Source organism: Paenibacillus shirakamiensis, from assembly GCF_017874255.1.
GTDB lineage: Bacteria > Bacillota > Bacilli > Paenibacillales > Paenibacillaceae > Fontibacillus > Fontibacillus shirakamiensis.
The window spans coordinates 1,210,820-1,268,490 of the sequence record NZ_JAGGLD010000001.1 but is presented as its reverse complement, the minus strand read 5'-3'; the positions used below and the strand labels follow the sequence as shown (position 1 = coordinate 1,268,490).

37 protein-coding genes (2 of these 37 running past the window's edge) are annotated in these 57,671 nt (G+C 41.9%); 33 read left to right on the top strand and 4 right to left on the bottom strand.

What is annotated here, in order from left to right:
- The 6 genes in view from J2Z69_RS05800 to J2Z69_RS05775 are tightly spaced (at most 28 nt apart) and all read left to right on the top strand, a layout consistent with a single transcriptional unit that may run on beyond the window.
- A protein-coding gene (locus J2Z69_RS05800; protein WP_209859968.1) for an SDR family NAD(P)-dependent oxidoreductase crosses the window boundary here: on the top strand, nucleotides 1–8,430 show its end. The gene continues 9,654 nt to the left of window position 1, outside the view; the window shows 8,430 of its 18,084 coding nt (coding positions 9,655–18,084); the start codon falls outside the window, past its left edge; it ends in the stop codon at nucleotides 8,428–8,430.
- A 28-nt stretch (nucleotides 8,431–8,458) separates the two neighbouring features.
- Nucleotides 8,459–21,490, top strand: coding sequence for an SDR family NAD(P)-dependent oxidoreductase (locus tag J2Z69_RS05795; RefSeq protein ID WP_209859967.1), 13,032 nt, complete (start codon nucleotides 8,459–8,461; stop codon nucleotides 21,488–21,490).
- A complete protein-coding gene (locus J2Z69_RS19390; RefSeq protein WP_209859966.1) occupies nucleotides 21,487–23,856 on the top strand; it encodes a thioesterase domain-containing protein in 2,370 nt (789 codons plus the stop codon). The genes J2Z69_RS05795 and J2Z69_RS19390 overlap by 4 nt, the downstream gene beginning before the upstream one ends.
- Nucleotides 23,853–25,049, top strand: a complete 1,197-nt coding sequence (locus tag J2Z69_RS05785; protein WP_209859965.1) for an NADH:flavin oxidoreductase — start codon at nucleotides 23,853–23,855, stop codon at nucleotides 25,047–25,049. Before J2Z69_RS19390 ends, J2Z69_RS05785 begins: the two co-directional genes overlap by 4 nt.
- Nucleotides 25,050–25,697: an MBL fold metallo-hydrolase gene (locus J2Z69_RS05780; protein ID WP_209859964.1), complete on the top strand. Its 648-nt coding sequence runs from the start codon at nucleotides 25,050–25,052 to the stop codon at nucleotides 25,695–25,697. It begins immediately after the preceding gene.
- Nucleotides 25,697–26,656 carry an acyltransferase domain-containing protein gene (locus J2Z69_RS05775; RefSeq protein WP_209859963.1) on the top strand — a complete coding sequence of 320 codons (960 nt, stop codon included), beginning with the start codon at nucleotides 25,697–25,699 and terminating at the stop codon, nucleotides 26,654–26,656. The genes J2Z69_RS05780 and J2Z69_RS05775 overlap by 1 nt, the downstream gene beginning before the upstream one ends.
- Nucleotides 26,657–26,814: 158 nt before the next feature.
- Here J2Z69_RS05775 and J2Z69_RS05770 read toward each other — a convergent pair whose 3' ends face one another.
- The gene (locus J2Z69_RS05770) at nucleotides 26,815–28,521 is read right to left on the bottom strand and encodes a family 16 glycosylhydrolase (protein WP_209859961.1); all 1,707 of its coding nucleotides are present in this window, start codon (nucleotides 28,519–28,521) and stop codon (nucleotides 26,815–26,817) included.
- Between the two features lie 200 nt (nucleotides 28,522–28,721).
- On the opposite strand from J2Z69_RS05770, the gene J2Z69_RS05765 reads away from it, so the two are divergent.
- From J2Z69_RS05765 to J2Z69_RS05740, 6 genes are all read left to right on the top strand, one after another.
- Nucleotides 28,722–30,515, top strand: a complete 1,794-nt coding sequence (locus J2Z69_RS05765; RefSeq protein ID WP_209859959.1) for a cache domain-containing sensor histidine kinase — start codon at nucleotides 28,722–28,724, stop codon at nucleotides 30,513–30,515.
- A complete protein-coding gene (locus J2Z69_RS05760) occupies nucleotides 30,508–31,278 on the top strand; it encodes a response regulator transcription factor (protein WP_209859957.1) in 771 nt (256 codons plus the stop codon). Before J2Z69_RS05765 ends, J2Z69_RS05760 begins: the two co-directional genes overlap by 8 nt.
- 273 nt (nucleotides 31,279–31,551) lie before the next feature.
- Nucleotides 31,552–32,826, top strand: coding sequence for an ABC transporter substrate-binding protein (locus J2Z69_RS05755; RefSeq protein ID WP_209859955.1), 1,275 nt, complete (start codon nucleotides 31,552–31,554; stop codon nucleotides 32,824–32,826).
- 75 nt (nucleotides 32,827–32,901) lie between these two features.
- Nucleotides 32,902–33,774: a carbohydrate ABC transporter permease gene (locus J2Z69_RS05750; protein ID WP_209859953.1), complete on the top strand. Its 873-nt coding sequence runs from the start codon at nucleotides 32,902–32,904 to the stop codon at nucleotides 33,772–33,774.
- Nucleotides 33,775–34,611, top strand: coding sequence for a carbohydrate ABC transporter permease (locus tag J2Z69_RS05745; RefSeq protein WP_209859951.1), 837 nt, complete (start codon nucleotides 33,775–33,777; stop codon nucleotides 34,609–34,611).
- A gap of 41 nt (nucleotides 34,612–34,652) precedes the next feature.
- The gene (locus J2Z69_RS05740; RefSeq protein WP_209859949.1) at nucleotides 34,653–36,179 is read left to right on the top strand and encodes a glycoside hydrolase family 31 protein; all 1,527 of its coding nucleotides are present in this window, start codon (nucleotides 34,653–34,655) and stop codon (nucleotides 36,177–36,179) included.
- 157 nt (nucleotides 36,180–36,336) lie between these two features.
- Here J2Z69_RS05740 and J2Z69_RS05735 read toward each other — a convergent pair whose 3' ends face one another.
- Nucleotides 36,337–36,891 carry a YdcF family protein gene (locus tag J2Z69_RS05735; RefSeq protein ID WP_209859948.1) on the bottom strand — a complete coding sequence of 185 codons (555 nt, stop codon included), beginning with the start codon at nucleotides 36,889–36,891 and terminating at the stop codon, nucleotides 36,337–36,339.
- A gap of 266 nt (nucleotides 36,892–37,157) precedes the next feature.
- On the opposite strand from J2Z69_RS05735, the gene J2Z69_RS05730 reads away from it, so the two are divergent.
- The 9 genes from J2Z69_RS05730 (at nucleotide 37,158) to J2Z69_RS05690 (ending at nucleotide 47,532) form a co-directional block, all read left to right on the top strand.
- Nucleotides 37,158–37,622, top strand: a complete 465-nt coding sequence (locus J2Z69_RS05730; protein ID WP_209859946.1) for a divergent PAP2 family protein — start codon at nucleotides 37,158–37,160, stop codon at nucleotides 37,620–37,622.
- 17 nt (nucleotides 37,623–37,639) lie between these two features.
- Nucleotides 37,640–39,127 (top strand): sensor histidine kinase, encoded by a 1,488-nt coding sequence (locus J2Z69_RS05725; protein ID WP_209859944.1) that lies wholly within the window; start codon nucleotides 37,640–37,642, stop codon nucleotides 39,125–39,127.
- On the top strand, nucleotides 39,102–39,791 hold the full coding sequence (locus J2Z69_RS05720) for a response regulator transcription factor (protein ID WP_209859942.1): 690 nt from the start codon (nucleotides 39,102–39,104) through the stop codon (nucleotides 39,789–39,791). Before J2Z69_RS05725 ends, J2Z69_RS05720 begins: the two co-directional genes overlap by 26 nt.
- Before the next feature lie 175 nt (nucleotides 39,792–39,966).
- Complete coding sequence (locus J2Z69_RS05715; RefSeq protein ID WP_209859940.1) at nucleotides 39,967–40,773, top strand: COG4705 family protein; 807 nt, start codon at nucleotides 39,967–39,969, stop codon at nucleotides 40,771–40,773.
- Nucleotides 40,760–41,395, top strand: coding sequence for an undecaprenyl-diphosphatase (locus J2Z69_RS05710; protein WP_209859938.1), 636 nt, complete (start codon nucleotides 40,760–40,762; stop codon nucleotides 41,393–41,395). The genes J2Z69_RS05715 and J2Z69_RS05710 overlap by 14 nt, the downstream gene beginning before the upstream one ends.
- 224 nt (nucleotides 41,396–41,619) lie before the next feature.
- Entirely contained in the window at nucleotides 41,620–42,669 is a 1,050-nt protein-coding gene (locus tag J2Z69_RS05705) for a 1-phosphofructokinase family hexose kinase (RefSeq protein ID WP_209859936.1), read from the top strand.
- Between the two features lie 247 nt (nucleotides 42,670–42,916).
- Nucleotides 42,917–44,578: an exo-alpha-sialidase gene (locus J2Z69_RS05700; RefSeq protein WP_209859935.1), complete on the top strand. Its 1,662-nt coding sequence runs from the start codon at nucleotides 42,917–42,919 to the stop codon at nucleotides 44,576–44,578.
- Nucleotides 44,579–44,795: 217 nt separating this feature from the next.
- Nucleotides 44,796–46,622: a beta strand repeat-containing protein gene (locus J2Z69_RS05695; protein ID WP_281069369.1), complete on the top strand. Its 1,827-nt coding sequence runs from the start codon at nucleotides 44,796–44,798 to the stop codon at nucleotides 46,620–46,622.
- A 328-nt stretch (nucleotides 46,623–46,950) separates the two neighbouring features.
- On the top strand, nucleotides 46,951–47,532 hold the full coding sequence (locus J2Z69_RS05690) for an S-Ena type endospore appendage (RefSeq protein WP_209859932.1): 582 nt from the start codon (nucleotides 46,951–46,953) through the stop codon (nucleotides 47,530–47,532).
- A gap of 26 nt (nucleotides 47,533–47,558) precedes the next feature.
- Here J2Z69_RS05690 and J2Z69_RS05685 read toward each other — a convergent pair whose 3' ends face one another.
- On the bottom strand, nucleotides 47,559–47,900 hold the full coding sequence (locus tag J2Z69_RS05685) for a DUF3992 domain-containing protein (protein ID WP_209859929.1): 342 nt from the start codon (nucleotides 47,898–47,900) through the stop codon (nucleotides 47,559–47,561).
- 41 nt (nucleotides 47,901–47,941) lie between these two features.
- The gene (locus J2Z69_RS05680) at nucleotides 47,942–48,319 is read right to left on the bottom strand and encodes a DUF3992 domain-containing protein (RefSeq protein WP_209859927.1); all 378 of its coding nucleotides are present in this window, start codon (nucleotides 48,317–48,319) and stop codon (nucleotides 47,942–47,944) included.
- Between the two features lie 311 nt (nucleotides 48,320–48,630).
- Here J2Z69_RS05680 and J2Z69_RS05675 point away from each other — a divergent pair, with 311 nt between their 5' ends.
- The 12 genes from J2Z69_RS05675 to J2Z69_RS05620 all read left to right on the top strand — a co-directional run.
- Nucleotides 48,631–49,218, top strand: a complete 588-nt coding sequence (locus J2Z69_RS05675) for a sulfurtransferase TusA family protein (protein WP_209859925.1) — start codon at nucleotides 48,631–48,633, stop codon at nucleotides 49,216–49,218.
- 69 nt (nucleotides 49,219–49,287) lie between these two features.
- Entirely contained in the window at nucleotides 49,288–50,436 is a 1,149-nt protein-coding gene (locus tag J2Z69_RS05670) for an MBL fold metallo-hydrolase (RefSeq protein ID WP_209859923.1), read from the top strand.
- A gap of 13 nt (nucleotides 50,437–50,449) precedes the next feature.
- Nucleotides 50,450–50,677 (top strand): sulfurtransferase TusA family protein, encoded by a 228-nt coding sequence (locus J2Z69_RS05665; protein WP_209859921.1) that lies wholly within the window; start codon nucleotides 50,450–50,452, stop codon nucleotides 50,675–50,677.
- Nucleotides 50,678–50,992: 315 nt separating this feature from the next.
- The gene (locus J2Z69_RS05660) at nucleotides 50,993–51,778 is read left to right on the top strand and encodes a sulfite exporter TauE/SafE family protein (RefSeq protein WP_209860534.1); all 786 of its coding nucleotides are present in this window, start codon (nucleotides 50,993–50,995) and stop codon (nucleotides 51,776–51,778) included.
- 46 nt (nucleotides 51,779–51,824) lie between these two features.
- Entirely contained in the window at nucleotides 51,825–52,145 is a 321-nt protein-coding gene (locus J2Z69_RS05655; RefSeq protein WP_209859919.1) for a rhodanese-like domain-containing protein, read from the top strand.
- Between the two features lie 163 nt (nucleotides 52,146–52,308).
- Nucleotides 52,309–53,364 carry a phosphotransferase enzyme family protein gene (locus J2Z69_RS05650; protein WP_245338959.1) on the top strand — a complete coding sequence of 352 codons (1,056 nt, stop codon included), beginning with the start codon at nucleotides 52,309–52,311 and terminating at the stop codon, nucleotides 53,362–53,364.
- Nucleotides 53,365–53,395: 31 nt separating this feature from the next.
- Nucleotides 53,396–53,977, top strand: coding sequence for a hypothetical protein (locus J2Z69_RS05645; RefSeq protein WP_209859913.1), 582 nt, complete (start codon nucleotides 53,396–53,398; stop codon nucleotides 53,975–53,977).
- A gap of 262 nt (nucleotides 53,978–54,239) precedes the next feature.
- Nucleotides 54,240–55,682 (top strand): amino acid ABC transporter substrate-binding protein/permease, encoded by a 1,443-nt coding sequence (locus tag J2Z69_RS05640; RefSeq protein WP_209859912.1) that lies wholly within the window; start codon nucleotides 54,240–54,242, stop codon nucleotides 55,680–55,682.
- Complete coding sequence (locus J2Z69_RS05635; protein WP_209859911.1) at nucleotides 55,675–56,403, top strand: amino acid ABC transporter ATP-binding protein; 729 nt, start codon at nucleotides 55,675–55,677, stop codon at nucleotides 56,401–56,403. The genes J2Z69_RS05640 and J2Z69_RS05635 overlap by 8 nt, the downstream gene beginning before the upstream one ends.
- 148 nt (nucleotides 56,404–56,551) lie before the next feature.
- Nucleotides 56,552–57,208 carry a response regulator transcription factor gene (locus J2Z69_RS05630; RefSeq protein WP_209859910.1) on the top strand — a complete coding sequence of 219 codons (657 nt, stop codon included), beginning with the start codon at nucleotides 56,552–56,554 and terminating at the stop codon, nucleotides 57,206–57,208.
- On the top strand, nucleotides 57,205–57,648 hold the full coding sequence (locus J2Z69_RS05625) for a hypothetical protein (protein ID WP_209859909.1): 444 nt from the start codon (nucleotides 57,205–57,207) through the stop codon (nucleotides 57,646–57,648). Before J2Z69_RS05630 ends, J2Z69_RS05625 begins: the two co-directional genes overlap by 4 nt.
- A protein-coding gene (locus J2Z69_RS05620) for a sensor histidine kinase (protein ID WP_209859908.1) crosses the window boundary here: on the top strand, nucleotides 57,638–57,671 show its beginning. Its footprint extends 968 nt past the window's final position; the window shows 34 of its 1,002 coding nt (coding positions 1–34); the start codon lies at nucleotides 57,638–57,640; the stop codon falls past the right edge of the window. The genes J2Z69_RS05625 and J2Z69_RS05620 overlap by 11 nt, the downstream gene beginning before the upstream one ends.

The following is a 57,671-nucleotide window of genomic DNA, read 5'->3' as shown; positions in this document are numbered from 1 at the left end:
GCTAGACCTATAGGTCAGAGCAATTATAGTGCAGGCTGTACTTTTAAAGAGGCGTATGCAGCCTATCTAAATCAAACAGGGGATTATCCTGTTCAAGTCATACAATGGGGATATTGGGGACATGTTGGCATTGTTGCCTCGGAGGTTTATCGTGACCGAATGGCATTATTAGGCATGGGATCGATTGAAAGCAGCGAAGCCATGCTGACTTTGGAATTTTTACTTCATAGCCCTCTAACTACTTTAACACTGTTAAAAATAGATCGCCCGATTGCATCGGAACTTATCTCTTATCCAGAGGTACTCACTATCTACTCTTCTTCGAATCTTTGTTATACGGAGAAATCTAGAGGGGGTTTGAAACTTCCAGCTAAGTTGTATCAGGCTGATTCTGCGATCATTTCTAAACTGACTCTGTATGATGGGGCTAAGGAGATGACTAACTTAATTCAGTCCATTCTTGCCGTTTCTTTAAGGGAGATGGGCGTATTCAATTCAAATATCCTGCCTAAGTATAGCCAATGGGTTGAGGCAAGCCAGTTATTTGTCCATCCGATTCAACACTTCGAGAATTATGGCTTAGATGATCTTTGGACACAGTGGGATGCATCCAAAACAGGTTGGCTACAAGATGCTAATCTCAGACCACAAGTTGTTCTCACCGAAATGATGCTGCGTTCCTTAACAGAAGTATTATGTGGTTCAAAAGCAGCAACTGACATCATGTTCCCGAATTCTTCTCTTGCGCTAGTTGAAGGAATATATAAAAACAACCTCGTTGCTGAATCATTTAATGAAATTCTAGCTGATGTATTGATTCATCATGTGAAGGAACGCCTGCAACATGGAGGGAATCCATACTTACGAATATTAGAGATCGGTGCAGGTACTGGGGGAACAAGCGAAAGGATATTCAATAAATTAGAACCTTATCAAGATTATATCCAAGTGTACAACTATACGGATATTTCGAGAGCCTTTCTTATGCATGCAAAACAGCAATATGGACAATATCCTTATATCACTTATGGAATATTCAATGTGGAAGAAGATGCAGCTGCCCAGGAAATTCAGCTCGGTTCTTATGACATTGTTGTGGCTACCAACGTTCTTCATGCTACTAAAAATATTCGCCGAACAGTAAGAAATATAAAAAACTTGATGCATAAGGATGGACTTCTACTTGTTAATGAAATCACGGGTAATGATCTTTTTACCCACGTTACATTTGGACTTTTAGAAGGCTGGTGGGCCTATGAAGATGCAGCTTTGCGAGCGCCAGGGGGTCCAGGGATAGCACCAAAGAGGTGGCAATCTATACTTTCTGAAGAAGGGTTCAATAGTATTCTTTTCCCAGCTTTGGACGTTCATCCTATGGGACAGCAGATTATTTGTGCAAAAAGTGATGGTATAGGAAGACAAGTTCGGTCACATCCGTTCCTTGAGGGAGAAGCGGATGTACTGAAACAGCAAAGAGCATCAGATGATGTAGCCGACTCTAATTTTTATGAAGAGGATGACCTTATGGATACATTTTCTATGGAACACGATAATTATCTTCGGCAAAAAAGTCAGCAATATTTTAGACATCTGATTGGTCAGGTACTTAAACTTCCACAGCACAAGCTGGATACTACAGAACCGTTAGAGACGTACGGATTAGATTCCATTATAGTGGTTCAATTAACCGAATCCCTCCGCCCTAAGCTGAAGGGAGTAACTTCAACGCTATTCTTTGAGCATAAGACGATTGATTCTTTGGTGAACCATTTCATAGAGCATGAGCCTGATGCACTTCGCACACTGGTGGGGGCTGAATTAAGCTCAACAAGGAACAGCAATTCAATTGCTGAAAGTAGAAATCCAAAGTTAGAATCATCAGCGAGTGAATATCAGCTGAAGTCTACTTTTCGTTATGAGAATAGTCAGAAACAGCAGACAATTTCGCAGGTTCAGGACATTGCTATCATTGGCATATCTGGCCGATTCCCATTGGCAGAGGGGGTCCATGAGTTATGGGACAATGTAAAGAAGGCAAGGAATTGTATTACGGAGATTCCCTTGGATCGTTGGAATGGATTAGATTATTATCATCCACTCAAAGGGAAAGAAGGATTAACGTATAGCAAATGGGGCGGGTTTGTACAGGACATCTATGCTTTTGATCCTCTTTTCTTTCACATATCGCCAAAAGAGGCAGCGCAGATGGATCCGCAAGAACGTCTTTTTCTGGAAGTAGCGTATGCTTCGATCGAGGATGCTGGCTATACTCCAGCAGCATTGAATCCAAATAAAAAAGTTGGGGTATTCACAGGTGTAATGAATGCTAATTATCCCACAGGGGCTAAGTATTGGTCGATTGCAAATCGAGTATCGTACACATTAGATTTTCATGGACCTAGCATGGCAGTCGATACTGCTTGTTCCTCGTCTTTAACTGCTCTGCACTTAGCTTTGGAAAGCATGTACAGTGGAATGAGTGAATGTGCACTTGTAGGTGGAGTCAATCTAATTGTAGACCCAGAACATTATGTGAGATTATCTTCAGCCAATATGTTATCTTCTGGAGATACCTGCAAAGCTTTTGGGGCGGAAGCTGACGGATTTGTGGATGGTGAAAGTGTGAGTGCGATGATCCTAAAGCCTCTTTCAAAAGCTGTCGCAGATGGCGATCACATCTATGGGGTAATTAAGGGAAGTGCTCTGAATGCTGGAGGAAAGACAAATGGATATACAGTTCCAAATCCAGCTGCTCAGCGGCAAGTAATTGCGGATGCTATGCAACGAGCGGGCGTTCATCCTCGTACCATTTCATATATTGAAGCTCATGGTACAGGTACAGCACTCGGAGATCCTATAGAAATTGCCGGACTTACACAAGCATTTGCATATCATACTCAGGATAAGCAGTTCTGTGCTATAGGTTCTATAAAATCAAATGTAGGTCATAGTGAGAGTGCTTCAGGGATGACGGGATTAGTCAAAGTACTCATGCAAATGAAGCATCAACAGATTGCTCCAACTCTGCATGCTAGCGTAGTCAATCCAGAGATTTCCTTCGAACAAACTCCATTTATTTTGCAGCACACGTTAGAGGAGTGGAGACGACCTCTTCTCAACATGGATGGGACTGAGCAGGAATACCCTCGCCGTGCAGGAATATCTTCATTTGGTGCTGGGGGGGCCAATGCGCACATCGTAGTTGAGGAGTATATAGATCAGGAAGTCAATATACATGATGCTAGCAACGCTAATCAACCCGTCCTAATTGTATTATCCGCAAAAAATGAAGATAGACTAAAGGCTATGACACACCGATTGTTAGAAGATATCGTGCAAAACAATTATACAGATGACATTCTAAGGAACATGGCTTATACCCTCCAGCTCGGAAGGGAAGACATGGAAGAGCGTCTCGCCGTACCTGCAAGGACAATAAATGATCTGATAGCGACATTAAAAAGTTTTCTCAGTGACGAAGATATCCCCCTAGAGTACTACCGAGGGAACACCAAAGTGAATTCAGAGATAACTAAAGTGCTATCTTCAGATCCAGAAATGCATAGAACAATCGGAGCTTGGATTCAACAGCAGAAATGGCCGCGTCTGCTTGAGCTATGGGTGAAAGGATTGGAAATTCCTTGGAAGCTCTTATATGAAAAGCAGGCTATACCACCAAGAAGGATGAGCCTTCCTTCGTATCCTTTCTCAAAAGAACGTTATTTGATAAAGGGAACTTTTAATAAAGTGAAGCAAAATATAGAAAATGTAACGCCAGAAGAACGTTCGGACATTATGACTTTTGAAGAAATATGGATAGAGACAGAACTACAAACATATCTAGATATAAATGGAACGGATAAAGAGAAGGTATGGGTTATTCTCTTAGATAATGAACAAGACAAAGATAAGTTCTGGAATGAATTGAAAAAGTTGAATTCCCATATCACATTTGAGTTCATTCATGAATCAGCAAATAGTGCAATGCTTAGCGCTGCCTTCGATCAGGTTAATGCACTTCATCAAGAGGTAGATGCAGTCATAGATTTCAGATGGCTTACACCGTCTTCACCTGATCATAGAACAACTGGACTGGTTCATCTTCTACAATCCCTGACTAGAACACGGCTCAAAGTTAATAAACTTTTGGTGGCAGGTGCATTTATTACTGAGTTGGAACGCTGCTCCATGGAGTCTTGGATAGGATTTGAACGCTCAATTGGCAACGTTATACCTAATATACAGATGATTGTTGTAATAGGTGAGACTCTCTTAGAGAGAAATGATGTTGCTGTTAGTCATTGGGTGGAAAGGATTTATAGAGAGGTGAATTCCACTTCTAAAGGTAGTGTTCTCTACCGAGAAGGGAAGAGATGCGTCTGTCACATAAAGTCTACGACAGTATTAGATAGAGTAGTAGAACCAAAGTGGGTAGAAGGTGCAACATACTTAATCACTGGTGGATTAGGTGGACTTGGATATCTATGTGCAGAACATATTGCCACACTCAAAAGAGTAAAACTGATTCTAACAGGACGTTCAGTAGTAGAGATAGAAATGCATAAAAAACTCGATGCTCTCGTTGCCTTAGGTAGTGATGTCACATACATTCAAACTGATGTATGTGATGTAGTTCAGATGAGAGAACAAATAGACGGACTTGATCCTAGATTCGGTCCGATTCGAGGAGTGATTCATGCAGCTGGAGTTCAGGATAATCTCAATTTGGTCGAGAAAGATATAGAGCAATTCAATCGAATCCTTTCTCCCAAAGTGAACGGAACGATACTGCTGGATGAGCTTCTCATGAATGAGCCCTTAGATTTCATTTGTTACTTCTCATCCTCCTCAGCGATTCTAGGCGACTTTGGGTCTTGTGATTATGCTGTAGGCAATCGGTTTCTGATGGCTTATGCATCCTATCGGAATAGCCTCCAACAACAAGGCCTTCGTAATGGTAGAGCGCTGGCACTAAACTGGCCCTTATGGCGTGACGGTGGTATGGGTTTTGTGAATAATGAACTTGAATCTATGTATTTAAAAGCTAGTGGACAACGCTATTTAGAGAAAGAAGAAGGTTTAAATCTATTGGATCAGGTTGGATCACATCTTGGAGACCACCAATTGGTATTAGTAGGTGAGCGGAACAGAGTAGAGTTATTTTTAGGTTTATCAGCGAATTCGCGGATGAAAATGGATTACGATCACGCAAAGTATGATCGTACAGATTATGATATGACTTTGGAACAGAAAGTTCGTAAGACACTGCAAGAGCAGATAGGAAAGGTACTTCATATCGCGTTAGAAAAAATTGAAGGAGACGTTAATTTAGTTGATTTCGGATTTGATTCCATTTCTTTCGCAGAATTTGCTGCAAGACTGAATGAAATATATGGTTTACAACTTATTCCTTCTATATTTTTCAAATACCCGACGCTGAACAAGCTGATCGGTTATTTGTTGTCTAAGCATAATCAACAGTTACAAGAGTCTCATGGTCTAGAAGAGAAGACAAAAGTACCTCCAACTCGTTCAGCTCTTTCAGTTCATCAAATACCTTATCTATTGAATGAGACGGCCGTAAGTGTAACAGAAAGTTCCTTAATTATTGAGCCACAACAATCAGAGGTTCATCTTCCCATCCATGAACCCATTGCGATTATCGGCATGAGCGGAAGATTTCCTGGAGCCGATAATGTTGAGCAGTTCTGGGAACTTATATCTACAGGTAAAACAGCAATTCGGGAAATGCCGAGAGCTCGTAGGAACGACATGATTCACTTAGAAGATATCTCTGATTCTATACAAAAAAACCAAAGAAATACATGGGGAGGATTTCTGTCCGAAATTGATAAGTTTGATCCACTATTTTTTGGAATATCGCCCAGAGAAGCCGAGTTGATGGATCCTCAACAACGTTTGTTTTTGGAGGAGGCTTGGCATGCTCTTGAAGATGCAGGATATATGGGAGAGCGCATTATAGGAACATCCTGTGGTGTATATGTAGGTGTTGAGGAAAGCCAATATCGAGAGATAACAGGAGATCGAGGCGAAATTAGTGCCAACCAGAATGCTACTTTAGCTGCTAGAATTGCATACAAGTTAGATTTGAAAGGACCCAATTTTGCAATAACTGCAGCTTGTTCTTCCGGTCTAGTCGCTGTGCACCAAGCCTGTCAGGCACTACGCTCGGGGGATTGTAACTTAGCTCTTGCAGGGGGAATCAGTCTCGCAATCTCTAACAGCATGTTCGAAGGCTTGGATAATGCAAGCATGTTATCAAGCGACGGGGTCTGCGCAGTGTTCGATCAAAGAGCGAATGGCATGGTGCCTGGAGAAGCTGTAGCAGTACTGATGCTTAAGCCGCTAACTCAAGCCATACAAGATAAGGATCGCATCTATGGTTGTATTCAAGCATCAGGCGTGAATTATGATGGACACACGAATGGAATGACGGCACCCAGCTCTACTAGTCAGGAAGAATTATTAAAGTCAATATACTCTAAATATGCTATCCAACCGGAATCTATAGACTACTTAATGACTCATAGTGTGGGGGCTAAGATAGGCGATTCTATCGAAATTGAAGCGTTAGCCAATCTATTTAAGGAAAGTTCAAGCAATTCGGGCAGTCCAGATGAGGAAGAGCAATGCGCCTTAGGCTCGGTAAAGCCACTCATTGGTCATACCTTTGCCGCTTCAGGGATCGTCAGCATGATAACGCTACTATTAGCGATGAGACATAAGCAAATTTTACCGCTTCCGCAATTTCAGATGGAAAGTGAATACATTAACCTTAAGACTACACCTTTGTATATTTCAAAATCTGTAAAACCTTGGTCATCTGCAAAGGGTCCGCTTAGAGGCGCTGTTTCTACCACTGGAATTAGTGGAACGAATGCTCATGTAGTTATTGATCACTATGACATGCCCTTGGATGCAGCTACTGAATTCTTTAATTCTCAAAATACCCAAGTTATTCTACTGTCAGCCAAAACTAAAGAGAGACTTTTAGCTGTAATAGACCAGCAGTTAGAATATCTGAACAGCAACCGGTCGAGTTCGGCCTCATTAAGAGATATCGCATACACACTTGCTGTAGGTAGAGAATCTATGAAGTGTCGAATCGCTTTTGTTGTGGAGAGTAAGGAGCAATGGGTCCGAGATCTAATCCATTTTAAAAAAACACATGCGTTGGACAACCTAAATGTAATCGAACAAGATATAGCACAAGATGAAATGCAGGAACTAGTAAAAAATGCTTTAGAGACCCTTCAAGCCGATGTTCTGGCTACTTTGTGGTCAAAAGGTGCTTTCGTACCATGGGAAATATGGTATCAAAATCAGCCTGGGGCACGAATCATATCCCTTCCCACATACCCATTTAAGAAGAGAAGGTGCTGGGTAGATGCGAAGCCATCCATAGAGGAATCAAGAGAGAAAACGAAGGGTGAACATTCGGTTCCTCCACCTGCCACAATTAATAAGGTAGATGAGCTATATTCTTTCAATGCAATGGAGCGAACGCTGGAGTTTCAGGAAGAATATCTCACCTTCGCTCCCTTTGAATCAAAAATAGAGGGTTTCTCCATGAGCAGCGTGCTGCTTCATCCTGAACAATATCCAGAAGAAGCAGCATGGGTTCGAGCGAAGCAAATTGAGATGAGACAAGTTTTGTTTTGGAAGGAAGATCTACACCTGCATCAACATATTTTAGATATTGGCTGTGGACACGGGACAGATGTCATTCAGATGGCCTCGTTATATCCGCATATTCATACACATGGATATACAATATCTCAGGCACAAGCAGCACTGGGTAACGAACGTATTCATTCTATGAAACTCGCATCTCGTGCAAGTATCGTCCACCGAGATAGCGCCTTGGATCCATTTCCAAGAAAGTTCGATCTCATCTTTGGAATTGAAGTATGCTGTCATATTTCAGAGAAGCACAGTTTATTTCAGAATATTGACCGATCTTTAACGGAAGAAGGAACTATTTTATTCATGGATTTCATGGCTAATTTGCGTGGACCTATTGTGGATCACGCTATTGGCATTCATATTGCTACCGTTCAGCAATGGATAGAATTGTTAACGACTCATCACTTTAAGTTAGAGGAGATAATCGATGTATCCCCGGAGATCGCTAATTATTTAGATGATCCAGAATGTTCCAGAAATACAGAGCATATTACGCCTGTTGCTCGCGATTCCATTCGTAGTTATGCCAATAATGCCATTTCATTACGACGTGGATGGATTCGTTATTGTCTGTTCAAAATCAGAAAAAACAAGATGATGAGCCAAAGGGAACTTAGTGATTATAATCATGCTAAAATTGCACACCCAATTCCATATGCGAAGGCAAAGCAAGAGATGCTGCAAAATGCGACTACGTTATACCCGCCCGCTTCCAAAAACTAAGTTGAATGTCAGGAAGGAGCATTAAATGATGATCTTCGGCCAAAATTTTGATTCGCAACAGGGATATAATGAGGTTGCTGAGCACTTGACTCAGGTATTCGAACAAGTATTGGGGCTGGAACAAGAGGAGCTTCTAGAGCAGCCTTCTTTAAAAGAACTGGGGATTTCCTCGATGAATTTAGTTGAGTTATTAGAAGCAATAAATACGCGGTTTGAGCTGACCTTACCGACTAGTATTCTGATGGAATGTCATGACATGCATGCACTTACTCAGCTAATTCTATCCCAAGTAGTCGAAAAAGCTCAAAATACTAAGACCGAACGAAACCCATTATTAGAGCATGACTTTCAAACCATTCTCCCTGAGCAGTCTGATATGTCTGGAGAAGAAATTGCAGTTGTGGGATTATCATGCCGTAGCGCAGGAGCTTCAGGTCAAGAAGAGTTTTGGAATCTTATTGCGGAGGGAAGAGATTGTACCAGACCTTTGGAAAATCCAGCATGGGTAGACTTTCTAAAGTCTAACTCTTCCTCGTATGTTCCTATTCGCTATGGAGCTATGGACGATATAGATTTATTTGATTCCCTGTTTTTTAGTATTTCTCCTAAAGAAGCAGAGGCGATGGATCCTGCTCAACGGATAGTGCTTGAAGAATGTTACAGAGCCCTTGAAGATGCAGGTTACGTACCCCGAGGACAAAAGGTAGGAACCTTCATGGGAACTATGGGCTATGCAGCTGCACAAGATTATTCCCATCTAGCCATGCTGGGTACGGATACCAGCATTTTAGCCGCACGTATTGCATATTATTTAAATCTTAAAGGACCAGCACTTGCTATAAATACGGCTTGTTCATCTTCTCTTGTTGCTATTGATATGGCTTGTGAGAAACTTAGATCTAGCGAAATTGATATGGCTATAGCGGGTGGAATTACTATATATACTCATCCAGGGGCATTTCTGTTTATGAATAATGCAAGTATGTTATCCCCAACAGGAGAATGTCGTCCATTTGATGAAGCGGCGAATGGCATAGTAGTTGGAGATGGCGTAGGTATTGTGATCCTCAAAAGACTTTCGGATGCAGTAAAAGATGGGGACCATATATATGGAGTCTTAAGAGGAAGTGGAATGAACCAAGATGGACAGACCTCAGGTATTACCGTACCAAGCTTTATGGCTCAGAGCCAGTTACAGACTTCAATCTATGAACGGTTTGACATTGATGTTGAAGATATTCAATATATTGAAGCTCACGGTACAGCTACAAAGTTAGGGGACCCTGTTGAGGTGCATGCCCTTACGCACACATTTCGTTCATCCACTGCAAAAACAAAGTATTGTGGACTGGGCTCCATCAAAGCGAATATTGGTCATACCACTGCAGCTGCGGGAGTCCTTAGTCTAATTAAGGTTCTTCTAAGTATGAAGCATCAGATGATGCCGCCTTCTATTCATTTTGATACAGCAAACGAACATATGAAACTAGATGAAAGTCCATTTTTTGTGAATACAACACTGAATCACTGGCCGTACAATGGGAAAGGAACCCGACTTGCTGCAGTGAGTTCATTTGGGTTCAGCGGAACGAATGCACACCTTGTAGTAGAGGAATTTGTCGGAGCTAGATCGCCCTTAACTCAGCCTGATAGTTCGCCTATTCATGGTCTATTCCTACTCTCCGCCGCTAGTCAAACTGGCTTAATATCCTATGCCAAATCTATTTTGAATTATGTGCTTAGTCATCCAGAAGTTGATTTCAATGAAGTTCTGTATACCTATCAGACAGCTCGAGAACTCTTTCCTTATCGAATAGCAGTTATAGTTGAAAATAAAGAGCAGTGGATTCAAGATCTTACGTTGTACCTGAACGGGAAGATTCGTTCATCACATACAGTAATCGAAGGAGATAGAAGGGATAAGAAGCATTCGATTAATAAGACGGATGAAGAAAATACTCACGTTGCAGAATTGTTAGACAGAAAGGACTACATGACAATCGCTGAGCTGTGGACAGGGGGAAATGAAATACCTTGGAAAGATGTTTATAAAAAAGGGACGTATCATCGGCTATCAGCACTACCCACCCATCCCTTTATTAAAGAAAGGTTTGCTCTACCAAAGATTACATCTAATCCTAGCCCAATAAAGCATATACATCCTTTATTGCATGATAATATCTCTACATGGTCTCAGATGCGGTTTGTATCCATTTTCACAGGGGAAGAATCATTTTTAAAAGATCATCAAGTGCTGGGGGAGAAAGTTTTACCTGGTTCAGCTTTTCTTGAAATGGCCATTGCAGCCGTGAAGCATTCCATGGAACCAGATGGTCTAATGGAAGCGATGCGAATGGAACATGTAAGATGGACACGTCCTGTCGTGGTAGGCCACAACTCGGTAGAGATTCGCACCTATCTGACAGCGACTGGGAAAGAGATCAAATTTGAGATGTGTAGTGGAGCTACCGATCAGATGATACACGCTCAAGGTCATATTATATTACAGCCTGCGCTTTCACCTCGACATTTAAATATTAACGATATTAAAATGCAGTGTCAGAAGGGATACCTCTCTTCAGACGAATGTTATCGATATTTTGAGGACATGAATATTGAGTATGGGGCATCGCATCGGGGTCTCCGCGAAATTTATGTTGGAGATCAGCAAGTACTAGCCTATGTGGAGTTGCCAGAATCCTTGTGGAATCAAGGGGAAGGGATAACACTGCACCCGGGTCTCATCGACTCGGCTTTGCAGGCATCTATAGGATTACTTCAGTCCGGGCCATCTTTGCGAACGCTCGTGCCGTTTGCTATTGATAGTATCAATATTATTGGAGAAGGATCCCCCTCGATATGGGCATGGATCCAGCCCGTTGCATCAGAAGGGGAGCATGTTGCTCTTGATATTGATCTTTGTGATTCTACGGGATCGGTATGGTTGCAATTCCGAGGTTTTGCTGTACGAGAGATAAGCCATAATGTAAGCAAGATAAGCTTTCACGAAGATGCTTTCACTCCAGCGCCAAGACCAGTCACACGGTTGTTGGAACCGATCTGGAATTTTGATGAAGCACTAAGCGCAAAGGAAGGAAATATGCCTTCCCCTTCACCCTCATGGGATGTACATCTGGTTATACTATGCGAGATGGATATTACATCTGCGGAATGTAAGCCATTGTGTGAGGCACATGATGAACTAAGTGCAACGGTTTGGCTTGAACTAAGTTCTACCAAGATCCACCTCAATGAACGTTATGAAGAATATGCCCTGACCTTGTTAGACAAAATTCAGCGCATCATTGAAGACACATCCACAACTTCAGCCTGTATTCAACTGGTTCTCCCACATGCCAAGGAGCAGCATGTATTTTCCGGTCTAGTAGGTTTATTGCAGACTGCTTCACTTGAGCATCCCAAAATCAGCTGGCAGTGTATTGAGCTGAATCATCGCGCGTCTGCGAATACGATCGCCTTGATATTGAGGGAGAATGTATATTTACCGAGATATACCCATATCCGCTATCAGGATGGAAAGCCATATCGTGTGGAATGGAGAGAAATTCAAGAATTTGAAGCCATTGATCTAACCGCGAACGGTTCTCTGTGGAAAGACCAAGGGGTATACTTAATTACAGGTGGGTTAGGTGGTCTAGGAAAATTACTTGCTTTGCATGCTGCGCAATCTACTTCTACGGTTATTTTAATCTTAAGCGGACGCTCCTCTTTAGACGATCAAGATACTGAATTTCTCCATTCACTCCAAGCCTTGGGAGCTAAAGTGGACTATCAACAATCAGATATTACAGACCGAGAGTCAACAGCACTGTTAATTCAACATATTGAAGCGAGATGGGGCAATATAGATGGTATTGTTCATACCGCGGGAATTATTCAGGACCAATTTATACTAAAAAAACATCGGGATGCATTTTTGCGAGTGCTTCAACCTAAAGTTACCGGACTACTTCATTTGGATGAGACTACATGTCATCATCAGTTGGAGTTTTTTGTGTTGTTTTCTTCTATTGCAGGGGCAACGGGGAATGTTGGACAGGCAGATTATTCGGTGGCAAATGGATTTATGGATAAGTATGCTCGTTATAGAAATGAACTAGTATTAGAAGGGAAGCGCAAAGGTCACTGCATATCCATCAATTGGCCTCTATGGGAAGAAGGGGGTATGCGCATTACGACGTCCCAACAAGATACACTTAAAGAGAATATGGGGTTTGTTCCACTACGTACCGATGAGGCCATGTCATTGCTCATCCGCAGTGTCCAATCCGGGAGAGATCAACTTATGATTGTTCATGGCGATCCTAATTTCAGTGAACAGATGCTAGTACGCACCGATGCTGATCACTATAAAAGTCCCTCAATAATTCTTATTTTAAAACAGGGTGTCTCCAAAATTGCTGGAATTCCTGTGGATCGTATTGATACAGATACCCATTGGTCCGAGTATGGACTGGATGTTGTACACCTGAATGCATTTGCTGAACATATAGGGCATACGTTGGACATCCCTCTATCTGTCGCAAATGTGATGGAGTATTCTACGCTAAATCAATTAGCTGATTTGATAACAACGAATATACCTTTGGATAATCGATCCTTACAGACGGAAGATTCCTCTATACAAGCACAAGATTTATCCTTACAAGCACATGATTTTTCTGTACAAGAAAAAGATACCTCGACACAAGAACAAGCTGTTTTGTATTTCAAAAAAATATTGTCCACAGCCATACAATTGCCGGCACATCGTATAGATGCAGAGGCTCCGCTTGAGAAATATGGCATTGATTCCATTATGGCCATGAGCATGACGGATGAGTTAGAGAAAGAATTTGGAGGGTTATCTAAAACACTCTTTTTCGAATATCGCACTATTCGGGAATTAACGGAGTATTTCTTAGCTTCGCATAGCAAGCGTTTATTACAAATTTTAGGTCCTCTTGTTCCTGAGAATGTAACGCAAAATAAGCTTTACCACTCTATTCCACAGCTGAATACAGAATTAACGCATGATAACCCTGTGCCTAAACTTGTGCCTGTGACTGATCGGAGTGTGCCATCAACCTCGTTAGATATAGCTATCATTGGCGTAGCTGGACGATACCCAGGTGCAAACAATATACGAGAATTCTGGGAAAATTTACGACAAGGAATAGATAGCATTACAGAAATTCCAGCAGAACGATGGGATTATAGTCTTTACTTTGATGAAGATCGTAATAAACTTGGCACTACCTACAGCAAGTGGGGAGGCTTTATAGACGGTGTAGATGAGTTTGATCCTCTATTTTTTGGCATTTCTCCTTTAGAAGCAGAGGTCATGGATCCTCAAGAACGATTATTCTTACAGTGCGTCTATGCAACATTAGAAGATGCCGGATATACTAGGGAATCGATTGGATGGAACCGTCGTTCAGGCAAAAGGAATGCTATAGGGGTATATGCAGGAGTTATGTATGAAGAATATCAATTGTATGGTGCACAAGAGCAAATACAGGGCAGACCTATTGCTTTCTCGGGAAGTCCCTCCTCCATTGCAAACCGGGTATCGTATTGGTTCGATTTCAAGGGTCCTAGTATGGCCATTGATACGATGTGTTCTTCTTCATTAACTGCTATACATCTAGCTTGTCACAGTATTATACGAGGAGAATGCAGCCTTGCGATTGCGGGTGGAGTCAATGTATCTATTCACCCTAATAAATATCTTATGCTGGCTCAAGGGAAATTCATCTCTAGCAAGGGTCGATGTGAGAGCTTTGGAGAAGGCGGAGATGGGTACGTACCTGGAGAAGGTGTGGGAGCGGTGTTATTAAAATCTTTAGCGGCCGCAGAAGCAGATGGGGATCATATTTATGGAGTTCTTAAGGGAAGTGCTATTAATCATGGGGGGAAGACCAATGGGTACTCCGTTCCTAGTCCACAGGCTCAAGGCGAAATTATCGAACGTGCTTTTGAAGAGGCCGAGATAGATATTAGAACTGTAGGCTATATAGAAGCCCATGGGACAGGTACTTCCTTAGGAGATCCGATTGAGATGAATGGACTGATTCGAGCTTTTAGTAAGCATGCATCGGATACTCAGTTCTGTGCTATTGGTTCAGCCAAATCCAATATTGGACACTGCGAGAGTGCAGCAGGCATCGCCGGGCTTACCAAAGTTATTCTCCAGCTAAAGCATCGACAAATTGCGCCCTCATTGCATTCGTCAGTATTAAATCCACATATTGATTTCAAGTCTAGTCCATTTCAAGTCCAGCAGGAACTGACAGAATGGAGACGACCGCGAATGGCAGAAAAGAATGGGAGAGAGGAATACCCTTGCCGAGCGGGTATTTCATCATTTGGTGCGGGTGGATCGAACGCTCATCTTGTTATGGAGGAATATATTCCGAAGCATTCTACTTATGAAAAGGAGACTAGTATTCCGCTTCTTTTACTATTATCTGCAAAAAATAAAGAGCGTCTTCGAGAAAAAGTGAAGGATCTCCTTTCTATTATTAGAGATGAATTGTTAACGGATAGCTCCATTCATTCGATGATCTATACATTACAGGTAGGAAGGGAATTCATGGAGGAGCGCCTAGCCATGAAGGTTCGAACGATCGAAGAGGTAGTATCCAAATTAAATGCCTATCTCCAAGATGAGGACATAGAGGGAGTCTATCAGGGACAGTGTTCACGCCAAAGCGGGACGTTGGCCTTTTTTGCTGTGGATGAAGATTTGAAGATGGCTATGGATACGTGGATTATCAAAGGGAAGTATGAAAAGTTATTGGATTTGTGGGTTCAGGGTGTACATGTAGATTGGGTCAAACTGTATAAGGACAATCCACCGAAGAAGATGTCTCTACCCACCTATCCTTTTGCCAAGGATCGATATTGGATACCGACCATACCTGTGTTGAATGGAGAACTGAATAAGGAAAGACCGCTTACAGATACAATCAGGACTGTAGAGTATAGATTACATCCGCTACTGCATGAGAATACTTCGAATTTCTTTGAACAAAGATTCAGTTCCTTATTTCATGGAAATGAGTTTTTTTTATCGGATCATCGGGTGATGAATAAGCCGACTTTGCCTGGAGCTGTGTATCTAGAGATGGCTAGAGCTGCATATCTGCATAGTTGTGATAGAGCGGAAAATGAAGATGTGATAATGATACTTCAGAATGTGTCATGGACCCGTCCCTTCATTCATGATGAGATTTCTGCACAGATTCATATCGGACTTCAACCCGAAGCGGAAGATAAAGTAAGCTTTCATATCTATTCGGATTCGTCATTACCAGCCGGAGAATTATTTGAATATAGTCAAGGTAGTATTCAGATAGCTCAGAAAGAAGTTTCAAGCCCTTGGGATTTAATACAAATCCGTGCCGACTGTAGGGGCCGAGAACTGCATGGGGCGGAATGTTATGAAATCTTTAATACCTTAGGGATTAATTATGGAGATACTCATCGGGGACTTCAGAAGATGTATGTAGGAGCAGGACAAGTGCTGACCCAATTGCAACTACCTGCTAGTATTAGGCACACTCAGGATCAGTTCCTATTACACCCCAGTCTGTTAGACGCAGCTTTTCAATCCTGTATAGGAATGATGTGGCAGGAAGAAGGGGTTGTGGAACCTACCCAATCAATCTCTGGGGCCACGCTCAGAATTCCATTTTCTATGAAGGAGTTGAAGGTATTTGGTTCCCTTCCAAGCGATGTGTGGGCATATATTCGTTGGAGTAAGGAGAGCGGATCACAGGATAGAGTGCAAAAAATGGATATTGATCTCTGTGATGCAGAAGGAAGAGTCAAGATACAAATCAAGGAATTCTCAACGCGAATCTTAGATGAAGACTTGTTCAGCATCGAAGAGCCTATCCCTGAGTTACAGGGATTACGATCATTTTCACCAATCTGGGATGTCAGCTCTATTCCCTATGGCGCGATAGCTCCAACAGCAAACCAACCTGTACTCATCATAGGCGAAGATACTCGGAGCGTTGAAGCTTTACGAGTGGAGCTACCTAGGGCGAAGTTGTTGCAATTTCAGGCGGAACATACGATGGATGATATGGTTCGTGAATTGAGGTTATATGAGAGGGTGGAACATATCTTTTGGATAGCCCCTGCCGCTGATTCTCATGAAAACAAAGGAATGATTCAAGGACAACAACAGGGTGTTATGCAATTATTTAATTTGGTCAAAGCTTTGTTCATTTTGGATTATGGCAAGGCCAAATTAGGATGGACTATCGTAACAGAGCAGACTCAAGCTGTACATGATGCTGAACAGATACAGCCGGATCATGCTAGTGTACATGGATTCGTAGGCTCGCTTGCAAAAGAATATCCTCATTGGTCTATTCGAATGGTCGATGTAGAGGCGGGTCAATCTTGGCCAATCTCGGATATACTCTCGATACCTCCAGATGCTCAAGGCAATGCCTGGGTATACCGTCAACATGAATGGTTCCGACAACAACTTCTACCTATTCAGCGAACGAAAGAGCTCCCGGACAGCAATGTCTATAGAAAAGGGGGGGTGTATGTAGTTATTGGTGGTGCTGGTGGAATTGGTGGGGTATGGAGTGAATATATGATTCGCACTTATCAAGCTCAGATTATATGGATTGGAAGGCGATCTCTTAGTGTAGACATTCAGCAAAAAGTAGATCGTTTGTCTACCATCGGCCCTGCTCCATTGTATATTTCAGCAGATGCTACAGATACATCTTCACTAGGGGATGCCTACCATGAGATACAAAAACGTTTTGGAACAATCCATGGTGTGGTACATTCGGCCATCGTTCTATTGGATCAGAGTCTAGCTAATATGGATATGGATCGTTTTTCAAAGGCACTTGCGGCAAAGGTGGACATTAGTGTCCAGATGAACCAGGTTTTCGGACAAGAGAAATTGGATTTTGTTCTATTCTTTTCTTCGATGAATGCCTTTATGAAAGCAGCAGGACAGAGTAATTACGCTGCGGGCTGCACCTTCGCAGATGCCTATGCTCAACACTTGTCCTTACAAGTACCTTATCCAGTGAAAGTTATGAATTGGGGGTATTGGGGATCTGTAGGGGTAGTTGCTTCCAAGACGAATCAAGAACGCATGTCTACCATGGGGTATGCATCGATTGAACCAGACGAAGCGATGGAAGCTTTAAATGTACTAATGAATAGTCCGCTTGGGCAGATGGCATTAATTAAAACCGAGCGTTCTTTGTCTATAGGGGGTGTTGAAGAGCAAGAACAGATTCATCTATATTCATCTCCTTCAAGAAGAACCAAATCACTTCTCTCACAGGTCGATCAACAATTATCTGAATCCAAAATTACGTTGGAGGGCCTAGATGAAGCAGGAGAAACAACTCAGAAAGAGATGGAAGAACTACTGGCTGCCATGCTGTGGAATCAGTTGAGAATATTCCGTGAGAATACGAAGGGGGCTGAATTTTATACTGAGAAATATTCACCATGGCTACAAGCAAGCTCTGAATTGCTTAACGAGTACACAGCCAGTACTGGATTAGATTTTGCTGCGTTCGAGCAGAGTACAGCTTCGATGAATAGGTTGTGGGATCAATGGAATGCTCACAAAGTAGCATGGCTTCATAGAGGGAGTATCTCGGCTCAAATTAAGTTAGTTGAGACGACATTGCAGGCATTGCCTGAAATTTTAGGAGGTCAGCGCCTTGCGACAGACGTAATTTTCCCCAAGGGCTCTATGGACCTTGTAGAACAGGTGTACAAAAATAATGTTGTGGCAGATGCATTCAATCACAAGATTAGCGATGCAGTATTAGCTTACGTTCGTATGAGAATTGAGCGTGAACCTCAGGCTCAAATACGAATTTTAGAAGTTGGAGCGGGTACCGGTGGAACAACGACAGCTATTCTCCAGAAGCTTGAACCCTATATGGATAATATTAAAGAATATAATTATACGGATATTTCCAAAGCTTTTTTACTGCATGCGGAACAACAGTTCGGACAAAAGTATCCTTACCTGTCTTTTAACTTGTTCAATGTTGAATCTGCTGTATATCCGCAAGATATTCACGCTGGGGAATATGATATCGCTATTGCGGCCAATGTATTACATGCTACGCCCAACATGCGTAAGACAATTAGAAATGTAAAAGCTATGCTGAAAATGAATGGCGTGCTTCTACTAAATGAACTTCATGGACAGTCGTTCTTCACTCATCTTACCTTCGGATTATTAGAGGGTTGGTGGAAGTATGAAGATCCGAAGAACCGTCTAACCGGTTCTCCGGGTTTAAGTGTGCATACATGGAATCGTTTACTTGCTCAGGAAGGTTTTGATTCCATTTCATTTCCAGCATCCGACATGCATAAGTGGGGGCAACAAATTGTCATGGCTCAGAGTAATGGCAGGGTGCGTCAGCAAAAAGAGAGCAAGCTTAATCCTACTAGGCAAAAGATTGTAACATCTATTCCTAACCTCCCTTCTAAATCAAGTTCTACTCTTGTGGAGGGAGTACATCAAAAAAGCAGTTCAAATGAAAAGGAGTCGCTGCGAACAAAAAGCATGCATTTATTATTAAAAATTATTGCAGATACGTTAAAAATTCCTACTCAGCAATTAGATCCAGCAGAGCCTTTGGAGACCTACGGAATGGATTCCATCATCGTTGTTCAACTAACGAATGCATTACATCCCTATTTTGCGAATGTGAGCAGTACTCTGTTTTTCGAATATCAGACAATCGATGAACTTACAGATCATTTCCTAGATACTCGCAGAGAAGAGCTTATAGCAATACTGGGTTACCGCCCATATCAAGATATAGAGAAGGCTTTAGAAGAGACGGCTTTAGATGAGACTCCGTATGTGCAGCCCGTACACCCCCTTGAATTAGAGGATGGGTATAGGCTTCAGCCCGGGCAGATAACAGGAAGAAAATTTCTTTCCCCGCAAAGAGGAATGAATATAGCGGCGCTGGCAGCTGGACAGACTGGCTTACCTTCAATCAAGAAGGACATCGCAATCATTGGATTAGCTGGAAAATATCCAGGAATTGATGATACCTATGCATTATGGGAAGTGCTTAAATCTGGGCGGAATCAAATTACAGAGATCCCACAAGTGCGTTGGGACAATACACATTATTTTGATGAAATAAAAGGTAAGCGTGGTGCTATATATACAAAATGGGGCGGATTTATTGAAGACTATGATTGTTTTGATCCGCTGTTCTTTGGCATATCTCCGAAAGAAGCCAAGCAAATGGATCCTCAAGAACGCAAATTTTTAGAAATTGCCTATGCTTGTATTGAAGACGCGGGGTACACGCCTTCTACTTTATCCGGCAGTGGACAAGTTGGTGTATTCGTAGGTGCTATGAATGGGAATTATCCAACCGGACCTGCCTATTGGTCTATTGCTAACCGTGTATCTTATCTATTTAATTTCCATGGTCCTAGTCTAGCTGTAGATACCGCATGTTCGTCATCATTAACGGCAATTCACTTGGCTATGGAGAGCTTAATCAGTGGAAGTATAGATTGCGCTATTGCGGGTGGCGTCAATCTTATTACTGATCCTAAGCATTACTTGAAATTATCAGCTATGAGCATGTTGTCTTCTGGAAATCAATGTAGATCCTTTGGCGAAGGAGCTGACGGATTTGTTGATGCAGAGGGAGTTGGAGCTGTTATTCTCAAACCTTTAGAACGTGCTATAGCTGACGGGGATACCGTGTACGGCGTATTAAAAGGAAGTATGTTAAATGCTGGTGGGAAAACAAACGGATACACCGTACCTAATCCTCAGCTCCAATCCCAACTCATCTTAGGTGCATTGAAAAAGGCAGATGTGCATGCAAGGACGGTAAGTTATATTGAGGCACATGGTACGGGTACATCGCTTGGTGACCCTATCGAAATTGCCGGATTATCCATGGCCTTTGCTCAGGATACAGATCATCAACAATTCTGTTCAATTGGCTCAATCAAGTCTAATCTTGGACATGGTGAAAGTGCCGCAGGCATTGCTGGACTGACGAAAATTCTTCTTCAACTTCGTCATAGACAATTAGTTCCTACGATACATGCTGAGGTGACCAATCCGAACATCGATTTCTTAAATTCACCCTTTGTCATTCAGCGAGAATTACAGGATTGGAAGAGACCTATTGTCGATATTGATGGACAACATCAAGAGTATCCTCGAAGAGCAGGATTATCCTCATTTGGCGCAGGTGGAGCCAATGCACATCTGATTATCGAGGAAGGGGATTTCCATCAGGTACACCTTCAGCAGACTGTAAATTCCACGGATGAAGTAGCAATTTTACTCTCCGCGCGGACAGAAGAACAGCTGAACCAGAAGGCTTCAAGTCTATATGTAGCGATCAATGAGGGAAGGTATACGGAGAGCGATTTAAGACGGATAGCCTACACACTGCAAGTAGGTAGAGAGTCCATGGAAGAACGAGTAGCTTGGATTGTGACATCGCTAGTGGACCTTAAAGTCTACCTTCAGCAGTTTGTAGATTATGGTGAACTTGTACAAGGCTCATTTAGAGGGCAAGTGAAGCCCAACAAGGAAGTGATCGCTATGCTTTCAAATGATGACGAAATGCAAGAGACCATAAGCAAATGGATACAACGAAGAAAACTAAACAAACTTTTGAACTTCTGGGTAAAGGGACTACGGCTTGATTGGACAATGCTATATCTAGGAGGAAATCCAGGAAGAATTCCGCTGCCCACTTATCCCTTTGCAAGAGAATCATTCTGGATCTCAGAAGCCGATCATATTCAATTGATGACAGAACCGTTAATGAATGCTCCTATAGCTAAAGAAAGCCAGAGGGTCGAGACTACTTCAGAAGTTCTGAATAAATCTTACAATTCGATTGTGGCCCATGGTGCATTTGACTATGCATCTTATGAAGCACTACTTGATCAGGTCATTCGTGAATCTATTTCCGTAGAATTAGCCGCAGAAGAAATGAAAGCGTTGAGCGTAACGACTGCCGAGGATAGGAGGATGAGAGGGTGAATTTTTTAGAATATGTTCTTTCTGAAGTCAAACATAAGCGTATAAGCAAAGAGGACGCCATGGATGTACTTTACCAATTCCATCATCGTATAGAAGAAAAGGAGGAGACGCAGAAACAGGATTCTTCTGAGGTTGGTCATGTATCTGAATTAAGAGAACATCCGCTGTTGCATCATAACATCAGTGGACTTACAAACCTTGAGTTTTCTTCGAATTTTGCGCAAGACAAGTTATATTGGGGGAATACACAGCAGGATAATAAGGATCATCTTAGTGAGTTTCTCTATCTTGAGATGATTAGAGCTGCCCTTCTTAAGGGCATAGCACATCAAGAACACGATGAGGAAACGATAATCCATCTTTATGAGATCGCATGGGGAATACCAAGTGGACAAAATTCAACATCCATGGATCTGCATACTTATTTAATTGAACAAGGCGAAGAAATTTTATTTGAGATATACAGTAATTCTGCCGAGGATGAAGAACCCTTAGTGCATTGTCAAGGAAGAGCTATGCTACAGCGCAAGTCAAATATCAACTTGAGTTGGAGCCAGCTCTATAGAGAGGGACTTCAAGGTGTAACGCGAATAAAAGTACCCTCTTCTTCAATTAATCCAGTTAAGAATAATGACCAAGCAAATGTCTACTCCTACATTCAGGCTTGGAACATAGGTCTTACTAGCGTGGCACATAGCATCACAGATGTCACAGAAGGGGACCCCCTACCGAGGCTACAATATGTAGATGAATGGGAATGTATAGATAGTTCAATTAGTCCTGTATGGGTATGCGTTAAAGGATATACGAATCATAAAGGTATGCAGCAGTTTGATATGGATTGGTGTGGGGAAAAAGGTGAACTAATCATAAGTATGAGAGGAATTTTATTTCAAAATGATGAGGTACAGGGAAGTGCGCATTCAATCATTCCGGTTCTTAAGCAAGGAACGGGCAATTCTCCTGTATCACAAGTTCAACTCACTCATACCATCGCTACTACTTCCCCAATACAAAGTATGACATTAGAGGAGGTAATGGAAAAACTCATTACTAGTTTTGCATGTGTGCTGGATCTGCATCGAAAGGATGTAGACGTGGAGATTTCCTTTATTCAAGTGGGTCTGGATTCGATCGCAGGTATTGAATGGGTTAGAGATCTTAATCAAATCTTCAGTATAGAGCTTACCTTGGCACAAATTCATGAGAATTCAACAATTCGAGACCTAGCTTTATGGATTGCGGAGCATCTGAGTTCTACTACTGATTCATCTGCGATAGATTCATTGGAGCCTATTAGGTTGCCGGAATATACTTCTGTCTCGCCTATACCATTGGGCTCTGAATTACCACCGAAGAACACGGTATTAAAAAGATGGAATCTAGAAAACAGGTTGTTCCCGTCCGCATGGCCCCAATATCCCGAACTTATTAAGCTACATCAAGGTTCCTTGAAAGGGCGACCCATCTTTTGGATTCATGGAGGCAATGGTTCCGTCCATTCCTATACTTCGATTGCTAGGCATGTGGATCGTCCTATGTATGGCATTCAGCCGAGGGGCTGGATGACTTCTCGCGAACCACTTCAAGGCATTCAAGCTATGGCAGCCTATTATATTCAGATTATTCAATCGGTTCAGCCTCAAGGACCTTATGAGTTAGGGGGATTTTCACTTGGAGGCCGCATCGCTTATGAAATCACACGGCAATTGCAAGAATTGGGTCAGTCGGTGCAGTCCATCGTATTCATAGATTCTTATCTTCAAACCCCCTATCAGAAAGAACAGGAAGATTTGGAGGAGTATAAGAAAATCATTTCACTCCAAGCTGTAAATTCTATCCTCATGGCCTATCCATCTCAAGATGGCCACAGTGTTACGGATAAGCTAATTCATGCAGAACAGATGTATACGAATTCCAAGAATGTAGATTCTTTAGTTTTTTTAGAGCAGCTACTTCTAATCGCTGAAGAACGCGGGATGAATAGCATTCATCCGGACTGGAAAACTCGTGTCCTTCAGAGTATTCGTATACAGGTAGCTTATCAGCTTAGTCAATATCCGATTCTTCCTCTATTATACCCAGATGAGGTGTCCGCCTATTATTTCCGCTGTGAAGGTGAGTCATTTTACGGAGATCTATTGCCTTATTTCACTTGGGGAGAGCGAAAGGAAAGTTCGAGATATTGGGAAGAATGGAAGGCATTGCTTCCTCATTTTGAAGTCATGGATGTGCCTGCTAATAGCCATTATGGCTTATTATCCAGTTCCGCGGCCATGCAGCGTATTACAGAATTTTGTGCTGAATTATATAACTCAAACTCAAAATATGAACAAACGATATTGAAGATAGGAGAGAACATATGAGCAGACATGAATTCAAAGTATTTTCTGAGGGAAAGATTGCAAGCCTAGTTCTTAAGAATAGATTAGTCAGATCGGCAACAGGGGAAAGTAAAATGTCTTCTGATGGAAAAATGGAACCCTCTATTCTCCAAGTCTATCAAGATCTTGCAAAAGGGGGCGTTGGACTAATTGTTACAGGTGCTATGGCAGCTACGCCTACAGCCAAACGAACGGAGGGACAGGCCTGTATTTATGATGACTCCTTCATTCCAGAAATTGCACAGATTGCGGATATTGTTCATCGGACGGACCCGCACTGTAAGGTTATCGCACAGTTGAACCATCCTGGAAGGCAAGTACATCATTATGTATCCGCAGATTGTATTGCTCCATCTGAAGTGGAATCTCCTATTCTCCTCAAGAAAGCAAGGGAGCTTCACCTGGAGGAGATCGAAAGAATTATTCTTTATTTTGCAGATGCTATTGTAAGAGTGCAAAAAGCCGGGTTCGATGGGGTTCAGTTTCATGCTGCGCATGGCTACCTGTTAAGTTCATTTCTTTCTCCATATACGAATAGACGTACAGACCGATATGGCGGCTCCGCCGAGAATCGCGTGAACATTATTCGGGATATTATCAGTAAAGCACGTCAAGAGGTGGGGGATTTCCCTATTCTTATTAAAATGAACGCAGATGATCATGTAAAGGGAGGGATTTGCAAAGAAAACTTACATGAATTACTGTATGAGATGGAAAAAACGGGTGTAGATGCAATAGAGATTAGTGGGGGGATGTGGGATTGTCTGGTTCGAACTGAAGAGGAACTCGGCTTTCCTGTTGTCCCTATACCGGAAGCGCGGACCAAAATTAATAAACCAGAGAAGGAATCCTACTATTATGATTACGTAAAAGAGATAAAACTATCCATTCCTCTCCTATTAGTAGGGGGACATCGTCAAATCGATCGAATGGAAGCTATTTTGCAGGAAGGAAATGTAGATTTTTTATCGCTCTGTCGACCACTTATTTCCGAACCGAATCTACCTAATCGATGGTTACATGGAGAAGGAAAAGAAAAAGCCGATTGCATCTCTTGTAATGCCTGCTTATTAGTATTACACAAGGAATTCTGCTGTCCTTATAAAAAATATGGAAATCTTAAGGATCTTTTTATAGCAACGAATGCTGAGAATTGGCGGGAGATGTTCAAGTAAATGAATACGGAGGTTATCGCTATCCGTACTTCGGGACCATATCTAGTAAATTATTGCTATATTCTTATAGATTTAAAGACGAAGCAGGCCGTAATTATAGATCCGGCGTGGGAGCTTGAACTTATTGAAGGAGTTATAAACAAGCATAAACTTAATCTTACTTTCATAGCTCTCACGCATTCCCACCACGATCATGTGAATCTGGTCGAGCCTTTGGTAGAACATTTTAATGCATCTGTACTCATGTCTCAAGAAGAAATAAATTACTACGGATATCGATGTCGAAATTTAATGGGTCTGCAAGATCGAGAAGAATTTTGGCTCGGTTCAACAAGAGTTCTGGCTATCCATACTCCAGGACATACGGCTGGTAGTATGTGTTTTTGGGCAGAGCAGCATCTGTTCACAGGAGATACTTTGTTCATTGAAGGCTGTGGTTTCTGTCATTTGAAAGGGGGTTCAGCAGAAGAAATGTTCTATAGTATTCAGGAAATTAAAGGGTTGATCTCTCCCCAGACGAAAATATATCCTGGGCACTGTTACGGATCTGAGCCGGGCATTAGTATGGAGGAATTGTCCAAACAAAATATTTATATTCAGTTAGAACAAAAAGAGCACTTTATTTCATTTCGAATGAGGAGTGTATAATGTCTGCATCGGTAGTCTTTATGTTCTCAGGTCAAGGTTCTCAATATTATGGCATGGGATTAGAGCTATTTCGATATCACGCTATGTTTCGCAAAGGGATGGAAGAGTTGGATGAAATCTTTGGAGATCATACAGGGGGTTCAGTCATAGCTTGCCTCTACTCAGAGCAACGGGCAAAGCCGCCGTTTAAAGATTTGCTTTATACTCATGCAGCTATATTTATGGTTGAATATGCTCTAGCTCAGCTTGTAATAGAGGAAGGGATTACGCCGCAGTTTGTGACGGGTTCAAGTATGGGTGAATTTGCTTCTGCAAGTGTTTCTGGAATTATTTCTGTAGAAGATGGCCTAACATCTGTAATAACTCAAGCTCAATCCATTATAGCAACATGTGAAAAGGGAGTCATGATAGCTATTCTTCATACCCCAGAAATCATGCAATCTTGGCCAGTTCTACAGCAATATGCTGAACTCGTTGCCGTCAACTTCTCATCCCATTTCGTGATTTCAGCGTTAGCCAATTCTTTGACTTTCATTGAGGCCGAACTTAAGAAACAGAGAGTAACATACCAACTATTACCTGTATCCTATGCTTTTCATTCTTCATACATTGAACCTGCTGCGACATCATATCTGGATTTTTTGCAATCGGTATCCATTTCAGCTCCTCAAATTCCTTTTATATCGTGTCTTACAGGAGGGCGACTTGCTGCGATACAGTCTAATTATTTCTGGGATATTATAAGAGATCCTATCGATTTTAGAGGAGCGCTGAATAGCCTTCCAGAACATGATGAATATGTCTATGTTGATCTGGGGCCGTCTGGTACATTAGCAACATTTACAAAATATAGTCTACCGGAGCGCTCAGTAAATTCCAGATTTACTTTACTGCCGCCATATGGTGCAAATATAGAACAATTCACTGCTATGATCCGTCAAATAAAAACAAGGTCATAAAATAAAATGATTTGCAGTAAAAAAGGCTGACTCCACTTGTGGAGTCAGCCTTTTTACTTTTGAGTACTAAGATACATATTGAGTTATGGGTTTTTTACAGTTCCTATATTAAAGTAAAAAAGTAAGAAAGTAAGAAAGTAAGAAAGTTGAATCTAATATCAATTAATTTCCAATTCATTTACAGCAAAATGTTTCCATGTAAGATTAGCTTGCTTTACGACAAGACGAAGACCTTTTTTGCCGCTAACCTCAGAGAAACTAAAATTCTTCTTCTCTGTAGTTGCTGTATTCGACGACCAGCTCACAGTACCGGAACTAGCTATCGTAGTCCAGTTGTTGATTCCATCGTCTGATACTTGAATATCAAAGTTAGTAATCCCTTGCCCTTGTCCGTACGTTGAACTCAGGGAGATTTGTTTTAAGGTTTGTGGTGTGTTCCAATTAAAAGTTATATTTTGCGGCAGCGTAGGAGCATCTGCACTTTGATAGGTTGTGCTTACAATTCCATCTGAGATATTTGCAATCGGGTAAGCACTATTCTGTGATCCAGCACTAACCGAAGCGGATAGCGCTTTATTTACAGTTCCGACGGTAATAGCATCGATGTCTGGAGCAGGCCCATCATTATTGAAGAATCGAATGTTATTAAGGCCAGCATTAAGCGATACGGTCGTGTTGGTAGCAGCCTTGCTACTCCATGAACCACTATTGAGGTTAGACAGCAGAACAGGTGAATTATTATTAACTTGAACATACAGATTACGATTCTCACCTGAGATATAGTTAATTTGCAAAGGATAAGTGCCTGCATTTGTCGCATAGATATCTCTATATTCAGCCACATTAGCAGCACCTGAGCCAATGTATCCGGCAACTCTTTTTCCAGATGCTATAGCGGAGTCTGTTACTTTAGTCGTGCCGTATAAGTAGGCATCTTCACCTTCACGTGTAACAGAGAGGGCCGAATTACTATCGGGTGCTTTTTGATACGCTCTGAAGTAATCAATTTCAAATTTCTTTGGATACGGTACCGTAGCATCAAACGCTCCAGTCCAGCCTCCATTTCTCTTCTCATACAGTCCTAATAGAGTCATCATTGGATAATTCGGGCTTTGATTGATTGTCTTCACTAATTGATTGTCTAGATAGAATTTCATATTCGTCTCGGTCCATTCAAATCCATAGACATGAAAATCTTGAGATAAATCAGCTCCAGAAGAGGCGGAGTTGCCTGATGAGGTAATGTTCGGATCGTTCCATGGATGTAAATTGATCAGTTCGGTAGTAGGGTTATTGCCTAAAGTTTCAAAAATATCAACTTCGGCATTCATTTTCGTCTCACCTGAAGCATTTTGATCTTGTTGGAAGCCTACCATCCACCAAGCGGAGTGTATTCCTGAACCTTTTTGGACTTTGGCACGGAGTTCAAAATATCCGTATTTCTGAATTAAATTTTGCACGGTCTCTTCGTGATGATTAATAGCTGTGTAATTGGTCCAACGATGAATCCAATCTTTTTCACCGGTCTGAATCCCTGAAATTACGGTGCCCGCATCTTTAATAGGGTCCCAAGTTTTCATTTCCGGGGTGATCTTGAGGACTAAATTTCCGTTTTGAATTTCATAATTGGCTTTCGTAAGTTCACGTGTTGACCAATGTGGCAAGTAATAAGGGAACCATAATTGCTGATTCAAATCTGCTGCATTAAATTCGTCATTTGAGGTCAGAACCCAACCACTTTTGGAAATAGGATTTGCAGGAAAGTCTGCTGCATGAACCGTAGATGGTGCTATCATGTTGGTCAGCCAAATACTACTTCCCACCGCTACTGTGACACATAGGGGTTTAAGCCATTTTTTTTTCATGTAATTCCCTCCATAGGATATCGTATTGGTGAATCTAACTTAAATATAGAGCGCTTTCATTGATGGAGGAAGGAAGTAAACTACGGATTCTCTTCTTATTCTACGTATTTGTTAGTAAAATGATTGGTAAAAATTAAATATCAAGCTACAATGAATGACATTAAGAGACAACAATCGACAACTGATTGGAGAACGATAATATGGCCCGCCTGTTCCACCAACCTCAATCCATTCGTAGAAAATTAATTATCTCATTTTCACTGATTTTTATTCTCCTTATCGGACTGCTTGGTTACATCACGTATCACATGTTCAGTAAGAATCTGACCGCTGAGGTTATTAGCTACACGTCCAAAATCGTAACCGAATCTAAGCTGAATATGGACTCCTATTTTAATCAGATTAAGACGCTCATTCAAATTACAGCGGGACAATCTTTGATCCAAGATGCTGTAAGCGGTTACGAAGAGAGTTCAAATCAACAGGGTCTGATCTATCATCGCCAAGTAGAGGATCGGATGAAAGATATTCTGAGATACAATCCAAGTATAAAAGACGTGATGGTTATCAAACCATCCGGCAATGTATATGAATATTCTGGAGGCACGGTAAGAAAGGATTACCTTTTTTACAGCCAAAATTGGTTCCCAAAATTTCAAAATGATGAATTTTTTCGTGTTCATTTCATAGGTGTTCATCCACAGGATTACTATTTTAATCCACCTTATGAATCAGAAAAGGTGATTTCGGCTGTAGCCCCGGTATTTGACTTCTGGAACCCGTCTAGGCGAGATGGAACTTCAGTAGTATTTAATCTTGAACTACGTGAAATTCAGGAATTGACCAAAGAAAGTAAACTTGAGCAGCATGGATATTTTCTAATCATGGATCAGTCCAACCAGATTGTATTTAAACCCTCCGAGGTCAACCTCTCTTCTTACTTGCAGGCTAATATCACTCAGAATATGGATAAGGTAGAGGGAAGATTTCAGGTGGGGAAGGGAGACGACACCTTTCTAGGAGTGTATACAACTTCTAAAGTCACGGGATGGAAGATTATTGCGATGATTCCTATGAAAGAAATACTTGCGCATAACGACAATATTAACAAACTAATTCTCCTCTTGCTTGGAGCTGCAATTCTGAGTGTAATCCTCATATCTATCGTCGTGTCATCTAGAATTACATATCCCATCATTAGGCTAATGCGTAAAATGAGTGACGTGAAACAGGGGAATTTCGAAGTGGACTTATACGATAACAGTTCGGTAGAAATGCAAAAGTTGACTACACGTATTATGCAAATGATTAAACGTATCAATGAACTCAATTATGATGTCTACGCGTTTGCTATGAAGACAAAAGAAGCAGAGATTTCCGCCCTTCAATCTCAGATCAACCCTCACTTCCTATATAATACGCTACAATCGATCAAGTCCCTTGCAATCTGTGAACGAAATGAAGATGTAAGTAGCATGGTCACGCTGCTTGGGGATGTCATGCGCTATTCCATCTATCATCCAAATGAAATGGTAGTGTTATACAAAGAAGTAGAACATGTGAAGGCTTATCTCCAAATTCAAAACTACCGTTATCCTGATAAAATTCATTTTGAGTTAGTTGTGATCGGTCAAATACTGCATATGAAAATGCCTAAATTATTACTCCAACCTATCGTCGAAAATGCAGTGATTCACGGATTTAGCGGTAATCGTAAAGGGAACATTATTATGTCCATCCAGCCAGGAATGTCTGGGCTTGAGATTACCATTGAAGATACCGGGCAGGGAATGGACGAAAAGAAGCTTACAACGCTACGTGAATTGTTGCGTCAAGAAGATGTGGAGAATAGGGAACATATCGGGGTGAAAAACGTTCATGATCGTATTCGTTATAAATTCGGAGAGGCCTATGGACTCATTATAGAGTCGAAGGTAGAACAAGGAACAAAAGTAATTATACAGATACCGCAACTGGGGGATGAACATGCTTGAACTTGTAATGGCGGATGACGAGATTTTGACTCTTCTTATGTTAGAAAAAATTTTAGATTGGGATGCCTATGGCATCTCTATTGTGGGAAAAGCGACAGACGGGCAGCAGGCTCTCGAGATTCTATTCGCACGTAGGCCGCATCTTTTAATTACAGATATATGCATGCCTGAACTAGACGGTCTTGAATTAATTGAAAGAGTCCGAGCGGAGATTCCGGAAATGAAGATTATTCTGCTTAGTGCCCATGGTGAATTTGAATATGCTCAAAGAGCTATAGAATCCGGGGTGTTCGGATATCTTCTGAAACCGCTGGATGATAGTAAGTTGCGTAATCTTATAGAACGTGCAGTGGACCAGATTACTAAAGAGCGGATGCACGCTTCGAAGTCCTTAAAGGAGCCAGAAGGTCAGACCCCACAATCCGATCAATCTGAGAATTATCATGTGCAAAAAGTGAAGCAGTTCGTTAAGCTGCATTATCATCGCAGTCTGACTATGGAAGAGATATGTACTGAGATTGGAGTAAGTAAGAACTATCTTTCAAATTTATTCAAGAAAATTACCGGAGAAAATATTTGGGATTATGTAACTTATGTCAGAATCGAAACTGCCAAAACCTTACTTCGGACTACAGCCAAGAGAAATTATGAGATTGCTTATGAAGTTGGATATGAGAATCCAAGTTACTTTACCAAGGTATTCAAAAAGACTACGGGGATGATGCCCCAAGAGTATCGGGATCTAATACATGATCAGATTTAGACCTTTGTAGTGGTACTATCTTCTCCTTTATATGAGATGAAGTTCATCTTAACTGATGTCTTTATTCTTAAGTTTACTTGTAGAGGATCGCATCCTATCTGCGGTCTTTTTTATGATCTTTTTTTGGTTAGGAGCAGAAGAGAAATGAAAGAAAAAAGAGGAGTGTAGTATAGTCTCGAAAATGGTAGTTTCCAGACTTCAGCACTGGGCCAGCTCTAGAGTACGATAACGTTGTAATCAAATGATAGATTATTCAAATGCAGGAGGGGTATCATGAAAAAAACACTAATTCTTATGGCAAGTCTGATGATGGTCTCATCCCTAGTTCTTAGTGGATGCGGCAGTTCTGATGACAAATCAGGGAAGGATGGTTCGGCTTCTGGAGAGAAAAAAACCAAAATTCGAATCATGGGATACAACAAGGAAGAGACTCGAAAATCCTATTTGGAATATCTGAAAAAGAAGTTGCCTAATGTAGACATTGAATTTCAATTCATCGATTTGAAATCGTATGAGAATATTCTTCGGACACAACTTGCGGCTGGAGAAGGACCAGATATTTTTGAGACTAGTGGTAGTGGTGCAGTCTATGCTAATGCAGATTACGTCGAAGATCTCACTAATGCTTCATTCACAAGCAAATATAATGATACGGGCTTGATTCGATACCAAGGAAAAGTGTATACGATTCCATTGCAATCCTGGTTCGAAGGCATCTGGTACAACAAAGATATTTTTACGAAGCAAGGTCTGACGCCTCCCAAGACATGGGATGAATGGATGACGATTCATGACAAACTGCGTCAAGCGGGCATTAAGCCGCAAGCGATGGGCGCCAAGTCATGGGAACCGATGATGAAGCAGTCCATGGGGATGTTGCTCAACGAATTCTACGCTAAGCCAGAGAACAAAGATTTTGATACCGCTTTCTCGGATGGAACGAAGAAGGTGAGTGGGAACTGGAATGAGCTCGTAACAAAATGGACCGAGACCATACAAAAAGGCAACATAACTAAAGATATGCTGGGGATTGATTATGATCAAGCTCAAGATGAATTTGCAACTGGTAAAGCGGCGATGTGGGAATCGGGGCCGTGGGCGGCAGAAGCACTTAAGCAAAAAAATCCTAATCTGAACATGGGTATGTTCCCGATCCCGGGTCTTACAGAAGGAACGGGCTGGCTAATTGGTGGACCGGGAAGTGCGCTTTCTATCAACAAACAATCTAAAAATAAAGACGCAGCTATGCAGGTTCTAGAGGTGACTTCTACACCGGAGGCACAGCAAGCACTTATTAAGGACAACTTCGGAAGCTCCTTCTTAAAAGGGGTAGATGTGCAATTGCCAGCAGAATATCAAGATTCAGCAGCAGCATTCAAAGAAGGTCATGTCTATGCACCATGGATCAATTGGCCTTTCGGAGCTATCGCGGAAGACTATGGTAAGGCGCTTCAAGAAGTGCTTACGGGCGGAAGAACTGTAGAAGAGGCTTTGAAAGTATTGGATGACAAAGCAGATCAACAGCGTAAGACATTAACGGGCAAATAATCAGGTGAGCGTCGGGGATATCTCGGGAAGTATCCGGATATCCCCGAACTTTTACTTAGAAAGGAAGTCACAACCATGCTACGAAAACGAGAACGCTCCTTTTTTCTACTAATCTTGCCGGCAGTGCTGATCTATATGATTTTTTATCTGTATCCTGTTATCTCTACATTTGTACACAGCTTTACAGATTGGTCGTTGCTTCAAAAAAACATCCATTTTATCGGTTTAGATAATTACAAAGCCCTCTTTCATGATGATGTGGTGTTAACGGGAATCAAGAATTCTATTCTGTATGCGATTATTATGACCATTGTACAAAATGCGTTGGCTGTACCTTTGGCCGTGGCTTTAGATAGAAATTTGCGCACTAAAAATTGGTTGCGCATGATCTTTTTTGCACCCGCTGTACTGAGTCCCTTGGTCGTAGGTTTCTTATGGTCCTATATTATGTCATCACTCGACTATGGCCCTTTGAATCAGATTCTTACGCACCTTGGACTTGGATCGGTCAACTGGCTTGGAAGTGCCAAACTAGCTCTATATTCTGTAATTCTAACTCAAGTGTGGCAGTGGACAGGCTGGGCTATGGTTATCTATTTAGCCAACCTTCAAGGGATATCGAAGGAATTATTCGAAGCGGCTCATATGGATGGGGCCAATGGATGGAAAACGTTTTGGAAAATCACACTTCCCTTATTGGTTCCGTCCATTACTATCAATACCGTGCTTAGTATGATCGGCGGACTAAAAGTGTTCGATATTATTTTCTCCATGACGAATGGGGGACCGGGTCATGCTACAGAAAGTATTGTGACGGTTCTGCTTCAGCGCGCATTCACGGATAGTCAATTGGGTTATGCCTCTGCGCTTGGTGTCTTGTTCTCATCCTTTGTCATGATTGTGACGGTTCTACAGCTTCGTCTAATGAAGCGTTGGGAGGTATCTTAAATGCAAGCCACTACAACCAAAGAAAAGCGTCCGTATGTACTTGAATTTTGTCTGATTGTTATTGCGATTCTTGTAGCACTTCCTATCTACTATTTACTAGTAACTACCTTGAAGACGCCAGAAGAGGCAGCCGCCAGTCCTCTGGGCCTGCCTCATCAATGGATTTTGAGCAATTACGTAGACGCATGGAAATTGATGCACTATCCAAGAGTATTCATGAATAATTTTATCATTACGTTCTTTTCTCTAATAGGATGCACGATTCTCCCTTGTATGGCTTCATATGGGTTCGCTAGATCTCGGAATTGGCTGAGCAAACTACTGTTTCTTGCGATTATTGCTGGTCTCGTAGTTCCATTTCAGATTGCGCTTATTCCACTTTATAAACTGATCATGTCTATGCATCTGATGAATACGCTATGGGCTGTTGTCATTATAAACGTGTCCGTAACGATTCCATTTAACGTATTCTTATTCATTAACTTCGTGAAATCTCTTCCACTTGAAGTAGAGGAATCCGCTTCTATTGATGGTTCGGGGGTAGTCGGAACATTTTTCCGTATTGTTCTTCCCCTTATGCAGCCCGTCATTGCTTCTGCGGCGATTCTCAATTCACTTACTTTTTGGAATGATTTCATGGGTCCGTTATTATTCCTACAGACTAGAGAAAAAGCGGTCATTCTTCAAGAAGTGTACCGGAACATTGGACAATTCTCTACAAATTGGACCGCATTTTTCCCGATGATGGTTCTAGGCGTTGCGCCGCTGCTCTTGTTCTACATCATCATGCAGAAATACATCATTAGTGGTATTGCAGCCGGATCTGTCAAAGGTTAAAGATCATGAACGGAATGAACCTATCAAAGGAGTTCGAATACATGAAAGACACACAAGTTATTATCCTATTGCCTAATGAACAGTGGTGGGGTGGAAGAGCAGCAGATGGCTCACACATGCCGTATGGAGCGAAGCCATTTGAAGCAGATCTGTTCGCTACGTTAGGAATGAATCAGGCCGCGCCGTTGCTATTATCTAATAAAGGTAGGTATATCTGGTCTGATCAGCCCTTCTCGTTCTCCTTTACAGCAGAGGCCATCACCATTACGGGACTTACATCAGAGATTGTAGTACAAGAAGGGTTCGGTAGTCTGAGAGGAGCCTTTCAAGCCGCATCCAGACAGCACTTCCCCACTTCGGGCGCATATCCCGATGAACTATTATTCACAGCACCGCAGTATAATTTATGGATTGAATTGTTGTACCAACCTACACAAGAGAAAGTGCTAGCTTATGCTAGATCCGTGTTAGCAGCGGGGATGGCTCCCGGCGTAATCATGATTGATGACAATTGGCATGAACCCTACGGGAATTGGGTATTTCATTCTGGAAGATTTCCAGATCCTAAGGGAATGGTGGATCAGCTTCATCAGATGGGATTCAAAGTCATGTTATGGGTTTGTCCTTTTGTAAGTCCTGATTCTAGAACATTCCGCGAACTGGAGGATAAGGGATATCTTCTAAAAGATAAGCATGGAAATACTGCAATCCGTCACTGGTGGAACGGGTATAGTGGTGTACTGGATGGAAGTCATGAAGAAGCGGTAACGTGGTTCAAGCAGCAGCTAAGTGATCTCCAACACAATTATGGAATTGATGGATTCAAACTAGATGCTGGAGATATCGAATTTTATGAAGCATCGGATCAATCCGCCGCCCCATCCACACCGCATGAGCAATGCGAGGCATGGGCCCGAATTGGACTTGAATTCTCGCTTAACGAATACCGTGCCTGTTGGAAGCTAGGAGGTCAGCCTCTTGCTCAACGCCTCAAAGATAAGCTGCATACATGGGAAGGAAACGGACTTTCGTCGCTCATTCCAGATGCTCTGGCACAAGGTTTACTGGGGCATCCCTTTATTTGTCCCGATATGATTGGTGGCGGGGAGTATGAACATTTTCTGCAATTATCAGCATCGCTGGATCAGGAACTATTTGTTCGTTCTGCCCAGTGCGCCGCCCTATTTCCGATGATGCAATTCTCGGCGGCGCCATGGCGTGTACTGGATGAAGAACATCATAGGTACTGCGTACAGGCGGCAGATCTGCATACGCGTCTGGGAAGTGAAATTTTAGAATTAGCTAAGCAGGCATCGCAGGATGGAGAGCCGATGATGCGACATTTAGCTTATGCTTACCCTGAGGTGGGTTACGAGCGGATTAGCGATCAATTTTTGCTCGGCGATTATATTTTAGTGGCACCTGTACTAGAAAAAGGTGCGATTCGCCGTAAGGTTACATTTCCGCCAGGTATCTGGGTTAACGAGCAGGGGGACCGGATTGTGGGTCCTTGCACAAATGTTGTAGATGCTCCGATTGATGTGCTTCCGTGGTACCGAAAAGTATAAGCTAGCAAGGAAAGACCTCTCAATTAATTGAGAGGTCTTTCCTTGCTAGAAATCCACTTTTAAAATTAACAATGAAAAGAACGGCTCTTACTCGCTTAATTAGCGATGAGGCCGTTTTTTATTGGAGAGCTATAGTAATTCTCATTGCCGCTTTAGATTACACGACATCATCCTTCAAAGCACCCATGTGCACATACTCTATAATCTTTTTGGATTCCTCCAAAGCTCTCTTTTTTGTTCCTTCGTGCTCATACCAAGTATCTAGCGTATGCGTTAGGCTACTAGCCGGGCCAAACGAGAACTCTATCCAGCTAGGCATATAAGTCCGCATGGTCAAATAGGCTCTGCGCATGTGGAAGGGAGAAGTAACGAGAAGAATGCGTTTGATGTTATGTAACATGAATTCCTGATCCAAGAGGGTGAGTGATGATAATACATTCTCTTTGGTAGATCGCGAAGCAGTCTCCACGATAATATCCTTCTCAGGAATACCTAGTTCCATGGCACGCTGCTGCATCGCTACTGATTCGGGAACGTTTACATCTTTCCATATCGTGCCTCCTGAGAAGAGCAATTTCTCTGCACGCTTTTGCTTGTACAACTCTACGGATCTTGGTACTCGGTACTTAGCTGCTTTATTGCTCCCGAAGACGAAAATGCAATCAGCCGGCTGTCCATCATCGGATATATTAAATAGCAACTTCTCTATCACATCGGGGGTTAACTCCTCTTGGGTTAGTTCTGAGATTAAAATAGGTCACGCCTCCATCAAATGTCTGTCATTTACAACTCTAATCTATGAATCTTTGTTTGGGTGTTTTGCTCTATTACCTCCAAAGAGGGGGGTTAGAAACTTTGGTGAATATGAGGGAGAGCTTAGCTTAGTTAATAAAATGTTAAGATTTGATTCATAAGTAGTTTATTCTTAGCGTCTATAGTGAGATCAAAGATACTAGTAGAACTTAGGAGGATTGAAGGTTGCATATAATATATAATTTCCCGCTTATGTCCGCTTTTATTTCCATGATTATTGCTCAATTGATGAAGGTGCCTTTATATTGGCTGCGCTATAGAATATGGGATTTTCGATTGGCTATGAATACAGGGGGCATGCCCAGCTCTCACTCAGCAGCGGTGACTGCATTAACTACTTCGATCGGAATTCGGTATGGATGGGATTCTTCCATGTTCGCCATAGTTGCAGTGTTCAGTGCTATTACAATGTATGATGCGACCGGAATTCGTCGTCAAGCCGGAATTCATGCTACAATCTTGAATCGCATCACGAAGGAGCTATCGTTATTGACAAGAGATGAGACTGCGGCTACGCAACTGAAGGAATTGCTAGGTCATCGAAAAGTAGAAGTGCTAGGTGGACTCCTTTTAGGCGTGAGCTTGAGTTGTTATTTATACTATTTTGTTTATACTTCTTACATACTATAGAGATTAGGTGAGTTTAGATGTCTATTCGAGTAAAATTACTGCTTTCTTATGCTGCGATGCTCGTCATCCCTTTAGTTCTGATTGGCATCATGGCAATTTTATTAACTTTTGTATATCGCGGTGATGTGCAAAGCTTGAAGAATGCTTATGAGAGCAAATTCGAAGGGATTGAAGAAGGGGATATGCATAACTTAATCAAGCATACCTTTGTCCAAAATAAAGATTTGCTCAGCAATACCCAGTTTCTAGATGATTTCTCAGCAGATTTACTTAAGAAAAATACTAACATGTATATTCGTTCTTCACAGGGCACGCTGTATAAATCCACATCGTTAGTGCTCTCCAAAGAGCTTACCGATAGCCTTTCTTCTTTTGTAAAAGAGGGGGAGCATCATGAGCCTATTCAATTGAAACTGCATGATACATGGATGCAGGTAGCTCAGTACGATCTCTTGTCCAAGGCCAATGAACCTATTACGTTATTTCTACTTACGAAAATGGATCCATGGGTTCATTTTGTCCGAACCTTTTTTCCTATACTGTTCCTTGCTACGCTATTCACACTTTTAGTTACTCATATTCTCCTTACCACATACATGTCGAGAAAGATTATTCGTCCGTTACAAGAACTACGCAGAGCGGCAATATATGTTACCGAAGGTCATCTGGATTTTCAAATTGCGATACATGGAAAAGATGAGTTAGGGCAGTTAGGCATGGCTTTTGAAGCGATGCGTTCCAAGCTTGAGGAGTCCATCCAGATTCAGCAACAATATGAGAATAATCGGAAAGAGCTCATTACGAATATATCCCATGATCTGAAGACACCGATTACGGCAATCAAGGGGTACATTGACGGAATACTGGAGGGCGTAGCAAATTCACCTGAAAAAAATGAAAAGTACATGCGTACAATTGCCACAAAAGCTGGCGATATGGACCATTTGATCGATGAACTATTCCTGTACTCCAAATTAGATATGCAGAAGGTTGAATTCCATTTTGAATCGGTTCCTATCCTGCCCTTTCTTAAAGATTGGGCGGAAGAACTGCACATTGAGCTGGATAAACAACGTGTGGAGTTAAAGCTAGTTATGTTAGAAGGAGAACATACTTACGTAAGAGTAGACCGAGAATCATTTAAACGTGTTCTTGCTAATATTATTCAAAATAGTCTGAAATATATGGACAAGCCTAATCGAACAATTACGCTTCTTACGAAGCAGCAAGGGCAGCAATTCATACTTACCATTTCAGATAACGGGCCGGGTATCCCAGCGGAAGCCTGCAATCATGTGTTTGAGCGATTCTACCGAGCGGAACAATCCAGAAATACGAATACGGGGGGCAGTGGCTTAGGGCTGGCCATTGCGAAGCAGATTATCACGGGTCACGGAGGAATGATCTACGCTGAAAGTCTGATGGGTGAGGGCTTAACCCTATCTATTGTTTTACCGATTGATGAAGGAGAGTTAGATGATGACACGACATATTCTTATCGTTGAAGACGAACCATCCATTGCTGAGTTACAGCGTGATTATCTAGAAATGAATGGCTATACAACCCATATTGCTACAGATGGTGAAGAAGGACTTTTATTTGCATTATCCGGTATATATGAATGTATAGTGCTTGATGTAATGTTACCTAAGCTCACGGGTTTTGAAGTATGTAAAAAAATTCGAGAGCAATTAGATATTCCCATTGTTATGGTCACTGCAAGGCGTGAAGATATCGATCTTGTCCGAGGTCTAGGTCTGGGCGCAGATGATTATATGACGAAGCCTTTCAAGCCCGCAGAACTCGTAGCACGTGTCAAAGCGCATTTGTCACGGTATGATCGTCTTCGTGGAAGGAATATGCCTACGAATGAATTAGACATGAGAGGACTGAGAATCAATCCTGATTCTCGCCGGGTCTATGTCCAAGATGTAGAAGTAACGTTGACGACCAAAGAATTTGATTTGCTCTATTTTTTAGTCTTACATCCCAATCATGTATTTAGTAAAGATCACCTTTTTGAGAAAGTATGGGGAATCGAGGCAGTAGGAGATACGCAGACAGTCACCGTCCACATTCGTAAGTTACGTGAGAAAATCGAGAGCGATTCTACACATTCTGTATATATCGAAACGTTGTGGGGAGCAGGCTATCGATTTCGTTCCTAATGCTCCTAAGTGCTCTCAAGTCAAAGCAATTTGCTTTGGCTTTTTTTTGTCTGATGACAGTTAAGAATTATTTAAGAAGCGGTTCATTAACCGTTTAGATTTGACCTTTATCCTTACAGAGAAGGAGGAATTAATACTCTACAACAATCTATGTTGCATGGAAGGAAGAATAGCAATGGAGATACAAACTGAACTTCAGGGGAAGGAACAACGTGGAATTAAAGTTCCGCAGATCACATTCATTTTCTGGATTATCAAAATTATGGCAACAACAGTAGGAGAAACGGCGGCTGATGTTCTGAATTTCAATCTGTCTTGGGGACTCACGAATACTACTTTTGTAATGTTAGCGCTGTTTCTAACGGCTCTTCTATTTCAAGTCGTATCCCCTACTTATGTACCTGCGAAATATTGGCTTACGGTTCTACTTGTTAGTGTGGTCGGAACATTAATTACTGATAATCTAGTGGATCAGTTCGGTGTACCTCTAGAGGTAACCACCTTAGTGTTCGCAATTGCGCTAGCTTTAACCTTTGTATTATGGAGGAAGAAGGAAGGAACGCTAGACATTCATTTTATCACTACTAGAAGACGTGAAATGCTGTATTGGTTAACCATCTTGCTAACCTTCGCCTTAGGGACGGCGGCTGGAGATTGGGTTTCGGAAAGTCTGAATGTAGGCTATCTCCTCTCAGCTGTTCTTTTTGGAGCTATCATTGGAATCATTACTACAGCTTATGTTCATCTCAAATTCAATGCTGTTCTTGCCTTCTGGGCGGCCTATATTGTGACTCGTCCACTTGGCGCCTCGCTAGGGGATTATCTGACTCAGCCTAAAGCTCAGGGTGGATTGAACATGGGAACGACAGAAATCAGTCTATTCTTTATCGTCGTCATTCTATTCTTGATTCTGTATTTATCCAAGTCTCCAAAACTTGTAGTATCCACATTAGAAAAGGAAGATGAACATGAGTCTCTCTAATCTAGACTATTTAATTTTTCAAAAAATCAATGAGTTAGGATATACCCTAACTTTTCTGAATCCTTTGATGATATTTTTTGCTTCGTATGCACAATATATCTTTTTCCTAGGGGTAATTCTATATTGGTTCACTAGAGGAAAAGCGCAACGAATGATGACGTTACAGGCTTGTATATCTGCAATTATGGCCTTGATATGTAGTGGAGTAATCGGACATTTCTTCTACAGAGATCGTCCATTTGTTCATCATGCCGTACTTCAACTCATCCCCCATCCAGCCAATGCATCATTTCCTAGTGATCATGCTATAGGTGCCTTTGTCATTGCTACATCCATATGGATCTTTCGTAAAAAAGAAGGGGGTGCCTGGCTTATACTTGCATCGGGTATCGCCTTCTCAAGAGTATGGACAGGGGTACACTACCTCTCGGATGTCATAGGCGGTGCTCTGATCGGAATTGCTGTCGCTTATGTTGTACATGCCTTAACTCAACGTTCCATTAGAATACAGCACATCTTCCAACAAGTTATAATTGGTTATCAAAAATTAGAACATAGACTGTGGCCTAGCTATGAGAAGTCATCTAAAGAATTATTCAAAAATAAAAAGAAAGGTGCCTAACCGAATGGATGTCTCCCTTCGGTTTTTATTTTCTTTCAGAATGAAGAATTTCATGCAATCGACCACCATGCAACCAATCACTATTAAAGTGTTATAATAGATGAACGATCTTGAACTTGTATTACATAAGATAAAGCCTATTTATATACATATCCTTAAAGAAAATACGACAGCATTGTGTGTATTAAGTGTCGAGTTTATTTCAACCGATGGGAGAGATCCACATGACTTCACAAGCAGCAAAAAATATACCTTCCTTACATCAAACTTCTGTTGTTACCGTTACCTTGAATGCAGCAATCGATAAAACGTATTATCTAGAAGGCTGGTCAGATGGAGAAGTGATGCGGGTTAAGGACTTTCTTGCGATGGCAGGGGGAAAGGGGATCAATGTAGCGCGGGTATTGAGCCAATTAGGCCATAGACAAGTCACTGCGACGGGCTTTGTTGCTGGATTTAACGGACAATTTATAGTACAAGATGTTCAGAAAAGTGGTATTCAATCTGAGTTTGTAGAGATTTCTGGGGAATCAAGGCTATGTCTTAATTTCATGAATCAAAACGATCATACCTCAACAGAAATTATAGAGGCAGGACCTGAAGTGCAGTTAGCCTATGAAAATAGGATGAAGGACAAAATCCGTCATCTTGCTAGGCGAGATCAACTTCTCATTTTCTCAGGGAGTATACCTAAAGGTTGCCGACCTGAGCTGTACCTGGAACTTATTGACATAGCTAAACAAGCCGGGGCTGAAGTGTTCCTGGATGCTAGTGGACAACCGTTATTAGAAGGAATGAAGGCTGGGCCGCACTTTATCAAACCCAATGAAGATGAAATCAGGCCTTGGCTTAACGCAAATGAGTTCGAGTCTGAAGTTCCATTGGACGCAAGTACACATTCAGAAGAAAGCTTGAAAAAGGTATATGGTCAAGTGCTACGTCAACTTTCAGTAACGTATTCCATCCCTCAAGTGATTGTTACCCTAGGCTCAAGAGGAGCTATAGCACAAATTCATGATACACAGTATCGAATTCTCACTCCTGCTGTGAACGTATTGAATCCTGTAGGAAGCGGTGATGCTTTTGTGGCAGGGTATGCCTATGCCTATACACAGCAGCTTCCGGTAGAGCAATGCTTACGATATGCCACAGCTTGTGGTTCAGCCAACGCAATGAATCCAGCCGCGGGTTTCATCAGCATGGATGATGTGAGAGCTGTCTTGAAAGACATAGTCATCGAGAGTTGGGGCAATAACCCTAACATGGATAAATAGGTAAAGGACGAGTTAAGAGATTTTTTTACATATTTTACAGCAATATTTTAACAAATATAGGGGAATAAGCACATATGCCAATAAATATCAATTGATAGATTCCAAAAGGTCAAAGTATCACCCCTAAAGTAAAAAAAGAGGTATATGTTTTGACCTCAGGAAAGCTTATATTCATTTTGAAAGCGCATTCTTTAGAGAAGGAGGCTCGAATTGATATTAACCACTATGAATCAGAAGGAGACTTATGATGACAAAAATGAAGTTGAACTTCCGCGTATTCTTGTGTCTTGCTCTATGTATGACTTGCCTTGTAGGCATGAATCCCATGGCTTCCAAAGCGTTAGCAGATGTAGATGGACAGGTGCTGAATTATGCAATTAATCAGACATTTAATGGAACAAGTGATTTCGTAGATAAAACGGCAGATATCAGTACAGTAGCTAATTTAACACAAGGGTCTATGGTTGTTCAGTTCAAATCTTCCAGTACGGCACAAGCCAAAACCTTTCTTAGCGCTTCACACACGGCAGATGCTTCAAGCAATATCTCATTCACTATGAATAATGGCACCGTATATTTCGAAAATCGTGAAGATGGAGTATATGCAACGAAGCTCAATGCAGATGGAACGTACAATGATGGGAAATGGCATACGGCTGTACTTACAGTAAATAGCAGTGGCACTAAAATTTTCGTCGATGGATATCTTAAAGGGTCAGCTACATCCACGGCTTTCTTCAAAAATGTAACGAACCTCAATTCCTTGTCTATCGGTCGCAATGTAGACAGTGGTGGAGCTCAGTGGTTCTATGCAGGAGATCTCAATCAAGTACAATTGTACAATGTAGCGCTTACGGATGCACAGATCAAAAATCTTGGAGCAACCTTTGATGAAGCTACCTTGTTCGATACTAGTGATGGCAAGGGCTATGCACAATATAGAATTCCAAGTATTGCTGTGTCTGCGAATGGTACCGTTCTCGTTGCCGTAGAAGGCAGATCTGGTGGAGACCAGACGCCAACAGATATTTTGCTAAAAAGAAGCACGGATGGAGGAGCTACTTTCTCCGATTCAGTCATCATGTCTCCAGGTAAATCTCAAGGGAATGCAGAGATGAATCCGATGCTTCTAACAGAGAACACAGGGAGTAAAGTTCACTTGCTATGGGGCCGCTGGAAATGGGGAAATTGTCAGTATTTCATCCGTACAAGTACCGATAATGGTGCGACTTGGGGAGAGACAAGAGAAATTACTTCTGCTCTAGCGGCGTATAAAGATCCTGCTAACCCTTATTACTTTGCCAATTTATCAGGAGCGGGTATGGGACCAGGCCACGGCATTCAACTGAAAGACGGTAAGTTAGTTGTGCCTATTTATCTGACTACAGCCAATTGGACGAATAGTACAGTAGCATCCATCTATAGCAGTGATGGTGGATTGACTTGGAACGCAGGTTCCAAAGTGCCTAACCCTACTGGATTCACCAAAATTCACGAGAACATGATGGTTGAATTATCTAATGGCAGTCTAATGACCAACATGCGTAATCCCGGTACAACGTACCGTGCAGTATCCACTTCTAGTGGAGTAACTGGAGTATGGAGCACTCCTCGCGCAGATCAAGTCCTTATTGATCCGGTATGCGAAGGAAGCCTTCAGCGTTATGATGCTTCTACCATTTTGTTCACGAATCCAGCAAGCACTTCTTCACGCACACATATGACCATCCGTATGAGTAGTGATGATGGAACCACATGGAATAAATCCAAAGAAATTTATGCAGGAAGCAATGGATATTCTGACATTGGTGTGGCTCCTGATAAAACGATCTTGGTGTTTTACGAGAAGCCTGCTTCTACTAAGATATCTCTTGCTCGCTTTAACAAAGCTTGGGTAGAAGCTCCTTAAGTTAGGATATTTATACACCTCTCCATGAATTGAATGGAGGGGTGTTTTTGTATTAGGCTCCGTAATGGAATTACTTAAAGCATGAGGAAGGCACTAGTACAAACATGCATACTACTATTTACATATACTATTTCGAATAAAGAATTGAATCGTAAATTAATAGACTGAAAGATATGAGTTAAGCAAAATCGATATGCAAAGAAGGGAGGTTCTATGTATGAATTATTGTAGCTCCTGCAATAGTAACGTCCCTTATCAAGATTATTCATCCCATAGATGTAGTTCTATGTCTTCTTTGAGTTGTGATGGGATTACGCCGAAAAAAGGTATTACAGGAGTGACTGGTGCAACGGGAGCGACTGGTGCAACTGGACCAACGGGAGCGACAGGGGCAACCGGAGCCGTTGGAGCTATGGGTATAACCGGACCCACCGGGAATACGGGAGTAACTGGGCCAACAGGAGCTATAGGTGTAACGGGAATAATTGGATTGACGGGAGCGACGGGAAGTACGGGAGCCACTGGAACGAACGGCACAAACGGAGTGACCGGAGCGACCGGGCCCACAGGTACGACAGGAACTGCGGGAGTAACGGGCGCAACGGGAAGTACGGGGGCAACAGGAACGAATGGCACGAATGGAGTGACCGGAGCGACCGGGCCCACAGGGACGACGGGAACTGCGGGAGTAACAGGCGCAACGGGAAGTACGGGAGCAACCGGAACGAACGGCACGAATGGGGTGACGGGAGCCACCGGGCCGACAGGGGCGACGGGAACTGCCGGGGTGACGGGCGCGCTAGGAGTAACGGGAGCCACCGGAAGTACGGGGGCAACAGGAACGAACGGCACGAATGGAGTGACTGGAGCGACTGGGCCAACAGGTACGACAGGAACTGCGGGAGTAACAGGCGCAACGGGAAGTACGGGAGCAACAGGAACGAACGGCACAAACGGAGTGACTGGGCTGACAGGGGCGACGGGAAATACCGGAGTAACAGGAGCGACAGGAAGTACGGGGGCAACCGGGACGAACGGCACGAATGGGGTAACGGGCGTGACGGGAAATACGGGAGCTACCGGAACGAACGGCACGAACGGAGTGACCGGAGTAACTGGACCGACCGGAGCAACGGGAATTGCCGGGGTGACGGGAGCGACAGGAAATACAGGAGCTACCGGAACGAACGGCACGAACGGAGTAACTGGACCGACAGGAGCAACGGGAACTGTCGGGGTGACAGGCGTGACTGGGAATACGGGAGCAAGCGGAACAAATGGTATGAACGGAGTGACCGGAGCAACTGGACCCACAGGAGCAACGGGCATTGATGGGGTAACAGGAGCGACGGGAAGTACAGGAGCTACCGGAACGAATGGCACGAACGGAGTGACCGGAGTGACTGGACCCACAGGAGCAACGGGAATTGCCGGGGTAACGGGTGCGACGGGAAATACGGGAGTCACCGGAACGAACGGCACGAATGGGGTGACCGGAGCAACTGGAGCAACTGGAGCAACTGGACCTACAGGAGCTACAGGTGTCACAGGGCCTAATGTGTCTACAGAAGGGTTTTCTGCTTTTTTATCTACTTTAAACGTAAGTACGAGTGCACAACTTACGAACTGGTCTGTAGCTTCACCTTACTATGGAAGTGCAAGTTTTAACTCCGTCACAGGTAATTACACTGCCCCTACTTCAGGAAGATACACGTTGCTCGCCACAATTAATTTCTCAACAACTGCTGCACTAACAACAAGTCTTGGTGCGGGGGTTAATCCATTTTTTGCGATTCAAAGAACGGCCCCAACAGCAACTAGTTTAGTGAGTGGGTTTTTGCCCATTTTAAATGTGAATGTGGCCTTAGTACTTACACTCAGAGCCGTATTAGGCTCGGGTGAGGTGACTTTAGCTGGAGAAGTTACACTCAGTGCAGGTGATGTGGTAGGGCTTTTTTATAATGCTAATGGCCTAGCCGTATCGCTGAATGTGGGCACGGGAGTAGGTAACGGTGTTGTATGGTCCATACATGAATTAACTTGAATCTAGAAAAAAGTTCACTTAAAGATTAACCATGTGCCTCCTCGTGACATTTATTATAACTAATGGAGCGATTTGAGAGAGGGGAAAGGATATGAGACGGAGACGGTTTGTACGGCGAAAAGTATTACTTATCCTTCTCATTCTGCTTATACTCCTCAGGAAGAGGCGTCCCTCTACACAAAGGAAGAACATTAGACTTCCCTACCCATATAGAAAAAGAAGAAGATCTCGCAATTCAAGTAATCAGATTTCGATTCGCTTTATCTATCCCAAAACAATTCCTTTACAGTGGCCCACATCTGTGGGGGATCCCCTGCCCAATAGACAATTGCCTTTAAGCTCCTTTCCATCTCCAAATTCAACAACTACGAATTTAAATGCGGGGATGGATGTTCGTTCCATTTCAACAGCTAATACCAGCCCTTTATCAAACACACTCTCTTACACGTCAGATCCTACACAACTTACTAATGTACCGGTTACTAATATATCTAGTTCGACCGCAAGCGCCATTTCAAATGATCCATATGCATGGCCTCCATCCCATGTGGTGGAAAAGGAATGTTGTGGGAATATATTAATTACCGACCAACAATCTCACATACAAATTTGGGAAATGGAAGTGAATTCGCTCAATACATTGGTACAACTCAGTTTATTTTCAAGCCCGGGTAGTACGGATGTTTTAAATGTAGACATACAGGGGCTTGACAAGAAGGAGTTAACAGTTACCCCTGGGAATACGGTTAACTTTATTGGTCAAAGCATTCATTCCATTCGATTAAGTGCGCACGGGGATAAGCAAATGTATATTGAAGGAAAGTATGTAGTCTCAACGACAGTTCAAATTGAGGGCAAGAGAGATCCTTTCTATATAGAAGAAAAAAAGGTGAATTCATCCGATGGATGAATTCACCTTTTTAATACGGATGTAGCTCATAGTGTATAGCGTACGGTGATACAAAATTCTCCTTGAGCTGGAGCCGTAGTGGTGACGGAGATCGTATCGAATCTTGCCGCACTAAAAGAGGTACTTCCCCCGGGATCAATAGTCACGGTTTGAATGGGAGTTGCAACACCTGTTCTCAGAAAATTAACAGTCATCGTACCTGTTCCAGTCTCGAATTTAACATAACCTGTGCCCATAATAATTTGGGCAATGTTATCTGTATATATCACCTGTGTACCTGCGGCAGCAAGTTGAATAATTGTACATACTTTATCTTGCACACTAATCTTATCTAAGCAACAACTAAGTGCAATATCGTTATTACACATTTACTTCATCCCCTCCTATAAAGTGAGTCTTCAGAACCTTTTTACTGGACCGGATATCTAGTAGTGATACAGAATTCTCCCTGATATGTGCCAGGTACTGCCGCGGGTAAAGTAATTTGAATTGCACTGAACCGCCGATAGGTGAAGGCTAGAGAGGACCCAGGTGCTAGCGTAAAAGGTGTAGCATTAATTACGGCTCCTGTAGAATCTAAAAAGTTGAACGTAATGGGTCCTGGACCGATGTCATATTGCATGTAGCCCGTACCCACGATATTTTGATTAATATTGTTCGTAAAGGTCACGATTAGAACATCCGCTGCGACGACCGTACCACTCCATGGCGTACATACTTTATCTTGAACGAAGTTTTTTTCGGTACAGCATGTTAATGCTGTCGTATTGCTACTACCACAAGCCATATTAAAGCCTCCCTTTTTCAATTCACTACTATTTGCTATTTAATGCATAAGGGCATCCTCTGGCTTGGGCATGTATCCTATTGTTAGATGAAGAGTATGTAATGATCCGCATTCGCCTGCTAAATGATCATATGTGACAGGCTAAACAATCTGTTTTCTTCGAGAATGGGGCTATTAAACAGTTGACAAGGTGTATTAGAATAACTATATTAATACCCATAGGGGTATATGTATTGCAGATTGTTAATTCGAAAAATCTAATGGAAGCCCAAAACAAACATCAATTCAAAAGTTAGGGAGGTCTTAGTATTATGGCTCAGATTCAAGTAGATCAGATCCTAGATTGTAAGGGACTCGCATGTCCTATGCCGATTGTACGTACAAAAAAAGCAATAGAAGAGCTCAAGGCTGGGCAGGTCATCGAAATTCAAGCTACGGATAAAGGATCATTAGCCGATCTTCAAGCTTGGGCTAAGCATACGGGTCATCAATTCTTGGGCACTGCAACCAAAGATCACATTTTTAGACACTTTATTCGAAAATCTAATCCCAGTGAGGTCAAGGACCAGCTGCATTTTCCTCGCACGATAACCAATCAAGCATTGGAACAAAAGCTCATGAATCATGAGGCTGTCACCATTTTGGATGTTCGTGAGCCTGCTGAATTTGCATTTCATCGTATTCCAAAATCAATTTCGATTCCATTGGGTGAATTAGAGAGACAGCTGGATTTGCTTTCAATAGAACTATTTCAAAAAGATGACCCGGTGTATGTAATTTGCCGAACCGGTACACGAAGTGATCTGGCATGCCATATTCTGGCCCGTCATGGTTTTACACAAGTGAATAATGTTTTACCGGGCATGTCCGCATGGTCTGGACCTACAGAACGAGATTAAAGAATTAATCCCCTTCAAATACTCAGCAACGAATGCTTTTTTCACACACATGAAATGGAGGGAAACCTTATGACATCTACCACAGGTGTAATTGCTATGACCGCTAAAGAACTAACGCAAATAATACTAACGAAAGAAAAGATATTCATACTCGATGTACGTAATGAAAGTGATTTTAATGATTGGAGAATTGAAGGTGAAAACACGGAGACAATCAATATTCCGTACTTCCAATTGTTAGATGGGGTAGAATCCATAATGGAAAAGGTGCCAGTTGGAAGAACCTTGCTCGTGGTATGTGCTAAGGAAGGCTCTTCCAAGTATGTAGCAGAACAGATGCTTGATGCAGGTATAAGCCAAGTGTATTATCTTCAAGGGGGCATGAAATCTTGGAATGAATATTTACAGCCAGTAAAGATTGGAGACCTGAAGCAGGGCGGAGCCATCTATCAGTTCGTGAGATTGGGTAAAGGTTGTCTTTCCTATATGATCATGTCTGAGGGAGAAGCGGCAGTGATCGACGCGTTGCGAATGACTGAAATCTTCGTTCAATTCGCTGAGGAGAGCGGCGTACAGATTAAGCATGTGCTGGATACGCATCTTCACGCCGACCATATATCGGGTGGACGGAAATTAGCTGAAGAGACGAGAGCTACGTATTGGTTACCCCCTAAAGATGCTGATGAAGTCGTGTTTCCCTATGCCAAGCTAGAAGAAGGCAACAACATTACCATCGGAAGCACAGCCATTTACATGGAGCCGATCTATTCACCAGGCCACACCAAAGGAAGTACCTCATTTATAGTGGATAAGCAGTATCTCTTGACCGGCGATATTCTTTTTATTGAATCCATTGGACGTCCTGATCTTGCGGGGAAAGCAGACGATTGGGTTGGAGATCTTCGAACCTCTTTATACCATCGATATAAGCAGTTAGCACAAGATTTAATCGTACTTCCTGCTCACTTTGGTAAAATAACGGAGCTGGGTGAAGGGGGAAAGGTTATGGCCCAATTGTCAGAGCTATATCGTAACAATGCTGGTTTGAACATAGATAGTGAAGAAATATTTCGAATAGCTGTATCTGAGAATCTGCCTTCGCAGCCTCATGCTTATCAAGAAATTCGTCGTATGAATATGGGGAAAATAACAACCAGTAAAGAAGAGCAACGCGACATGGAGATGGGTCCTAATCGCTGTGCTGTCCATGACAACTAGGAGGAACAACATTATGAAAGCAACTATAACTGTAGATACTAAAGGTATGTCCTGTCCCCTGCCGATCGTTAAAGCAAAGAAAGCGATCGATCAGCTTGAAGTAGGACAAATAATGGAAGTATTATCCACGGATAAAGGTTCAGTGAACGACTTTCAGGCGTGGGTGAAGCAGACCAAGCAAGAGCTTGTTCGCTATGAAGAAGACCAGGGTGTCCATATATTTTATGTTAGAAAAGTATGAAAAAAAATAAATAAGCGAACACCAAAGTGTTTGCTTATTTCTCTGCTTCGTAGACAAGTCTAACGCCTAATGAGCCGTAGTTTTCTTCTTTATAATGGCCTTGCGGGCAGTATTTAGTAGAGCAGATCGAATTGAATTCAATCAGCAATTTGTCCTGACAATGGGGGCATTTATTCTCAAAAACTTGCTTGAGCTTTGTGAACACTAATAATCACCCATTTCTGATGAATATACTTGGTTTTATTATAAGCGACGTTTCTTTTTTCGCAAAGTGTTTTTTAGTTTTTTATTAGTAATATTTTAAGAAGGGAGAGGATTAGGATTCTCCTATTTCTGGTGATGGTTGTGCTTGGACTAGTCGGTTCTTTCTTTTCCGGATTGCTTGGCATCGGAGGAGCCATAATTAACTATCCACTTCTCCTCTATGTGCCTAGTGTAATGGGTGTAGCACATTTTTCGGCGCATGAAGTGTCTTCAATTAGTATGTTCCAAGTTTTTTTTGCTTCCCTTGCTGGAATTATTGGTTATCGTACCTCAGGTAAATCTAGCGCTTCGATCCATACAGAATTAGTTATGTACATGGGAAGCGGTATCCTTGTGGGTAGTCTTCTTGGCGGATGGGTGTCCGGTTATATCCAGGGTGACATGATTAACTTCATCTATGGGATTCTTGCCGTGCTTGCTGTTATTCTCATGCTAATTCCTAATCGAGGAACGGAAGAGCAGAATTCGAAGCTGAACTTTAACAAAAGTCTTGCCGTGGGATTGGCGGTTCTTATAGGTATGGTATCGGGGATTGTCGGAGCTGGGGGAGGGTTTATTCTTATTCCTATCATGATAAAGATACTCAAAATACCAACGCGTACAACGATTGCCTCCTCCTTAGCTATAGTATTTGTATCTGCAATCGGAGGACTCATCGGTAAAATTTCAGGGGGTGGAATTCCTTTATGGCCCACCTTATTTACTGTCATGGGGAGCGTCATTGGCGCACCGGTCGGTTCTATTTTAAGTGCAAAGATCAATGTAAACGTACTGCGTTATGGTCTTATCGTACTGATAACTTGTACAGCAATTAAAGTATGGTCTTCCATCCTTTAATTATATGTTGTTGAAAAGAGAAATTAAATTTGAAAGGATGATTATCATGTCATTTAACCATCTACCTTCGATTACACCTGAGGAAGTAGCCGATCGCCTTAATCAAGGACAAAGTGTAGTTATGCTAGATGTCCGGGAAGCAGACGAGTTGTCAGAAGGACATATTGAGGGCGCTCAGCACATTCCTCTTGGACAACTAGTCGAACGTTACAAGGAATTAAAGGCTGCTGAGGAGATCATTGTAATGTGTAGAAGTGGTAATCGGAGTGGGGTAGCCTGCGAGCTTTTGACGGAAAAAGGATTCAAAGTTCTAAATATGTCTGGTGGACTAAGTGCGTGGACGGATGAATCTTTATTTAACAAATAGAGTACACCCTATCACTTACGCATCAACCTAATTTTTGGTTTGTGTATATGGGGCTAGCATGTAGTAGTTAAAAAATAAAATTATCAAACTCGAAGATGCCCCTTAAGCAAGAAACCTCTGTTTTTTAGCAGAGGTTTTTTGTTTTGTTTTTATATGTTTGTACTTGTATCAGTATGTTATGGTTAATAAGTGGGTTATTGGATTTTTTTGGGATAAGAAAGGATGGAATTTGTTAGTTATGGAGGAGACATTAATTCAAGTATTGCAAGAACATTATGGTTTGAAGCAACCAGTCGTTACTTACCTTCGACACAATGAGAATAGAACTTATAAGGTTCATGATGAGCAAGGAGGTTCATATGTTCTAAGAATTCACCAATCTCTTACGCAAAGCATGACAGGGATTCAACATACGTATGAAGGGCTAATTGGTGAACTTAAGATGCTAGAGCAGCTGTCCCACGCCTGTTCAATACAAGTACAGTCTCCCCTCCGCAATAAATCTGGAGAGTTCATTACGTTTATAGATCATGAGGGAATAAGTCTGAAGTGCTCTATCCTAACTTGGTTAGAGGGAAGAGATCTAGATAAACATGATGTGACTGATCCTGCGAATGTTCAAAGGTTAGGCGCACAACTTGCTGAGCTTCATTCGTTTTTTAAGCAATACAAGCATGAAAGTCTTTTGAGCCGACCGCAGCAAGGCTTACCTTATAATATACAGCTGATAAACACTTTGAAGAAAGGTCTGAAACTGGATCTTTTCACCGTGTCTGATGTCGCAGTAATCGAGAAGTCGGTCCATCTAATTAACTCTCGACTTGAATGCAAGGGGAAAACGTCTGATACATGGGGATTAATCCATGGTGACTTAGGGCTGGGCAACGTCATTGTGTCGTCATTGGGGAATTTAAGTTTTATTGATTTTGGGTTTTTCGGGCCTGGTTATTTTCTGTCTGATGTAGCCATGGGAGCGTCGATGATTCCTAGTAAGTATAGGCATCTATTTATAGAGGGTTACTATGGACAAGAAGAGCATATAACAAGTGAAGACTTAACTTTAGTGGAAGGATTTATGTTGATTGCAATTATAGGATTTTATGCTTTTCAAATGGACAATGAATCTTTCTATACTTGGATGCACGATCGTATGCCGGTACTGTGTAATAAATACTGCATACCATTTTTGAGCGGAGAACGTATTTTTTATACTGTCTAAAATATCAGATTGAACTTTGGAGGTCCGTCCGATGTTAAAGAAACATTATAGTAGCAAAATCATGTGGGGTTTACTCGTTATGTATGTTGTCCTCTTTATAATTCTTGATGTTTTCTACAATTATTTTATTGACGCCATGCACTCTTCATTAAGTGCCATCAGCATTCCCGCCATTATTTTACCGTATATTTTTTTGCTGCTTTTAATCTTTTGGCTAGTAAAAAGTAAACAAGTTCTGCCTAATCCACGGAATCATAAAGTATTATTTGCATTCGGTCTGGGTGGCTTAGTAATGAGCGCAGTTTTGTTTACCAAACTTAGTATGAATGAGCAAGCGTCACACTTCTCTCAAAATCGGTGGATACATGATCTTGAATCACGTGTATATATGGTGGATGATCTGGTAGCGAATTACAATTTAAAAGGAATGACCAAACAACAAGTCACCCAATTATTGGGGAAGCAGACGGAACCTGCATATTTTGCACAAGATGATAATGTTGTATATCGTTTAGGGATGGAAAGAGGATTTTTTAGTATCGATAATGAGAGGCTTGTACTTTCATTGGATGCTCACAATAAAGTTGCGGATCTTCAAATTTTGAGAGATTAACAACAATGTGAACTCTAACTATTTAGAACTAAACGGCCTTACGTAAATGTTCAACCCTGATTCCGAGCACCTTTCAGAGTAACTACAAGATATTGTAAATGGCTAATTCCTTAATTTTATGTTATATATTCTCGATGACCCCATAATATAGTTTAGGGTTTGTTTATGGCGCGTCTGGATGAAAATTACAATAACAGCTGTTTAAGAAAGCATAGTTACTGGGTAACTTTCTTAAGATGTTGTACAACAAGAGGGGGCCCCTATGAAAACGTTACGAATGATAGTTATTAGTATGTCCATGCTTCTTCTATGTATTGCAGGCATCCCTTTTGGATCGCCAAGTGTATCTGCTGAATCAGGCAAAACGTATCAGATTGGCACGGACGTGACCTTTGCTCCATTTGAATTCCAAGATGCCCAAAATCATTTTGTGGGTATTGATATGGATTTATTGGCTGCAATTGCTAAAGATCAGAATTTCAAGTATGAAATTAAATCACTTGGGTTTAATGCGGCTGTTCAGGCACTAGAGACCCATCAGGTTGATGGTGTGATTGCAGGAATGAGTATTACCGACGAACGGAAGCAGAAATTTGATTTTTCTGATCCTTACTTTGACTCGGGTGTAATTATGGCTGTGCGGAAAGACCGGACAGATATTCAGAATTATGCAGACCTAAAGGGTAAAAAAGTAGCTGTAAAAACAGGGACTGAAGGGTACAGATTCGCAGAATCGATAGCGGCAAAAAATGGCTTTACTATCGTTCCCTTTGATGAGTCTGCTCAGATGTATGAGGACGTGAAAACCGGTAATTCCGTAGCTTGTTTCGATGACTATCCGGTGCTAGCTTATGGCGTGAATCAGAACAACGGATTAAAGACTGTTACGGAGAAGGAAAAAGGTGCTTCTTATGGGTTTGCTGTTGATAAAGGGCAAAATGCAGAACTTTTGCAAAAATTCAACGCAGGTCTTACACATCTCCGCGAAAGTGGAGAGTACCAAAAAATATTAGATAAGTATATTGGTAGCAATGCAGTTACAGCGCAGACGCAAACCCGCGGAGAATTACTTCTTGAATCTCTTCCTTCTCTATTAAAAGGGTTAGGTAAGACGTTACTTTATACGATTGTGTCATTAATTGTTGCATTTATTCTAGGTTTGATCTTCGGATTCATGAAGGTGGGTCAGAATAAATGGTTACGAGGTGCGGCAACCGTATTCGTAGATCTGTTCCGAGGTATTCCATTGCTGGTGCTTGCTTTCTTCATTTACTTCGGTATTCCTCAAGCTTTCGGCTTCACCATGCCGTTATTCCTTGCAGCTGTCTTGACGCTGAGTCTAAATGCCGGGGCTTATATGACAGAGATCATTCGTGGAGGAATTCAGTCTATTGATATGGGCCAAATGGAAGCGGCTAGGTCCCTAGGCTTGCCTTATCGCAAAGCGATGATGAAGATTATTATTCCGCAAGCCATTCGAATTATGGTTCCTTCTTTTATTAATCAGCTAGTCATTACACTTAAAGATACGTCGATTCTATCGGCTATTGGCCTAGTCGAGTTGACGCAGTCTGGAAAAATTATTATCGCGAGAACGCTCGCTTCATTTGATATATGGCTGGAAGTAGCCATTATCTATCTGATTATAATTACGGTATTAACAAAAATTTCGAATCGCCTGGAAAGGAAGGTACGTCGTGGATAAAATCCAGGTAGAAGGTCTTAAGAAAAGTTTTGGAACGAATCAGGTACTAAAAGGCATTGATATGCAAGTAAAAGAAGGGGAAGTGGTCTGCGTCATTGGACCATCCGGTTCTGGCAAAAGTACCTTCCTTCGCTGTATTAATCGCCTTGAAGACATTACAGGGGGAACGGTCATTGTAGATGGTCAGGACCTGCAGAACCCCAAGACGGATATTAACAAAGTGCGCGAGAATATCGGTATGGTTTTCCAGCACTTTAATCTATTTCCTCATTTTAGCGTCCTGAAGAACATTATGTTCGCTCCTATTGAACTAGGTAAGCAAAAGGAAGAAGAAGCAAGAGCTTCCGCACTTCGCCTGTTAGAACAGGTAGGTCTTTCGGATAAGGCGAGCGCCTTCCCCAGTCAATTGTCAGGTGGACAGAAACAACGAGTTGCTATTGCGCGGGCTCTTGCCATGAATCCAGACATTATGCTTTTCGATGAACCGACTTCGGCCTTGGACCCTGAAATGGTAGGCGAAGTTCTATCCGTTATGAACGATTTGGCAGGTAAGGGAATGACGATGATGATTGTTACCCATGAAATGGGCTTTGCACGTGAAGTGGCCGATCGGGTTATCTTCATGGATGGCGGATATATTGTCGAAGAAGGTACACCGGAGCAAGTATTTGGGAATCCCACACATGAGCGGACGATTAGTTTTTTGGAGAAAGTGCTGTAAGAAAGCAAATGAGCATTATATATTGAACTACATTGTATGAAGCCGTGATTCTGCGGCTTTTTTTGTTTTTTAGCAATCTTATTTTACAAGTCTATGACAACTGGATATGGAGGATAGTGGTAGAATAGCAGGGAACTGGAGGTGCATTATGGCACATATACTTATTGTTGAGGATGAGACTTCCATCAACGATCTAATAGCTATGAATCTGACTTTGGTTGGACATACCTATGAACAAGTTTTTGATGGTATAGATGCGAATCGTAGCATAAAGGAGAAAAGGTTTGACCTGATTGTTATGGATATCATGCTTCCCGAGAGGGACGGATTTGTATTAATCTCAGAAGTTCCGAACAACACCCCTGTAATATTTTTAACAGCTAAAGTCAACTTAACAGACGGTGTAAAGGGATTTCAACTGGGAGCGGATGACTTTATCTTGAAGCCTTTTGAGACTATTGAATTATTGGCAAGAATTGAGGCAGTGTTAAGACGTACTCAGCGTTCAATACAGGTATTTGCTTTAGATGGTGCCGTAGTGAACTTGAACAGTCGCGTCGTAACCATAGAAGGAAACGAGATTGAATTAACTCTACGAGAATATGAATTGCTAGAAATATTAATTAAAAATAAAAATATTGCTTTATCCCGAGATAAATTACTCGCCATGGCATGGGATTATGAATATTGCGGCGAGACAAGAACCGTGGATGTACACATCCAGAAGCTGCGCAAAAAACTGAATTGGGAACATCGTATTAAGACCGTCTACAAACTCGGCTACCGATTGGAGGTAGATACATGAAGTTCTGGCAAAAAGCTTTTTTAGGTGTGTTGATGGTGTTTATAGTATCCTTGAACATTGCCTTATATCTAACATCTAGGTACAGCTTTGAACTCAATCTAAAGCGAGATACTGACCGGGCTTTGGGAGAGTATCATTTCATTATAAATGGTCTGAACGACTCTATGAATGGAGTAGGTTACCAAGGAGAAGGACGACCCTCCTCACTATATTTTATTAGTCTGGTCCAATCCTATGCGAACTACTACAGAAAACAGCAAGTATTTTTAAGCTTGAAAGAAAGGAACCATATCTTGTTTTCGAATATCCCAGAAAGGGTGTTAGATTCAATATCCGACCCTACAGATAAATCATATCGTCTTCGGTTAGAAAAAAGTGGAAATGTACACTACTTAATGATTGCTGGACCCATGATGGGGCAATACACTGATGTATGTTAGAGATCTGACAGAACTTTATCAAA

Excerpts from the sequence above, each read along its gene's own strand:
- J2Z69_RS05795 (WP_209859967.1), top strand. The coding sequence starts at position 8,459 with ATGATCTTCGGCCAAAATTTTGATTCGCAACAGGGATATAATGAGGTT.
- J2Z69_RS05785 (WP_209859965.1), top strand. The coding sequence starts at position 23,853 with ATGAGCAGACATGAATTCAAAGTATTTTCTGAGGGAAAGATTGCAAGC.
- J2Z69_RS05780 (WP_209859964.1), top strand. The coding sequence starts at position 25,050 with ATGAATACGGAGGTTATCGCTATCCGTACTTCGGGACCATATCTAGTA.
- J2Z69_RS05775 (WP_209859963.1), top strand. The coding sequence starts at position 25,697 with ATGTCTGCATCGGTAGTCTTTATGTTCTCAGGTCAAGGTTCTCAATAT.
- J2Z69_RS05770 (WP_209859961.1), bottom strand. The coding sequence starts at position 28,521 with ATGAAAAAAAAATGGCTTAAACCCCTATGTGTCACAGTAGCGGTGGGA.
- J2Z69_RS05765 (WP_209859959.1), top strand. The coding sequence starts at position 28,722 with ATGGCCCGCCTGTTCCACCAACCTCAATCCATTCGTAGAAAATTAATT.
- J2Z69_RS05760 (WP_209859957.1), top strand. The coding sequence starts at position 30,508 with ATGCTTGAACTTGTAATGGCGGATGACGAGATTTTGACTCTTCTTATG.
- J2Z69_RS05755 (WP_209859955.1), top strand. The coding sequence starts at position 31,552 with ATGAAAAAAACACTAATTCTTATGGCAAGTCTGATGATGGTCTCATCC.
- J2Z69_RS05750 (WP_209859953.1), top strand. The coding sequence starts at position 32,902 with ATGCTACGAAAACGAGAACGCTCCTTTTTTCTACTAATCTTGCCGGCA.
- J2Z69_RS05745 (WP_209859951.1), top strand. The coding sequence starts at position 33,775 with ATGCAAGCCACTACAACCAAAGAAAAGCGTCCGTATGTACTTGAATTT.
- J2Z69_RS05740 (WP_209859949.1), top strand. The coding sequence starts at position 34,653 with ATGAAAGACACACAAGTTATTATCCTATTGCCTAATGAACAGTGGTGG.
- J2Z69_RS05725 (WP_209859944.1), top strand. The coding sequence starts at position 37,640 with ATGTCTATTCGAGTAAAATTACTGCTTTCTTATGCTGCGATGCTCGTC.
- J2Z69_RS05720 (WP_209859942.1), top strand. The coding sequence starts at position 39,102 with ATGACACGACATATTCTTATCGTTGAAGACGAACCATCCATTGCTGAG.
- J2Z69_RS05715 (WP_209859940.1), top strand. The coding sequence starts at position 39,967 with ATGGAGATACAAACTGAACTTCAGGGGAAGGAACAACGTGGAATTAAA.
- J2Z69_RS05710 (WP_209859938.1), top strand. The coding sequence starts at position 40,760 with ATGAGTCTCTCTAATCTAGACTATTTAATTTTTCAAAAAATCAATGAG.
- J2Z69_RS05705 (WP_209859936.1), top strand. The coding sequence starts at position 41,620 with ATGACTTCACAAGCAGCAAAAAATATACCTTCCTTACATCAAACTTCT.
- J2Z69_RS05700 (WP_209859935.1), top strand. The coding sequence starts at position 42,917 with ATGACAAAAATGAAGTTGAACTTCCGCGTATTCTTGTGTCTTGCTCTA.
- J2Z69_RS05695 (WP_281069369.1), top strand. The coding sequence starts at position 44,796 with ATGAATTATTGTAGCTCCTGCAATAGTAACGTCCCTTATCAAGATTAT.
- J2Z69_RS05685 (WP_209859929.1), bottom strand. The coding sequence starts at position 47,900 with ATGTGTAATAACGATATTGCACTTAGTTGTTGCTTAGATAAGATTAGT.
- J2Z69_RS05680 (WP_209859927.1), bottom strand. The coding sequence starts at position 48,319 with ATGGCTTGTGGTAGTAGCAATACGACAGCATTAACATGCTGTACCGAA.
- J2Z69_RS05675 (WP_209859925.1), top strand. The coding sequence starts at position 48,631 with ATGGCTCAGATTCAAGTAGATCAGATCCTAGATTGTAAGGGACTCGCA.
- J2Z69_RS05670 (WP_209859923.1), top strand. The coding sequence starts at position 49,288 with ATGACATCTACCACAGGTGTAATTGCTATGACCGCTAAAGAACTAACG.
- J2Z69_RS05665 (WP_209859921.1), top strand. The coding sequence starts at position 50,450 with ATGAAAGCAACTATAACTGTAGATACTAAAGGTATGTCCTGTCCCCTG.
- J2Z69_RS05655 (WP_209859919.1), top strand. The coding sequence starts at position 51,825 with ATGTCATTTAACCATCTACCTTCGATTACACCTGAGGAAGTAGCCGAT.
- J2Z69_RS05645 (WP_209859913.1), top strand. The coding sequence starts at position 53,396 with ATGTTAAAGAAACATTATAGTAGCAAAATCATGTGGGGTTTACTCGTT.
- J2Z69_RS05640 (WP_209859912.1), top strand. The coding sequence starts at position 54,240 with ATGAAAACGTTACGAATGATAGTTATTAGTATGTCCATGCTTCTTCTA.
- J2Z69_RS05630 (WP_209859910.1), top strand. The coding sequence starts at position 56,552 with ATGGCACATATACTTATTGTTGAGGATGAGACTTCCATCAACGATCTA.
- J2Z69_RS05625 (WP_209859909.1), top strand. The coding sequence starts at position 57,205 with ATGAAGTTCTGGCAAAAAGCTTTTTTAGGTGTGTTGATGGTGTTTATA.